A 57,671-nucleotide genomic window follows, 5' to 3' on the forward strand; every position below is an offset into this window, starting at 1 on the left:
TGCTGACCATCGATGGATCCACGGGAGAGGGAGGGGGCCAGATCCTCCGCACGGCGCTCAGCCTCTCGCTGATCACGCAGACGCCCGTGCGGATCACCTCGATCCGCAAGGGCCGCGCGCGCCCGGGGCTGATGCGGCAGCACCTCACCTCGGTCCAGGCCGCCGCCCAGGTCGGCCGCGCCGAGGTGTCGGGCGCCGCCCTCGGGTCGCAGGAGATCGTGTTCCGGCCGACGGCGATCGTGCCCGGCGAGCACACGTTCCGGGTCGGCAGCGCGGGGAGCACGACGCTCGTCCTGCAGACCGTCCTCCCGGCGCTGCTCCGCGCGCCCGCGCCGTCGACGCTCACGCTCGAGGGCGGCACGCACAACCCCATGGCGCCGCCGTTCGATTTCCTGGACCTCGCCTACCTGCCGCTCGTGCGGCGGATGGGGCCGGAGATCACCGCCACGCTCGTGACGCCCGGCTTCTATCCGGCCGGCGGCGGGCTGGCCCGCGTCTCGATCGCGCCGGTGCCCGCGCTCGCGCCGCTCGAGCTGCTCTCGCGCGGGGAGCTCCGCGGCCGGAGGGCGGTGGCGACGGTGTCGAACCTCCCGAGCGCCGTCGCGCTGCGAGAGCTCGACGCGGCGGCCGCGGTGCTCGGCTGGGAGCCGGCCTGCTTCAGGCCGAGCGTGCTGAGGGGCGGCCACGGCCCGGGCAACGTGATCACGATCGCGGTCGAGAGCGAGCACGTGACCGAGGTGTTCACCGGGTTCGGCGAGAGGGGCGTGCGCGCGGAGTCGGTCGGCGCGAAGGCCGCGGAGGAGGCGCGCGACTACCTCGCGGCGGGCGTGCCGGTCGGCGAGCACCTGGCCGATCAGCTGCTCTTGCCGATCGCCCTCGCGGGGCGCGGCGCGTTCCGGACGGTGCGCCCGTCGTCGCACACGACGACCCACCTGCAGCTGCTGCGCGATCTCCTCGGGATCCGCGCGTCGGTCGAGCCGATCTCGGAGGGGGGGTGGCACATCGAGATCGGGCGCTGAGGGCCCGGCCGAGGGCGCGAGTCGCGCGGCGCCTCGCGCCGGGGGCGGAGGAGACGGCCGCAGTCCGACACGGCGCCTCGCGGACTCCGCTGCTCGCGCTCGCCACGGTGGCGAGCGGCGGATTGACGGCGGCGTCCCGGTTGTGCCACATCACGGCGGCGCACGGCGCGCTCATCGCGGGCTCCTCCGCGGCGGAGGGGCGCGCATCTCTGGACGGCAGCGCACACGGCAGCGACGCGGAAGGCGGGACAATGGCGAAGCGCGACTACCTCAAGATGACGGACATGACCCTGGCCGAAGCGCACCGCGTGCTCAGGCTCGCCGCTCGCCTGAAGGAGGAGCCGAAGGGGCGGCGCGCGACGCTGCTCGCCGGCCGCTCCGTCGCGGTGGTCCTGGAGAAGGCGAGCACGCGCACGCGCGTGTCGTTCGAGGTCGGGATCGCGCAGCTCGGCGCGCAGCCGGTCGTGCTGAGCACCCAGGGCAGCCAGCTCGCGCGCGGCGAGCCGATCCGCGACACGGCGCGCGTGCTCGCCCGGTACTGCGACGCGATCGCGTTTCGCACGTCGTCGACCGCGCGCCTGCTCGAGATGGCGGAGGCGAGCGTGCCGGTGATCAACGCGCTCTCGGACGACGGCCACCCGGTGCAGGTGCTCAGCGACATCTTCACGATCGAGGAGGCGCTCGCGGCGGGCGGGGACAGGCGCGGCATCGCCGGCCGGCGCGTCGCCTTCCTGGGCGACTGCGCGAGCAACATGGCGCGCTCGTGGCTCGAGGCGGCGCCGCGCTTCGACTTCCACCTCGTGCTCGCGGGGCCCGAGGGGTACCTGCCGCCCGCGGACGAGGTCGAGCGGGCGCGGGCGACAGGCCACGTCACGATCGTGAACGACCCGCGCGAGGGCGCGGCGGGCGCGGACGTGGTGAACACCGACGTGTGGGCGAGCATGGGGCAGGAGGGCGAGGCGGAGAGGCGCCGCGCCGCGTTCGCCGGCTGGACGGTCGACGCGGGGGTGATGGCGAAGGCCGCGCCGCACGCGGTCGTGCTCCACTGCCTGCCGGCGCACCGGGGCGAGGAGATCGACGACGAGACGCTGGAAGGGCCGCGCTCGCGCGTGTGGGACCAGGCCGAGAACCGGCTGCACGTGCAGAAGGCGCTGATGCTGTGGCTGCTCGAGGTCGAGCTGGCCTGAGGCCCAGAGGGGGAGAGAGCAGGCGCGAGAATCCACCCCTCCCCATCGCGGCTCACGGGCGGCCCGCGAGGTCCGCGACCACCTTCACCAGGGCGGCAGGGTCGATCGGCTTCGCGACGTGCTTCTGAAAGCCGGCCGCGAGCGCCCTCCTCTGGTCCTCGATCCGGGCATAGGCGGTCAGGGCCACCGCGGGGATCGCCCGGATCTCGTCCCGGCCCGCCGCGCGCACCTGCTCTATCAACGTGTAGCCGCTCTCCCCCGGCATGCCGATGTCGCTCACCAGGACATCGGGACTCAGCCGCCCGAGGACGCTCATGGCGTCGCTCATCGAGCCAGCCGTGGTGACCTGCGCGCCCGCTCCCTCCAGCAAGAACGCGATCATCTCGCGGGCGTCCGGCTCATCCTCGACGAGGAGGACGTGAACTCCGCTCAGCGGCGTCGACTCCCCGTCTTCGAGCGCGACGCGCCAGGGCGCAGGCGGCGGCCCCTCGCGCACGCTGGATGGCGCCGCATGCAGGGGGAGCGTCACCGTGAACGTGGCGCCGCCCCCCTCGCCGCGGCTCTCCGCTTCCACCGTGCCCCCGTGCAGCTCGACGAGGTGGCGGACGATCGCGAGCCCCAGGCCGAGCCCGCCGTGGGCCCTCGTGGGCGAGGAGTCGCCCTGGCGGAAGCGGTCGAAGACATAAGGCAGGAGCGACCTGACAATGCCCTTGCCGTTGTCGGCGACCGCGATCATGACCTGCGAGTCGCTCCGCCCCACGCGGACCGTCACCCGACCTCCCTTCGGGGTGAACTTCACCGCGTTCGAGAGCAGATTCCACATGACCTGCTGGAGGCGATCCGGGTCGCCGCTCATGTGGCCCAGCGCGTCGCCGAGCTCGACGCCGATCTCGATGTTCTTCGCCCTCGCCGTCGGCGTAAGGGTGTCCACGGCGGCCTCGACGACGCCGGCGAGGTCGACCGCGACCGTGTTCAGCCGCAGCTTGCCGGTGATGATCCGGGAGACCGTGAGGATGTCGTCGACGATCTGCGCCTGCGCGTGGGCGTTGCGCTCGATCGCCGCCATGCCCTGCTTGACGCGCTCCGACCCGATGTCCTTCTCCTTGATCAGCCGCGCCCAGCCCAGGATCGCCGTGAGCGGCGTCCGCAGCTCGTGGGAGACCGTCGCGAGGAACTCGTCTTTCATGCGGTTCGCGTCCTCGGCGCGGAGGCGGTCCTGCTCCGACTGGGCGAGCGCCTGCTGCTCGCGGCGGAGCAGATCCGCGCGCTCGCGCTCGAGCTGCTTCAGCTCGGTGATGTCGACGACAGCGCCCGTCAAGAACAGCGGGGAGCCGTCCTGATCGCAGATGAGCCGCCCGCGGTCGTGGACCCACCGGATCGCCCCGTCGGGGCGGACGATGCGATGGATGATGTCGTAGATGTGCTGTGCGCGGAGGGTCCGCTCGATCACGGCGATCACCATGTCGCGGTCCTCCGGGTGGACGCGGCTCAGCCAGTCGTCGATGGGCTGCGTCGTCTCGCGCTCTTCCAGGCCCAGGATGCGGTTCAGGCTCGCGTCCCTCGTATCGGCGGATGTCGCGAGCTCGATCCTCCACGTGCCCACGTCCGCCGCCCACGTGGCGAGCCGGAGCCGATCCTCTCGATCCTGGAGCGCGCTCTCGATCCGGAACTGCTCGCTCAGGTCGACCACCGCGCCGACCATGCGGATCGCCTTGCCGCGCGCGTCGCGGAGCACCGAGCCGCGATCGAACACGCGGGCGACCGAGCCGTCGCCGCGGTACGCGCGGTAGTGCTCCGACCAGCTGTCGGCGCTGCCGTGGACGCTCTCCTCGAAGCCGCGCACCACGCGGTCGCGATCCTCGGGCAGCAAGCGGCCGAGCCACCAGGAGCCCGTGGGCACCGTATCCTCGCGAGCGTAGCGGAAGACGGCGTAAAACGTGTCGTTGCGCTCGACGTGGTCCGTCCGGATGTCCCAGTCCCAGATCGGGTCCTTGATCGCTCGAGAGAGGAGACGATAGCGCTCGCGCTGCACGTCCACCTCCAGGCGCGCGTCCTGCTCTCGGCTGCCGTCGCGCGCGGCGGTCTCGTCAGCGCGCTGCGCCGCCGCGCCCCGCGCGACGGCCGAGGGCCCCGGAGAGGCCGCCCCGTCCGCGCTGGTGAGCGCGACCGCGGCCTGATCGGCGAGCGCCGCGAGCAGCCAGGCCCCCTCGTCCGAGTCCGGGCGGAAGCGCTCGACCGCGAGCACGCCGGAGACGCGGTCCCGGACGACCAGGGGGGCGGCGACGACGTGGGCCGACCCGTGCAGCGCACGCGCGACCCCCTCCTCGAAGCTCGGCAGGGGGCGGCCGCGAAGCTCGGCGAGCAGCGCCGGATCGAGCCCCAGCGAGGATCGCACGACCGGCCGCCCCTCGTCGTCGTTCAGGATCAAGACGGCCCTGTCGGCGTCGCTCAGCTGCCTCGCCGCCGAGAGGACAGCCTCGTGAATCTCGCGCGCGGAGCACGCCACCGCGAGCGCGCGGCCGACCTCGGTGAGCAGGCGGATCTGCGCGCAATGCCTGCTCTCGGGGTCAACCACGGAGGAACGGGCCTCGGCTGGGAAACAAGGGGACTCTAGCGAACGATCGATGTGCATCCCTGACCAACCAGCCGGGCACGCTCGGGAGCGGGGCGCGATCACGGCAGCGCGCGAGCGGGCGGTATGCCTCTTGGCAAACTGTAATAGGAGCGCGTGGACATGCGCGCCAGCCGGGCCGCTGACAACCCCTCGCACAAAACTTGGCCCGGACTCCAGGTTCCTGCGTAAACGCACGCTGCGTGGATTTCCGCGACATACCGCCCGAGCTCCTCCTGGCCGTGGCCGGCGCGGCGCTCTTCTTCGGGCTGGTCCAGACGCTCCGGCTCGCGTGGCGGAGCGCCCGGCAGCGGCGCCGGATCGAGCGATGCCGGGAGCAGGGCGCGGCGGGAGAGGCCCGCGCCGAGGCGCTCCTCCGCGAGCTCGGGTACACCATCGTCGGCCGTCAGGTCGCGGTCTCCTATGGAGTCCAGATCGACGGCGAGCCGATCACCGTCGGTCTCCGCGCCGACTACCTCGTGGCGCACGGCCGGAGTCGGTATGTCGCCGAGGTGAAGACAGGCCGGCTCGCGCCGCGCATCGATACGCCCGCGACGCGGCGGCAGCTGCTCGAGTACCGCCTCGCGTTCGACGTCGACGGCGTGCTCCTTGTCGACGCGGATTCGCGGCGGGTGCGCTCGGTTGTGTTCCCGCTGCCCGCCGGGGGCGCGGCGCGCGAGCCCCCCGGCGCGCACCTCGCGTGGTTCCTGGCGACCCTCGTGGCGGCCCTCGCGGCCGCGATGGCGGCCCGCGCCGCCGGGTGACTGGTGGTGACTAGAGCGCGGCGCGCGCGCGGCGCCGGCGGGCGGCGAGGAGCAGGAGACCGAGGCCGAGCAGGCCGACCCTGGCCGGCGAGCCCTCCGACGTCGCGCCCGCGCGGCAGGCGCAGGAAGAGTCGGGCTTGCGGGGCGCGCCGCCATCCGCGCCGCCGGCGCCGGCGCCGGCGCCCGCGCCGCTGGTCAGATCCGGCGGATCGTCCAGGAACAGGCCGCCTCCGTCCTGGCCCCCGCTCGAGGCCGTGACGCCGCCGTGGATCGGCGGCTCACCGCAGACCCCGCCGACGCACGGCGCGTTGCCAGGGCAGACGGCGCCCGCGCACGCGTCGGCGCAGCTCCCGCCGATGCAGAGCTGACCTGCAGGGCAGGTCAGGTCCTCGCAGCCGGTATCGACGCAGCGGCCGTCGCCCGCGCACGTCTTGCCGGCGGGGCAGGTGCGGCAGCCGCAGTTCGACTGGCAGATGCCGCGCTCGCAGACCGCGCCGTCCTCGCAGGCGATCTGGGCGCAGAGATCCACGCACCGCCCGAGCTGGCACTCCTGGTTCGCGGGGCAGGTGACGCCGTCACACCCGCCCACGCAGTTGCCGCCGATGCAGATCTGGCCGCCTTCGCACGCCACGCCCACGCACGCCCGCTCCACGCACAGGCCTTCCTCGCAGACCAGGCCGTCGTTGCAGACGACCTCGCCGCGGCCGCAGTACGGCACGCACGACCCGCGGTTGCACACGAGGCCCTCCTCGCAGAGCCCCTCGCCGTTGTCGACCTCGCCGTCGCAGTCATTGTCGATGTTGTCGCAGCGCTCGCGCTGCTCGCCGGGCTCGAGGACGGGCAGGCACTCGGGATCGCCGTCGGTCGCGCAGCCCGTCCTCCCAATGGCGCACGCGCCCTGCAGGCCCGTGTCGCAGACCTGGCCGCCGCCCTCGCAGGTCACTCCCGTGATGTAATAGACGAAATCGTTGAAATCACCGTCATTCGCGTACCCGCCCACATTCGCGCGCCAATCCGTCGCGGTCACGGGCAGGTCCTCGAAGGCGACATAGAATGCGTCGGGGCTGGCGGTCGACGTGTAGATCAGCGTGGTCACCCACGGCGCCCTCGGCGTGCAGTCCGTGCAGACGGTGTTCAGCTCGCGCTGCGAGTACTTCGTCTGGGTGCAGTAGGTGCCCGCCTTGCCGATCAGCGCGAAGCCGACCAGGCCGCCCTGGTACCGCGGATCTTCGCGGATGTCCGCCGCCGAGAACTGCCGCGGCGTCCAGTCGTGCTGCCCCGCCTGGGTGGTCATCATCGTGGCCAGCGGGCAGAAATCGTCGTCCTCGCACTGGAACGCCACGGACGTGTCCGCGGGGATCAGCTCGTAGATCTGGTTGTCCGGCGGGCGCGTGCCGGTCGCGGTCGCGTTGTACCAGCCGAACGCGACCTTGCACCCACCCCCGCGCAGCACGAGCTCCCCGGTGAACCCGCAGAGCGGCGAGAAGACGCCCGGTTCCGTGCTCGCGTCGGCCACGGGATCGATGTCCTCCCCCCGGTACATGAAGAGCCCATCGAGCGTGACGGCGTTCGCCGGGAACCCGCGGCTCGTCACGAGGCCGCGCTCGGCGTCGCTGACCCGTTGAGGCAGATCGGTGCCGTCCAGCTGCTCCACCGCGGCGCTGGCGGGCGTGACCCCCGCGAGCGCCGCGAGCGAGAGGAACAAAGAAAGCGCGGCTCGAACCGCGCGACGGCGAGGTACCAAGGAATAAGGCGTGTGCGGCATGTAGGCCACTCTACACCTCCTGGTGAGCTCAGGGGGTATAAGATTCCACAGCTCCGCGCCACCACAATGTTGCAGCATGGTTGTTCCTGCGTCGCCGCGCGCGCCTGTTTTGACGCATGCTGTCACCGCGGAGCATGAAATTGACGTGCCCGTCAGGGTCGTTCCGGCGCCGCTCCGGGGCGCGGAGGCAAAAGGCTTCTTGACGCTCTCCCGCGGCGAGGCGGGGGGCCGTTGCGGCGGAGCGGGGACAGCGTCGCCCGACGTTTCGCGGGCGCCGGGGGGGTCGGGGCCGGGTGTGGTAGGCTGGCGGGCTCCGGCTGCGCCTGGCCGATGCCGCCGTATGACGAAGAAATCGCTCCGCGTCTATCTCATCGCCCACCACGACGGCCGCGTCACCGGCATCCTCCTGCGCACGTGGGCATTCGTCTTCGACCGGCCGGCGCCGTCCGCTCATGGCGCCTCCGAGGAGGACGTGCTGCGCAAGATCGAGGTGGAGCTCCACGCGCGGGTGGCGACGGGCGAGGACGATCTCGATCGCTATCTGTGGGACGAGTCGTTCGAGGTGCGCACGCTCGGGGTCGATGTTCACCCGCAGACCACGGTCAAGCGCGCGGCGGTCGTCGGCCGGCGCCGCATCCCGCTGCGGCTCACCTACCTCGCGAGCAAGCTCGCCGAGGGCGGATATCGGGTGATGCTCCCGCGCTTCGGCTGGTCCGTGATCGTGGAGGATCTCTCGATTGCGCCCGACGTGCTCCGCCAGCTCGTGACGAGCGCGCTGCTCGGCGAGTCGCCGCGGTCGCTCTTCGATTTCCGCCGCGAGGGGGACGAGTACGTGCGCCCGTGGTCGCCTCGCTTCCCGTCGCGCGCCGAGGGCTCCGCCCGGCGCGCGGCGGACGAGCGCCCCACGCTGCGCGCGGTCGCCGAGGATCTCGTCGAGAAGGCCGCGCGCCAGCGGCTCCCGCTCGCCGTGGGCGAGTCGGAGGAGCTGGAGCAGGCGCTCTCGGTGTTCGACGCCGCGCGGGCCGCGCAGGGCGCGCCGCTGCCGTCGATCCTGCTGGTGGGCGGCCCGGGCGTCGGCAAGACGACCTGGGTTTACCGGCTGGCGCGGCGGTTCGCGGCGTGGCGGAGGGACAAGGCGCGCGCGCTCTCGCCGGGTCTGTTCAGCACCTCGGCCGACCGGCTGCTCGCCGGGATGACGTACCTCGGCATGTGGCAGGCGCGGTGTCTGAAGCTCGTGGGCGAGCTGTCGCACGAGGGGGATCTCCTGCACGTCGGCGCGCTCTTGCCGCTGCTCCGGCCGCAGCCGGACGGCTCGTCGATCGGCGATGTGTTCTTGCCGGCGCTCCGGACGGGCGAGGTAAGCCTCATCGGGGAGTGCACCGAGCCGGAGCTCGAGGCGTGCCAGCGCCGCGCGGCCTCGCTCGTGGCGTGCTTTCAGGTCGTCCGGCTGCGCGAGCCCGATCCAGCCGCGGTGCCGGCGCTGCTCGCGGAGTACGAGGCGCGGAAGGACGCGCGCGTCCGGTTGCACCCGGCGGGCAAGAAGCGGCTGGTCCAGCACCTCGCGATGTTCCGGCGCGACGTGCTCTTTCCTGGCAAGGCGTTCCGCTTCTTCGACTGGCTCACGCAGGAGGCCGGCGCCCGGGCAGACGCGGACGGCGGCGCCCGGGCAGGCGCGAACACCGCCCGCGTGCTCTACCCGCGGGACGTGTCGGAGGCCTATGCGCGCCACTCGGGGCTGCCGATCGAGCTGATCGCCGACGAGATCCCCGCGAGCGCCGAGACGATCGCGCGCGGGCTGAAGCGGCGCGTGATCGGGCAGGACGAGGCGTGCGACACCGCGGCGCGGGTGCTCGCGCGCTTCAAGGCGGGGATGAACGACCCCGAGCGCCCGTGCGGCACGCTGCTCTTCGTCGGCCCGACGGGCGTGGGCAAGACGGAGCTCGCGAAGGAGCTCACGCGGTCGATGTTCGGCGACGAGGGGCGGATGATCCGGCTCGACATGAGCGAGTACCGGCTGCCGGGCTCGTCGGCGCGGCTGCTCCAGGCGGGGCCGGGCGCGACGACGCTCGCGCAGCGCGTGCGGCAGGAGCCGCTGTCGCTGGTGCTCCTCGACGAGATCGAGAAGGCCCACCGCGAGGTGTTCGACCTGCTGCTCGGGATCCTGGGCGAGGGCCGGCTGACGGACGAGGACGGGCGGCACGTCGATTTCCGGATGGTGCTGATCGTGATGACCTCGAACCTCGGCGTCGCCGATCGGGCGACGGTCGGCTTCGGCGGCGGCGGAGACGGAGAGCGCGGCGCGGCGGGCGCGCCACGGTTGGCGAGGCGCGCGGCGCCGGCGGGCGTGCGCGAGCACTTCCGGCCGGAGCTCGTGAACCGCATCGATCACGTCGTCCAGTTCCGGAGCCTCGAGCGGGACAGCGTGCTCAGGATCGTGGATCTGGAGCTCGAGAAGGCCGAGACGCGCACCGGGCTCGTGCGGCGGAACCTGCGGCTCCGTGTCCTGCCCGAGGCGCGGGCCTGGCTGGCCGAGGCGGGGTTCGATCCGAGGCGGGGGGCGCGGCCGCTGAAGCGGGTGATCGAGGAGCGGGTGATCACGCCGATCGCGGCGCGCATGGCGGAGGATCCGGGGTGCCGGGACAGGGAGATCGTTGTCGAGGGCGGGGGGGCGGGGCTCGCGCTGCGCTTCGGGTAGCCCGGCCGCGGGGGGCGGGCGCAGACCGCGGCGACGGTTCGATGGGCTGATCCCTTCAATCCAACCCGCAGGTCCTGCGGAGCAGCCAGAATTCAACGCAAAGGCGCAAAGGCGCAAAACGACGGAGAGGGGAGGAACGAGAAGGCCTAGAGCACCGATCAGCTTGAAATGCCCGGGAATGAAGAGATTTGAACCACAGAGGCACAGAGGACACAGAGGGACAACAAAAAAAACTCTGTGTCCTCTGTGCCTCTGTGGTTCATTTTCTCGGAGTTTCAACCTGTTCGGTGTCCAAGAACGCCGAACAGGTTGAAATTCAGCTAACTTCAACAGATTGTGGCACCCATCGGAGCCGCCGAGGAGCACGCTGGAAGGGCACGGCACCCAGTCAGACGAGAGACCGCAAGGGCGCGAGAGGCGCAAGGGAACAGAGATAGAATTATATTCTTCTCCCCCCTTGCGCCCCTTGCGCCCTTGCGGTCCTCTTCCCATGAGTCGATTTTAGCGGAATTTCAATGTGATCGGCGTTCTCGAACACCAGTCATGTTGAAACCCAGAGAATTTTCACAGGGAGGCGAGGAGGCGGGGAGGAAGAAAAAAGAAAGAATCTCTCCCTCTCGCCGTCTCTCGCCCCCCGCCTCTTGGATGATCAGCCCTAGTCTTCCAAGTTCTTCTCTTCGAGCCCTTTCTTCTTCCTGATCGACGGCCCCTTCAGCGAGAGCATATGCGCGTTGTGGACCAACCGGTCGCAGATTGCGCCGGCGACGGTGGGGTCAGCGAGCATCGCGTGGTCAACGGATTACAGGAATGACTCCCCCACTCTCTCTTGCCCCTTTGCGCCTTTGCGCCTTTGCGCCTTTGCGCCTTTGCGTTAAATTCCGGTTGCCCGCTGCGAATGCCGCCCGATCCAGCAGCAAGATTGCCTTGCAGACGACGGGGGCGGGTGCTGGCGGCGGTACTGGGAAGCCCCGCCGACGCCCGGCAGCGGTCACGGGAAGCCCTCCCGACGCCCGGCAGCGGTAACGGGAAGCCCTCCCGACGCCCGGCAGCGGTAACGGGAAGCCCTCCCGACGCCCGGCAGCGGTAACGGAAAGCCCCGCCGAGATCCGGCAGCGGTAACGGGAAGCCCTCCCGACGCCCGGCAGCGGTAACGGGAAGCCCTCCCGACGCCCGGCAGCGGTAACGGGAAGCCCTCCCGACGCCCGGCAGCGGGGGTACCGGCGACCTTTCGACCTCAGCGCGCTTCGGCGGGCGGCTCGGCCGCGGGCCAGGGCTCTCCGTGCACGACGGCCCAGACGAACTCCGGGATGAGCGCGAGCGAGTGCTGGTCCTGCATGACGCCGATGAGACCGCTGATGAACTCCAAGGGGTGCTCCCGGCGGTGCTCATCGATGAACCGCAAGGACGCGCTGGTCAGCCCGGGCGGGAGCCGCGCGAGCCCAGGCCCCTCCGGCTTCGCCAGCGCGGTGAGCGGGTTGCGCCGGGCCTCCGCGGCCTGCCACCGTTCGAGCCAGCCGTCGAGATACGTATTCGGAACGAAGTGGTCGGCAGGCCAGGCGCGCAGGTACGGAAAGAGCACGTGGATCCACCCGGTGAGCTCATCCGCGGAGTTCTCGTACCGGAAGAAAGCGCGCCAGAACGCCGGATCTTGACGGCCCTCCGCCGAGGCGACGATCTGGTCGAGCACCGGCAGGAGAGCATGAGCCCAGCGCTCTGCCCCGAACGGGCCGAACGCCGCCGCGCGGTGGCGCACCCAGCGCCAGTCGTCCGCCGTGCCGAGCAGGTAAATGCGGGGGATTCCACGGTCCGGAAAGCTCATGTCCGCCGGGAAGGGCGGCTGCCACTCGAAGTGCGGCACGAACGGCGTCATCACCGTGAGCTCCGACGCCACGCGCTCCACCGGTCCCGTGGTCGAGAAACTGGCGGTCACGAGCTCCCGCAGCTTGCCGACCCGCGCGGCGATCTGGCTGGAGAAATCCGGAAACGCGACGGGCCACGGGTTCACCTCACCCAGCGTGAAATCCGGCCGATCGATCCTCAGCTCGAAGTCGCTGTCCTCGAGGAGGACCTGACGCCGCTGCTCCTCGTTCGCAGCGACGTGGAGCGTGAACCCACGGGCCAGGCAGAACCAGATCACGTCGGGCGAGAGCACAAGGGGGTAGCGCTGGGTGAACGCCATGTAAGCCGCCTGGACGAGCGGGTGCACGTCCGTGCGCCCGACGAGGGGCAGGCGATGGCGATAGGCGGCCTCGACGGGCGAGACGAGCAAGCTCTGCAACGCCGATTCCTCGTCGAACGCGGGCAGCGGCGCCGTCGCAGGCTCGAAGTCGGCAACGGCGATCGTCGTGATGCTCATGGATCCTCGCTCTCCTGGCCCTGCGCGACGGCTTCGTGATCCAGCGCTGCCCTCTCGCACCTCGTACACGAACGCGCCGCGCGAGACAACTCGCCACGACGGCGGCTGCTGGCCGCAGCCGCAGCGCCCGTCGCACATGCACGCCGGCACGCCGTGGCGCCGGCTCGCGCAGGTTCTCACGGCGGCATCCGACGCAGCGCCGCGATGCGCACGCTTTCGCGGGCCGCAGGTGCAATCATCGCCCCTGACTGCAGCCGAGCCCGAAGCGAACAGACGCTGGGGGAGGAGGGTGCCATGGCCCGGGAGCAGGTCCCCGCCCCTGTGCGGGGGTGGTGGCGCTTGGCGGGGCGCGGATTCCGGTCAATCATTGGGCATGCCGTCGCATCGTCGTTCGTCCTCGCAGTCCCGCGATATCCGGTCAGCGCTGCGTGGCTCGTCAAAAAGCGCAGGCAACTTCGCACATCCGACGGCCAGCGAGGCCATGGCGCCCGGCGAATCGTCCGCGCCCAGCGCCACGAACCAGGCCACCACCCAGACGACGAGGGCCACCTCCGGCTGGGATCCGTTCACGCGCAAGGCCACCCCGCCCCCGAACTCTCCGGCCGCGACGCCGAGCCCCGCGCTGCAGGCGACGGCGGGGAATGCTTCCGGGAGCACGTCGACCGCCGCCGGCGGGCACAACGCGGGTCGAGCGCCGACCAGCACGCCGGTCTCGCCGGTCTCGCAGCCTTCCGCGCCCGGGCCGCGCGTGTCCCCGATCGACGTCCCGCGCAGCCAGAACGCCACGCCGGGGAATCCTGCCGGATCGGCCCCCTCCGGCCTGCCGCGCAGCGCCCCCACGACCCCGGTCACCGACGCGCCATCGCTCCCCACCGCTCGACCGCAGGCCGCCCCCACGACCCCGGGCAGCGGCGCTCCGTCGCTCCCCGCAGCCCGGCCGCAGGCCGCCCCCACGACCCCGGGCAGCGGCGCTCCGTCGCTCCCCACCGCTCGGCCCCAGGCCGCCCCCACGACCCCGGGCAGCGGCGCTCCGTCGCTCCCCACCGCTCGGCCGCAAGCCGCCCCCACGACCCCGGGCAGCGGCGCTCCGTCGCTCCCCACCGCTCGACCGCAGGCCGCCCCCACGACCCCGGGCAGCGGCGCTCCGTCGCTCCCCACCGCTCGACCGCAGGCCGCTCCCACGACCCCGGGCAGCGGCGCGCCATCGCTCCCCACCGCTCGACCGCAGGCCGCCCCCACGACCCCGGGCAGCGGCGCGCCATCGCTCCCCACCGCTCGACCGCAGGCCGCTCCCACGACCCCGGGCAGCGGCGCGCCATCGCTCCCCACCGCTCGACCGCAGGCCGCTCCCACGACCCCGGGCAGCGGCGCGCCATCGCTCCCCACCGCTCGACCGCAGGCCGCCCCCACGACCCCGGGCAGCGGCGCTCCCCAGGGCGCCGTCTCCCCGAACCCCAGGATGGGCGCGATCCAGACCGGTCCGGGCGAAAGCCGTCCCTCCACCGGATCGACCGCCGGCGCTCTCCAGAACACGACCCCGCGCGCCGCTCCCGGCCAGCAAAACACCAGCTCGCCGGCGCCCGGACGCCCTGCGCCGAGCGCGAACGAAGCGAGCGTCAAGGCGCCCACGAAAGAGGCCACGCCGAAGAACACCACGTCCCCCCAGACGCCGACCAGGACCGGCGCGACGCCCGACACACGAAGCGCCCCGACGGCAAAACCCACCTCCACCACGGAGAACGCGCCCGCCGGGAGCTCCGCCGCCAAAGGCCCCACGGGCAACGGCGGCAAGACCAGCGACCCTGGCGCCAATCGCAAGGACGCAGGCCCCCTCGGAAACGCTTCGCGGGAGAGCGCGCGCCGAGCTCCGCCCGGTGATGCCCCGGCGGGCATGCTCGCAGGGGACAAGTCCGCTCTGGCCCGCGGGGACGTGGCAAGCGACCGGCCGCGACAACCCAACGAGATCGAGGAAGAGCCGGAGCCGCCGTCGGAGAGAGCGCCGGATCCGGCGACGTCCACCCCGCTCGAGGAGGTGACCTGGATCGTCGACAAGGCCGTCAAGAAGACCCTCTGGCGTACCGACACGGGCTTCAGGAGCCGCGAGCGGGCCAAGCGCGGCGTCCCCGCGATCACCGAGCCGCTGACCCAGGGCGGCTTCCCCAGCGACCCCGGCAAGGCGAAGGAGCAGATTGGAGGGCGCTTTCCCAAGGGGCAGCTGCTCAGCGACGCCGAGTGGAGCGCCTTCGAGCAGCTCTCCTCGACCCCCGCGGGGCAGGCCTGGCTCAACGCCTCCGGCATGCTCACGCACGCCGAGGTCGAAAGGTACCTGTCGGGCCGCGACACCGACAACCCCGAGCGATTCCGCGGCTTCCACCAGGTCCACAAGGCCAGCAAGGTCGTCCTCGCCAGCTACGTCTCGCGCCAGATGAACCGCGGCGAGGCCGGCAAGCGCTTCGAGGGCACCCCGCCGGCGGCCCTCGCCCTCTCCATGGAGGCGAAGCACGCGCCCGACTCCGCGAGGAGAGCTGCGCTCCAGCAGCGCATCGACCAGAGCATCGTCGACGAGTGGTCCAAGACCCTCGAGTACACCGACCCCAACGACGATGCGAGCACGGCCATCGACAAGGGCGCCGTCCCGGACCCGCAGAAGAAGTTCTTGCGGCCACGAAAGACGCTCTCCAAGGAAGAGGTCGTCGACAGGCACAGGCAGTCGCTCGATGTGCTCAAGAACGTCTTCCACCTGCTCCAGGAAGGCGCCGAGATCTACGACGACAGCAAAAAGAGCCATGTCCCCCTCCAGGACGTGCCCGTCGCCAAGCTCCTGTCGCACGGCGGCCGCGTCAACGTCCAGATCCCCGCCGGCAGCCCTCCGTACGCCCTCACCGAGCTCCTCGGCATCACCGACAGCAACGGCGACCCCGCAAGCGGCGTGTTCAAGCGCGCCTTCGGCACCCACCACATCGAGCTCGACGACGGGAAATTCAAGGAGCAGGGCGGCCACGGCGCCGCCATCAGGTCCAAGATCGACGACACCGAGCTCTACGGCATCAACCTCGCCGTCGGCGGCCTCGGCCTCAAGGACTTCAACGGCGACGTCATCCTCCCCGACGGCGCCCACGGACACATGTTCATCGGCTACCGCCCGCCCAAGCCGGACAGGCCCGGCGCGCTCCAGATCGGCATGGAGACCACCGGCCCCGGCGCCCCCAGCACCGTCGGCTACGTCCACAACTGGCGCTCCACCGAGAAGACCGCAAACCCCATCTCCAGCGTCGGCGGCCTCAAAGCAGACAAGATCGGCGACGAGCAGATCAAGAATGCGCGCACCGTCGACCTCAGCAAGCTCGGCGACGACTGGGCCACGACCCTCAGGGACCGCGCCGACAGGTTCGAACAAGAGCTGGCGGCAAAAGGCAAAGACGCCCTCAACGAGCTTGTTGGCCCACGCACCCAGCCGCCTCAGGAGCTAGAGGACGCACGGCGACGGTCGGGAGATCCCGAGCTGGCCGACGACGACTACGACGGCGACGACGAAGACTCCGACGACGAAGACTCCGACGACGAAGATTCCGACGACTCCGACGACGAAGACTCCGACGACGAAGACTCCGACGACGAAGACTCCGACGGCGACGGCGACGAAGACTACGACGGCGACGACGAAGACTCCGACGACGACGACGACGACGACGACGACGAAGACGAAGACGGCGACGGCGACGACGACGACGACTACGACGGCGACGACGAAGACTCCGAGGACGACGACGGAGATCGCTTCGGGCCATCCCAACGGCCCCAGTCCGGCCGCGAGCCCCCGTATCTAGCGCCGCCGACGCCTGAAGGCGGACAGCACGCTCGCGCGCCTCGCGGCGAGTCCCCCGCGACGAGCCAGACGTCGGGAGCTCAAGGGAAGGCACCGGAGAGACCCGGCCAGCCCCGGCCGGAGACGACCTCGCAGTCGCCCGCGCAGCGCTCCGCGACCCCCGCCACGGCCATCACCACGGGGATGCAGGCGCCGTCTTGGCTCGGCAAGAAGCTCGGCACCGGGGGACACGGGTTCGCCGGGATGGTCTCCAACGAGGGCGCCGCCCAGCGCGAGCAGGCGCTGGCGGACAAGTACAAGCTGCAGATCGGACCGGACGAAGACGCCGACGGCACGCACTTCTCGCACAAGATGCTCGACCATATCGAGAAGGCCCTCGGTGAGCTGCCCACCGACGACGTCACCGGCAGTCCGACGCTGCGGAAGATCATCCGCGACCTCTCCTCGGAGCAATCGGCGAGCGAGTACGACGAGGACACCGACACCATCAATATCGTCAATCCCGAGAAGGTACCCACCTTCGTCTACAGCCGGCTCAACCGGCGCTGGGACTGGCAGCGAAAGCGGATGGATCGCGGCGCCATGCGGGGCTACCCCGGCGTCAGCAAGGAGCAGGACGATGCGCTCGGCATCACCGGACGCCGCCAGGTCATGGGCGGCGTGTCCGACGCGCTCGCCACCGGCAACCTGCTCAAGTGGACGATACGCCACGAGGTCGCCCACTCCATCGACAAGCTTGTCGACTGGAACAGCCTCGCCAGCGACGACCGGTTCGGCGGCTGGCAGGAGCACTCCAACTCGCGGGAGCTCCAGGTCGTCGCTGACGCCATCTTTGCCAAGGCGGGCATCAGCGACGACAAGGCGCAGCAGAAGATCGACGACGAGGGGCAGATCGATCCCACGGGTGCCCCCCTGATCGAGCGCTTCGCCTCCCTCCTCGATCCGGAACAGCGGCGCGAGGACATGACTCTCCTGGAGAACTTTCCCGCGAAATTCACCTCCACGGACCCAGACCTGAAGGACAGGCTCGAACGGGTCGTCCGCACCGTCAAGATCGCCATGGCCCAGCCCTGGACGCTGGTCGACGGCGGGGCCCGGGAGCTGCAGGTCGAAGACCGCATCTACCACGTCGACCATTACGACAAATGGGTCAGCTACCGCGCCGACGCCCGCAACAACGCCGTCTCCAACTACCAGTTCTCCACGCCCAAAGAGTGGTTCGCCGAGACCTACGCTTCCTATCACGACCCCGACCCCAGGCCGAAGGCGCAGCTGACCCAGGACGTGCGCGACTTCTTCCAGAACGAGCTCCCGGGCCTGATCATCACGGGGCGAGATCGATGGCAACGCAGCCGCGACAGGATCGCGCAGCGCGCCGGGAACAAGCCGCCGCAGCCGCCCGCAGCGGGCTCGAGCGCAGCGGGCCCGAGCGCAGCGGGTCCGAGCGCGGTCACCGTGGGCTTCTCCAAGAACACGCCGACCGTGGCCCCGTCCAGCGGCTCGCACGCAGCGAGCCCGCCTCACGACGCCTCGGGCGCCCCCAAGGACAGCTCGACCCAGGAGACCGACGGCGCCAACGAGAACCTCGGCGACCCCCAGGCCGCCTTGCAGGCGCTCCTCGAGACCAGCAACACCTGGTCTCATCCGGCCACGGACGCGGACAAGCAGGACGCCAAGAGGCTCCTCGGCGACCTCATGCGATCTCAAGGCGTGGACAAGGCGCTCGTCGACAGGCTCGCGGAGCTCATCGACAACCCCGACTCCCTCTCCCAGCACCAGTTCGCCACCTGCGCGCTGAACAGCGTGCTCCACACGCAGCTCACGTCCGACCTGGCCGGCTTCGCGCACGTGGTCGCGGCGGAGTTCACCGGCAAGCTCTTCGATCGCAATGGCAAGCTGCTCGCCGACTTCTCGCTCGACACGCAGGGCGAAAACGACGCGACGGCCAGTGCCCAGCCGGCGGATCCCATCCTCCGCGTCATCCGCGGCGACCTCCCGCTACAGGACGCCCCCATCGGCAACAAGCTGCTCCAGAACGGCGTCAAGAAGGCCGCGGCCAGGCGCGCCGACCTGGAGCGCAAGGGGAGCGCCTTCTCCGACGCGCACGTCCTCGATTACCTGCTCGCCCGGGGCCTGGGCAAGATGCTGAGCAAGCTCGCCCCCGAGCAGTACCAGGCCGACGTCAAGTACACCGCCGGCGTCATCCCCGGCTACCACAAGGCGGCCACAAGGGCCAAGGACGCGAAGGGCCCGTCCAAGAAGCACGGCGATCTGCTGCTATCGGCCGATTCCCTGGTGACGCTCTTCACCGACATCCTCGGCGGCAACGCCCAGACCATGGTCACCGGCGACAACTACGACGTGGGCCGCATCAATGACGTGCTCACGAGGCCCGGGCAGGCGCCGTTCGTCCTGGCCACGTTCCTCGACGGCAACGGCCTCGCCGAGCGCGCCGACGCGTTCGCCAAGGATCCCACAAAGGCCAAGCCGTTCGACACGGTGGGGAACATCGGCACGTCGAGCGCGCACCAGGTCGTCATCAACGGCAAGATCACCGAGGACGGCGATCACTACGTCGTGCCGATGCACACCTGGCAGCAGAGCTTCTCCATCAAGGTGAAGAAAGACGCCCTGCCGTCGCTCTTCCCGGTCTTCACGTACGGAAACTATCTCCCGTCGGGAGCGCCAGGTGCGAATGACGCCTCCCAGAGCCTGGCGCCGGAAAACAACGCGTGGACCCAGCTCACCACGGGAGGCAATGACAAGCTCGGCACCGGCGGACACGGAGTCGCCGGCCTCGTCTCCAACAAGGGGGCCGCGGCGCGCGAGCAGGCGCTGGCGCGGCAGTACAACCTGCAGATCGGCCCGGGCAACGACGCCGGTGGCAAGCACTTCTCGCACAAGATGCTCGACCGGATCGAGAAGGTCCTCGGTGAGCTGCCGCCCGACCACGTCACCGGCAATCCGACGCTGCGGACCATCATCCGCGACATCTCCTCGGAGCAATCGGCGAGCGCCTACGACGAGCTCACCGACACCATCAATGTCGTCAATCCCTACGACATGCCCTCCTGGCTCTACAGCCGGCTCAACCGCAGCGTGAGCTGGCAGCGATACCTCATGGATCGCGGCGCCAAGTCGGACTACGACGGCATCAGCAAGCAGCAGGACAAGGAGCTCGGCATCGCCGGACGCCGCCAGGTCATGGCCGGCGTGTCCGACGTGCTCGCCAACGGCAACCTGGTCAAGTGGACCATGCGCCACGAGATCGGTCACTCCATCGACAAGCTCATCGACTGGAGGAGCCTCGCCGAGGACGACAAGTTCGGCGGCTGGAAGGTCCACTCCGACACGCAGGATTTCGAGGACGTCACCCGCGCCATCTTCGCCAAGGCGGGCATCACCGACGACGAGGCGAACACCGAGATCGACGGTTTCTCCGTGCTCCAGCGCTTCGCCTCCGTCCTCGATGCGCCCTCGCTACGCAAGGACATGGCTCCCCTGGTGGAGTTTCCCGCGAGCGCTGCCCCTCGGGATGCAGACCTAAGGGAGAAGCTTGAAAAGGCCGTCCGCACCGTCAAGATCGCCATGGCCCAGCCCTGGACGCTGGACGACGCCGGGGCCTCGGAGCTGCAGGTCGACGGCCGCATCTACCACGTCGATCAGTACAACCAATGGGTCAGCTACCGCGCCGACGCCCGCAACGACGCCGTCTCCAACTACCAGTTCTCCACGCCCGCCGAGTGGTTCGCCGAGGCCTACGCGTCGTACTACGACCCCGACCCCGCGCCGAAGGCGAAGCTGACCCAGGACGTGCGCGACTTCTTCGAGAACGAGCTCCCGGACCTGGTCACCAGGGGGCACGAGACATGGCAACGCATCCGCGAGAACATCGCGCGGAGCGCCGCGCAGCAGCCCCAGGAAGGGAGCTCAGCGAGCGCCATCACCAGCGGCTTCAACCCTGAAGCGAGCGTCGACCCGGCGGACCTGCTTGCCGGGTACAACCCCGATTCGGACAGCGAGGACGAGGCAGCCGACCCGCTGCCGCAAACCGACGAGATCGAGGAAGAGCCGGAGCCGCCGTCGGAGAGAGCGCCGGATCCGGCGACGTCCACCCCGCTCGAGGAGGTGACCTGGATCGTCGACAAGGCCGTCAAGAAGACCCTCTGGCGCACCGACACGGGCTTCAGGAGCCGCGAGCGGGCCAAGCGCGCTGTCCCCGCGATCACCGAGCTGCTGACCCAGGGCGGCTTCCCCGCCGATCCCGGCAAGGCGAAGGAGCTGATCGGAGGGCGCTTCCCCAAGGGGCAGCTGCTCAGCGACGCCGAGTGGAGCGCCTTCGAGCAGCTCTCCTCGACCCCCGCGGGGCAGAGCTGGCTCAACGCCTCCGGCATGCTCACGCACGACGAGGTCGAAAGGTACCTGTCGGGCCGCGACACCGACAACCCCGAGCGCTTCCGCGGCTTCCACCAGCTCCACAAGGCCACCCGCGTCGTGCTCGCCAGCTACGTCTCGCGCCAGATGAACCGCGGCGAGGCCGGCAAGCGCTTCGAGGGCACCCCCCCGGCGGCGGTGGCCCTGTCCATGGAGGCGAGGCACACAACCGATCTGGCGAGGCGGGACGAGCTCAAGAGGCTCATCGACCAGAGCATCGTCGAAGAATGGTCGAAGACCCTCGAGTACACCGAGCCCAATGACGACGCGAGCACGGCCATCGACCAGGGCGCCGTGCCGGACCCGAAGAAGAAGCTCTTGCGGCCGCGAAAGACGCTCTCCAAGAAAGAGGTCGTCGACAGGCACAGGCAGTCGCTCGAGGTGCTCAAGAACGTCTTCCACCTGCTCCAGGAAGGCGCCGAGATCTACGACGACAGCACCAAGCGCCATGTCCCGCCCGAGGACGTGCCCGTCGCCAAGCTCCTGTCGCACGGCGGACGCGTCAACATCCAGATCCCCGCCGGCAGCCCTCCCTACGCGCTCACCGAGCTCCTCGGCATCACCGACAAGGACGGTAAGCCCGAGGCCGGCGTGTTCAAGCGCTTCGTCGGCACGCACCATGTCGCGCTCGGAAAGGGCAAGTTCAAGGAGCAGGGCGGCCAGCCTGCCGCCTTGATGGCCAAGATCGACGACACCGAGCTCTACGGCATCAACCTCGCCGTCGGCGGCCTCGGCCTCAAGGACTTCAACGGCGACGTCATCCTCCCCGACGGCGCCCACGGACACATGTTCATCGGCTACCGCCCGCCCAAGCCGGGCAGGCCCGGCGCGCTCCAGATCGGCATGGAGACCACCGGCCCCGGCGCCCCCAGCACCGTCGGCTACGTCCACAACTGGCGCTCCACCGAGAAGACCGCAAACCCCATCTCCAGCGTCGGCGGCCTCAAAGCGGACAAGATCGGCGACGAGCAGATCAAGAATGCGCGCACCGTCGACCTGAGCAAGCTCGGGAACGACTGGGCCACGACCCTCAAGGACCGCGCCGACAGGTTCGAGCAAGACCTGAAGCAGAAGGGCAAAGACGCCCTCAACGAGCTCGTCGGCCCCCGCACCCAGCCGCCTCAGGAGCTCCAGGACGCCGCGCAACGGGCCCCCGAGCAGCAGTCGGGAGGACCCGAGCAGGAGCCGCGGGACAACGAGCGCCGAGATCCGCCCGGTGATGCCACGGCGGACCTGCTCGCCGGGTATAACCCCGATTCGGACAGCGAGGACGAGGCCGCCGATCCGCAGACGCAAACCGACGAGATCGAGGACGAGCCGGAGCCGCCGTCGGAGAGAGCGCCGGATCCGACGACGTCCACCCCGATCGAGGAGGTGACCTGGATCGTCGACAAGGCCGTCAAGAAGACCCTCTGGCGCACCGACACGGGCATCAGGAGCCGCGAGCGGGCCAAGCGCGCTGTCCCCGCGATCACCGAGCCGCTGACCCAGGGCGGCTTCCCCGCCGATCCCGGCAAGGCAAAGGAGCTGATCGGAGGGCGCTTTCCCAAGGGGCAGCTGCTCAGCGACGCCGAGTGGAGCGCCTTCGAGCAGCTCTCCTCGACCCCCGCGGGGCAGAGCTGGCTCAATGCCTCCGGCATGCTCACGCACGACGAGGTCGAAAGGTACCTGTCGGGCCGCGACACCGACAACCCCGAGCGCTTCCGCGGCTTCCACCAGCTCCACAAGGCCACCCGCGTCGTGCTCGCCAGCTACGTCTCGCGCCAGATGAACCGCGGCGAGGCCGGCAAGCGCTTCGAGGGCACCCCGCCGGCGGCCCTCGCCCTCTCCATGGAGGCGAGGCACACGACCGATGCGGCGAGGAGGGATGAGCTCAAGAGGCTCATCGACCAGAGCATCGTCGAAGAATGGTCGAAGACCCTCGAGTACACGGCGCCCAACGACGACGCGAGCACGGCCATCGACAAGGGCGCCGTGCTCGACCCGAAGAAGAAGCTCTTGCGGCCACGAGCGACGCTCTCCAAGGAAGAGGTCGTCGACAGGCACAGGCAGTCGCTCGATGTGCTCAAGAACGTCTTCCACCTGCTCCAGGAAGGCGCCGAGATCTACGACGACAGCAAAAAGAGCCATGTCCCCCTCCAGGACGTGCCCGTCGCCAAGCTCCTGTCGCACGGCGGCCGCGTCAACGTCCAGATCCCCGCCGGCAGCCCTCCGTACGCCCTCACCGAGCTCCTCGGCATCACCGACAAGGACGGTAAGCCCAAGGCCGGCGTGTTCAAGCGCTTCGTCGGCACGCACCACGTCGCGCTCGGAGAGGGCAAGTTCAAGGAGCAGGGCGGCCAGCCCGCCGCCTTCATGGCCAAGCTCGACGACACAGAGCTCTACGGCATCAACCTCGCCGTCGGCGGCCTCGGCCTCAAGGACTTCAACGGCGACGTCATCCTCCCCGACGGCGCCCACGGACACATGTTCCTCGGCTACCGCCCGCCCAAGCCGGGCCGGCCCGGCGCGCTCCAGATCGGCATGGAGACCACCGGCCCCGGCGCCCCCAGCACCGTCGGCTACGTCCACAACTGGCGCTCCACCGAGAAGACCGCCAACCCCATCTCCAGCGTCGGCGGCCTCAAAGCCGACAAGATCGGCGACGAGCAGATCAAGAACGCCCGCACCGTCGACCTGAGCAAGCTCGGCGACGACTGGGCCACGATCCTCAAGGAACGCGCCGACAGGTTCGAGCAAGACCTGGCGCTGAAGGGCAAAGACGCCCTCAACGAGCTCGTCGGCCCGCGCACCCAGCCGCCTCAGGAGCTCCAGGACGCCGCGCAACGGGCCTCCGAGCAGCAGTCGGGAGGACCCGAGCAGGAGCCGCGGGACAACGAGCGCCGAGATCCGCCCGGTGATGCGCCGGCGGACCTGCTCGCCGGATACAACCCCGATTCGGACAGCGAGGACGAGGCAGCCGACCCGCTGCCGCAAACCGACGAGATCGAGGAAGCGCCGGAGCCGCCGTCGGAGAGAGCGCCGGATCCGGCGACGTCCACCCCGCTCGAGGAGGTGACCTGGATCGTCGACAAGGCCGTCAAGAAGACCCTATGGCGCACCGACACGGGCTTCAGGAGCCGCGAGCGGGCCAAGCGCGCTGTCCCCGCGATCACCGAGCCGCTGACCCAGGGCGGCTTCCCCGCCGATCCCGGGGACGCCAAGACGCAGATCGGAGGGCGCTTCCCCAAGGGGCAGCTGCTCAGCGACGCCGAGTGGAGCGCCTTCGAGCAGCTCTCCTCGACCCCCGCGGGGCAGAGCTGGCTCAACGCCTCCGGCATGCTCACGCACGACGAGGTCGAGAGGTACCTGTCGGGCCGCGACAGCGACAACCCCGAGCGCTTCCGCGGCTTCCACCAGCTCCACAAGGCCACCCGGGTCGTGCTCGCCAGCTACGTCTCGCGCCAGATGAACCGCGGCGAGGCCGGCAAGCGCTTCGAGGGCACCCCGCCGGCGGCCCTCGCCCTCTCCATGGAGGCGAAGCACGCGCCCGACTCCGCGAGGAGAGCTGCGCTCCAGCAGCGCATCGACCAGAGCATCGTCGAAGAATGGTCGAAGACCCTCGAGTACACCGAGCCCAACGACGATGCGAGCACGGCCATCGACAAGGGCGCCGTCCCGGACCCGCAGAAGAAGTTCTTGCGGCCACGAAAGACGCTCTCCAAGAAAGAGGTCGTCGACAGACACCGCCAGTCGCTCGAGGTGCTCAAGAGCGTCTTCCACCTGCTCCAGGAAGGCGCCGAGATCTACGACGACAGCAAAAAGAGCCATGTCCCCCTCCAGGACGTGCCCGTCGCCAAGCTCCTGTCGCACGGCGGACGCGTCAACGTCCAGATCCCCGCCGGCAGCCCTCCGTACGCCCTCACCGAGCTCCTCGGCATCACCGACAGCAACGGCGACCCCGCGAGCGGCGTGTTCAAGCGCGCCTTCGGCACCCACCACATCGCGCTCGACGACGGAAATTTCAAGGAGCAAGGCGGCCACGGCGCCGCCATCAAGTCCAAGCTCGACGACACAGAGCTCTACGGCATCAACCTCGCCGTCGGCGGCCTCGGCCTCAAGGACTTCAACGGCGACGTCATCCTCCCCGACGGCGCCCACGGACACATGTTCATCGGCTACCGCCCGCCCAAGCCGGGCAGGCCCGGCGCGCTCCAGATCGGCATGGAGACCACCGGCCCCGGCGCCCCCAGCACCGTCGGCTACGTCCACAACTGGCGCTCCACCGAGAAGACCGCAAACCCCATCTCCAGCGTCGGCGGCCTCAAAGCCGACAAGATCGGCGACGAGCAGATCAAGAACGCCCGCACCGTCGACCTGAGCAAGCTCGGCGACGACTGGGCCACGACCCTCAAGGACCGCGCCGACAGGTTCGAGCAAGACCTGGCGCTGAAGGGCAAAGACGCCCTCAACGAGCTCGTCGGCCCCCGCACCCAGCCGCCCCAGGAGCTCCAGGCGGCCGAGCAGGGGCAGGCGCCGCAAGACGCCGAGGACGACGGCGTGGACAGCTCGGGCGACCTGCTCGCCGGAGCCCCTGCGCCGGACGCATCCCCCTCCCCCGCCCCGACCACCGCCGGAGCCACTGCCCAGGTCGAGCCGAGTCCGCAATACCAAGGGAAGACGCTCGACGATCTGCTCAGCTCACTGGACGAGCAGAGCCGCGCCTGGTCGCACCCGGCCACCGACGAGAACAAGAAGGAGGCCAACCAGCTCCTGACCGGGCTGCTCCAGCAGCAGAACGTGCACCCCTCGGTCACCGACAGGCTGCGTGAGCTCATCGACAACCCTGGCTCGCTGTCGCAGTCCGCCTTCACCAACTGCGTTCTCCACAGCGTTCTCTATCCGACGCTGAAGAACGATCTCGCCACCACCTCCCACCTCGTCGCCGCTCTCTTCACCGGCAAGCTGCTCGGCAAGCTCGCCAGCGCCTCTGGGGCCAGCACCTTCGGACCGCAGGGCTCGGGCAAGCCGCTCAGCGACAGCCTCGACCTCATCCGGCGCGTGATGACAGGAGATGTCCCGCAAGCGCTCGGCCCGGCTCCTACCAGGCCGCTCGTCAACGGCCTCCGGACCGCCAGGGCCAAGGACGACAGCCTGAAAGGGGACAAGGGCCGAAAGCAGCTGGATCGCCACCTCCTCGACCATCTGCTCGCCCGCGGCCTCGTCGAGATGCTCGGAGCCGACGCCCTCGCGAAGCTCGAGCAGCAGACCGACGGCGTCAAGCAACCCGGCGTCGCCGCGGCGCAAGGCGACCTGCTGGCCTCGGCGAAGTCGGTCGCGAGCCTCTTCAACTCGGCGCTCGGAGCGAACGCCACCGTCGTGACCCACAGCTCTCCCGGGGGTTACGACGTCGCGCGCTTCAACGAGGCCCTGCAGCAGACAGACCAGGCAGGGTTTGCGATCGCCACCCTGACGGACGGCAAGGCGCTCTGGAACGCAGCGAAGAAGCATGAGGCCAGCTCCCGGGCGCCTCACGCTCCGGGTAACGTCGCGCGGCTCGGCAAGGCCACCGCGATCACGCCGCACCATGCCGCGATCGATGGCCCGATCACCGACCACGGCGACTCCTTCATCGTGCCGCTCCAGTCCTGGGGGCGCACCTTCCCTGTGCAGATCAACAAGGAGGACATGCCGAGGGTCTTCGCGGCGATCACCTTCGGGACCGCTCTCCCGTCGCGAGCGCCGTCCCCGAGCGCCTCCGCTCAAGAGCAAGCTGGGGCAGACACGCAGGCAGGGTATAACCCCGATTCGGACAGCGAGGACGAGGCCGCCGACCCGCAGCCGCAAACCGATGAGATCGAGGACGAGCCGGAGCCGCCGTCGGAGAGGGCGCCGGATCCGACGACGTCCACCCCGATCGAGGAGGTGACCTGGATCGTCGACAAGGCCGTCAAGAAGACCCTCTGGCGCACCGACACGGGCATCAGGAGCCGCGAGCGGGCCAAGCGCGCTGTCCCCGCGATCACCGAGCCGCTGACCCAGGGCGGCTTCCCCGCCGATCCCGGCAAGGCAAAGGAGCTGATCGGAGGGCGCTTCCCCAAGGGGCAGCTGCTCAGCGACGCCGAGTGGAGCGCCTTCGAGCAGCTCTCCTCGACCCCCGCGGGGCAGAGCTGGCTCAACGCCTCCGGCATGCTCACGCACGACGAGGTCGAAAGGTACCTGTCGGGCCGCGACACCGACAACCCCGAGCGCTTCCGCGGCTTCCACCAGCTCCACAAGGCCACCCGCGTCGTGCTCGCCAGCTACGTCTCGCGCCAGATGAACCGCGGCGAGGCCGGCAAGCGCTTCGAGGGCACCCCCCCGGCGGCGGTGGCCCTGTCCATGGAGGCGAGGCACACAACCGATCTGGCGAGGCGGGACGAGCTCAAGAGGCTCATCGACCAGAGCATCGTCGAAGAATGGTCGAAGACCCTCGAGTACACCGAGCCCAATGACGACGCGAGCACGGCCATCGACCAGGGCGCCGTGCCGGACCCGAAGAAAAAGCTCTTGCGGCCGCGAAAGACGCTCTCCAAGAAAGAGGTCGTCGACAGGCACAGGCAGTCGCTCGAGGTGCTCAAGAACGTCTTCCACCTGCTCCAGGAAGGCGCCGAGATCTACGACGACAGCACCAAGCGCCATGTCCCGCCCGAGGACGTGCCCGTCGCCAAGCTCCTGTCGCACGGCGGCCGCGTCAACATCCAGATCCCCGCCGGCAGCCCTCCCTACGCGCTCACCGAGCTCCTCGGCATCACCGACAAGGACGGTAAGCCCGAGGCCGGCGTGTTCAAGCGCTTCGTCGGCACGCACCATGTCGCGCTCGGAAAGGGCAAGTTCAAGGAGCAGGGCGGCCAGCCTGCCGCCTTGATGGCCAAGCTCGACGACACCGAGCTCTACGGCATCAACCTCGCCGTCGGCGGCCTCGGCCTCAAGGACTTCAACGGCGACGTCATCCTCCCCGACGGCGCCCACGGACACATGTTCATCGGCTACCGCCCGCCCAAGCCGGGCAGGCCCGGCGCGCTCCAGATCGGCATGGAGACAACCGGCCCCGGCGCCCCCAGCACCGTCGGCTACGTCCACAACTGGCGCTCCACCGAGAAGACCGCAAACCCCATCTCCAGCGTCGGCGGCCTCAAAGCGGACAAGATCGGCGACGAGAACATCAAGAATGCGCGCACCGTCGACCTGAGCAAGCTCGGGAACGACTGGGCCACGACCCTCAAGGACCGCGCCGACAGGTTCGAACAAGATCTGGCGCAGAAGGGCAAAGACGCCCTCAACGAGCTCGTCGGACCGCGCACCCAGCCGCCTCAGGAGCTCCAGGACGCCGCGCAACGGGCCTCCGAGCAGCAGTCGGGAGGACCCGAGCAGGAGCCGCGGGACAACGAGACCCGCGAGCCGCCCGGTGATGCCCCGCCGGACACGGTGCGAAGCGCCGGAGGGACGCGCGCCCCCGCCGGGGCCGATGGCCATTCAGGAGGCCAAGGTCGCCCGCCGCCGGATGCGCCGGCGGACCTGCTCGCGGGATACAACCCCGCTTCGGACAGCGAGGATGAGGCCGCCGACCCGCAGCCGCAAACCGACGAGATCGAGGAAGAGCCGGAGCCGCCGTCGGAGAGAGCGCCGGATCCGGCGACGTCCACCCCAATCGAGGAGGTGACCTGGATCGTCGACAAGGCCGTCAAGAAGACCCTCTGGCGCACCGACACGGGCATCAGGAGCCGCGAGCGGGCCAAGCGCGCTGTCCCCGCGATCACCGAGCCGCTGACCCAGGGCGGCTTCCCCGCCGATCCCGGCAAGGCAAAGGAGCTGATCGGAGGGCGCTTCCCCAAGGGGCAGCTGCTCAGCGACGCCGAGTGGAGCGCCTTCGAGCAGCTCTCCTCGACCCCCGCGGGGCAGAGCTGGCTCAACGCCTCCGGCATGCTCACGCACGACGAGGTCGAAAGGTACCTGTCGGGCCGCGACACCGACAACCCCGAGCGCTTCCGCGGCTTCCACCAGCTCCACAAGGCCACCCGCGTCGTGCTCGCCAGCTACGTCTCGCGCCAGATGAACCGCGGCGAGGCCGGCAAGCGCTTCGAGGGCACCCCTCCGGCGGCCCTCGCCCTCTCCATGGAGGCGAAGCACGCGCCCGACTCCGCGAGGAGAGCTGCGCTCCAGCAGCGCATCGACCAGAGCATCGTCGAAGAATGGTCGAAGACCCTCGAGTACACCGAGCCCAACGACGATGCGAGCACGGCCATCGACAAGGGCGCCGTGCTCGACCCGAAGAAGAAGCTCTTGCGGCCGCGAAAGACGCTCTCCAAGAAAGAGGTCGTCGACAGGCACAGGCAGTCGCTCGAGGTGCTCAAGAACGTCTTCCACCTGCTCCAGGAAGGCGCCGAGATCTACGACGACAGCACCAAGCGCCATGTCCCGCCCGAGGACGTGCCCGTCGCCAAGCTCCTGTCGCACGGCGGACGCGTCAACATCCAGATCCCCGCCGGCAGCCCTCCCTACGCGCTCACCGAGCTCCTCGGCATCACCGACAAGGACGGTAAGCCCGAGGCCGGCGTGTTCAAGCGCTTCGTCGGCACGCACCACGTCGCGCTCGGAAAGGGCAAGTTCAAGGAGCAGGGCGGCCAGCCCGCCGCCTTGATGGCCAAGCTCGACGACACCGAGCTCTACGGCATCAACCTCGCCGTCGGCGGCCTCGGCCTCAAGGACTTCAACGGCGACGTCATCCTCCCCGACGGCGCCCACGGACACATGTTCATCGGCTACCGCCCGCCCAAGCCGGGCAGGCCCGGCGCGCTCCAGATCGGCATGGAGACAACCGGCCCCGGCGCCCCCAGCACCGTCGGCTACGTCCACAACTGGCGCTCCACCGAGAAGACCGCAAACCCCATCTCCAGCGTCGGCGGCCTCAAAGCGGACAAAATCGGCGACGAGCAGATCAAGAATGCGCGCACCGTCGACCTCAGCAAGCTCGGGAACGACTGGGCCACGACCCTCAGGGACCGCGCCGACAGGTTCGAGCAAGACCTGAAGCAGAAGGGCAAAGACGCCCTCAACGAGCTCGTCGGCCCCCGCACCCAGCCGCCTCAGGAGCTCCAGGACGCCCAGCAACGCTCGGGAGATCCCGAGCAAGCTCCCCGGAACAACGAACCCGGGGATACCCCGGGGGACACGGCGCAGGGCGCCAGAGCGCCGGCGAACACGCTGGCAGGCTATAACCCCGTCCTCGACGGCGAGAGCGTGACGGCCGATCCGCTGCCGCACACCGGCAACGCCGCACAGGTCGAGCCGAGCCCACGAAGTCAAGGCAAGACGCTCGACGATCTGCTCAGCTCGCTCGACGAGCAGAGCGGCGCGTGGTCCGCCCCGGCGAACGACAGTCTCAGGCAAGAGGCCGCGGACAGCCTGGCAGGCCTGCTCGAGTCGCTCAACGTCGACCGCGCGATCGTGGACAGGCTGCGCGAGCTCATCGAGAACCCCGCGTCGCTGTCGCAATCCGCCTTCAGCAACTGCGCCCTCCACAGCGCCCTCTACACGATGCTGAAGGGCGATCTCGCCACCACCTCGCACCTCGTCGTCGCGCTGTTCACGGGCCGGCTGCTCGGCCGGCTCGCGCAGGCGCCCGGGGCCCGCGAGCTCGGCGCACAGCAGAGTGCGGGCAGGGCGGTGCTCAGCGAAGACCTCGACATCATCCGGCGCGTGATGACCGGAGAGATCCCGCGCGCCCTCGGCCCGGCTCCGACTCGGCCGCTCGTCAACGGGCTCAAGACGGCCGGGGCCAAGCGCGGCGGCCTGACCCGAGCAACGGACCGGCAGCAGCTGGATCGCCACCTCCTCGACCACCTGCTCGCCCGAGGCCTGGTCGAGCTCCTCGGACAGGATGCCGTCGCGCAGCACGGGAAGCGAACCGACCGCGCCCGGCAGCGCGATGTCGTGGCGGCGCAAGGCGACCTGCTCCTCTCGGCGAACTCGATGGCGACCCTCATGAGCGACGCGCTCGGGGCGGAGGTCGCGGTCAAGAGCGGCGGGCTCTCCGAGGGCGACGTCGCGCACATCAACGAGACGCTCAGGCGCACCGATCGCGCAGGGTTCGCCGTGGCGACCGTGGCGAACGGCAAGGCGCTCTGGGAAGCGGCGAAGCGGCACCGCGACGGCGGCGCCCTGACACCTCACGCTCCCGCGAGCGTCGCGCCGCTCGGCGAGGGCGAAGCCGAGAGCCGGCACCATCTCGCGATCGACGGCGAGATCACGGTCGACGGCGACGCCTTCATCGTGCCCGTCCAGTCGTGGGGGCAGTCGTTCCCCATCCGGGTGCAGAAGGCCGACATGCCGAGGCTCTTCGAGGTGATCACCCTCGGGACCTACCCCCCGCCGCGCGCCCCGGCCCTCGACGCCCCCACCCAGCAGCAAGCGCCGGCGCACCTCGCGTCGCGCGGTCGGTCCGGGACCGCGGTAGACGCCGCGGACCCGCGCGACCAGCTCGCGGGAGCTCCCGCGAGCCAGCACGAGACCCACATCGCTGGCGGGCCTGCCGTGGCGCCGGGAGCGCTCGATCCCGGAGCGGTCCAGCTCACGCCGTCAGGCGAGCTGTACGCGGCCCTCCTGGGGCACGTCCCAGAGCAGCGCCTGACCGAGGTGACGAGCCTCGCCATCGGGATCATCGACTCGCAGCTCCTCCCGCAGATCCTGGAGCTGCTGCCCATCGGCCTGCGCCCCGCCACGCGGCTGGCCGAGGAGATCGTCGCGAAGTGGCTGGCGTTCAACCCCGACTTGCTCGACCTGCCCGCCGGCGAGCTGAAGGGGCGCCTCGCAGCGCACGCCGAGCTCGTGCTGGGCATGCTCGAGCGCGACCGGGGTCGCTCGACGATCGGCCGAAAAGGCGGCTCCTCCGCCGCGGCGCCTGCCGCCTCGGCGGCGTCGAGCGCCCCGCAGCCCCCCGAGGGGACACCTGCCCCTCAGGAGGGATTCAAGGACAGAGCGCAAGAATCCTCATCCAGCACGAGCAGCGCTGCAGACACGAGCAGCGATGCCGGCGCACCCGGGATGACGACCGAACCCGAGGGCTATGTAAGCCTGTTCGCCGACCTCGAGGACTCCGACTTCGGCGTTAGCGCCGAGGAGCACAAGCAGAAGGAGCGCGCGGCGCGGAACCAGGAGAAGCTCGAGAAGCCCGCTCGCGGCGAAGATCCTCAGAAGCGCGCTATCCCCGAGTGGATCTGGGGTGTGCCGCACTACGCAGCATTGCAGACCGCGCTGCTCGCGCACTTCAACGAAGACGCGGTGCAACGCGCGCTCGCCGAGCTCCTGGCAACCACCGAGAGCGCGGAGACTCCGGTGCCTTTCGCAGAGTTCGTGGCCATCGCGCTCAAGGAACCCCACGACGCCGAGAGCCTGAAGCAGGAGTCCGTGAAGTTGTTCGGTAGCTACCAAGGCGAGATGCGCCAGCTCGTCTACGACGCCACCAAGGCGCTGGGGGCCCTCGACTGGGCCGAGCACGTGCCGGACTTCGATATCGAGGCGCTGCGCGAGCCGCCGCCGCCCCCGCCGACGGGCGACGCGGAGCCGCCGCGCTCGGTCCTCAAGAGGGGCCAGGAGGGACGCTGGGTCACCCGCGCCGAGCTCGAGATCATCAATCGATCCATCGGCGAGCGCGCGTTCGCCGGCATGCTCGCGCGCGCCATGAACAAGGGCAAGATCTCGGGCACCCGCGCGACCATCGAGCAGCTGGTCCGCCAGGCCGAGCGCTTGGCGGACCCGGCGCTGTCGCCGCCGCTCACGTCCACCTCGCTGGTGGTCGACACCAACCTGGTCGAGGCGCTCTTGACCCCGCCCAAGGAGCTGCCGCTTTCCAAGCGTTACCTCCGCGAGCAGCTGGACGTATTGATCCGCGAGCACAGGATAACCGACCTGCGCCTCGCCAACATCAACATCGGAGAGCTGTTCCAGCACGACAGCATCGTCGGACGCAAGTTCACCACCAGCGATGGGCGAGAGATCCCCTGGTACGGCATCCGGGTCGACGACGACCGGCGCGACGACATGGCCGATTACGCGCTGGGGTTCGAGCAGCTCGCGAGCGGCTCGGTCGGCGAGAAGAAGGGCAGCGCCGACCGTAGCATGGTCGCCGACGCCTTCTTCTCCGACCGCGAAGACGACAAGGACGGCGCGCCCGCGGTGCCTCATTTCGCCACCGCCGATCACGGCATCCTGACGCCGCTCTTGAGCTTCGCCGGCATCGACGCGAAGAGGCGCGGAGAGAAGGCGTTCATCGACTTCGTCAAGGAGAACACCAAGGAGAACACCCGAAACGGAACTCCTTATTTTGAGCCGGAGCTCAAGAGCCGCAAGCTCAAGGCACATACGATCCTCAACCTGGAGACGGGCGGGCACGCCGCGGCCAAGGACGCCCAGCCCGCCCAGAGCGAGCCCATCGGCGCTGCGCTCCTCGACACCCCCGTCGGCGCCACCCACCGGGTCCATGACCTCATCTCGCTCATCCGCGCCTTCGGGTTCGACGTCTACATCGTCGGCGGCGCGGTGCGCGACGCCCTCAGCGGCAAGAAGCCCAAGGACGTCGATCTCAAGACGAACATGCCGATGTCGCGGCTTGAGGAGGTGCTGCGCACCGACCCAGCGTTCAAATCCCTCCCCGTCACCGTCGTCCCCGAGCTGCGCCTTCTCCAGGTCGGCGGCGTCAACACCATGGTGGACATCACCTCGGGCGACGACACCAGCGTGCAGGGCCCGCTCGACGTCATGGCCGACGCGCAGAAGCGCGACTTCCGCATGAACGCGCTCTACCTCGACGAGAACGGCTTCGTGGTCGATCCGCTCGACGGCGCCATCGAGGATCAGCTCGTCGGCAGGCTGCGCTTCGTGGCCGACCCCGGCCCGACCGCGCCCGTCGAGGAGCGGCAGAAGGCGGTCGTCGAGCACCTGCGCCGCACGCCGTGGAACCTCGGCCGCGCGCTCAAGTTCTATCAGCGCGGCTACGAGCTCGAGCCCGAGATCCTCCACGCCGTGCTCGACAACGCCGAGAGCATCCTCGCGTCGATGAAGGAGCGCGAGGCGCCGCTCCACGCCAAGTCGCTGGTCCTGCACGCCACGCGGGCCGAGTCGCCCACGGGTCTGGCCGAGATCATGCAAGTGCTCGGCTTCTCCCCCCAGGCGATCCGCGAGATCATCCCCGACGACGTGGCCGGTCGCTTTGACGACGAGAGCCTCGCGTACGAGAACGACGTCCTGCCGCGCTGGCGCGAGACCCCCGACGACGACGGCACGGGGTATCCGCTGGCCGCGCCGGAGATGAAGATCGACCTCGCCACCGGGCGGATCTATCAGTACCGCTTCCACGCCATTGCGCCGCAGCAGGAGGAGCAAGCGGGGGAGCGCGTCATCATCGACGTGGACCTGAGCGACCACAACCAGCCAGGCCACCACGCGCCGCACTACCACGTGTACCGCTGGCGCAAGCGCGACGGCCAGTTCAAGTGGGACAAGAAGAAGAACGGCTTCTCCGACACTGGCCAGCCGGGACTGCCGGAGATCGCTGACGGCCGCTACCTCGGCCCCCAGCCGTGGCGGTTCGAGGAGGGGCTCGACAGCGGCGACTTGCTCAGTGTCAGGAGGCGCATCAACGAGGCAGGCATCGAGCTCAGGAGCGACGGCGACCTCCTCGACCTGGGCGGGCAGGTCAAGCTGCACCCGAAGCGGCTGCAAGAGCTCGTTGACCGCGGGCAGCTCGGCAAGCTGCTCATGCTGGTCAAGAACCTGAACGACGGCATACCCTGGTCCTCCAGGGATCAGGCCACCGTCGATCTGTCCGGCTCGCACCGCGGCCAGGAGCGGCTGCGCTTCAAGCCGCAGCTGAGCCTGGTCGTGCCATTCCTGCGCGACAGCGGCATCGAGGACCCCACCTCGATGGCGATCTTCGCCGAGAACGGCGAGATGCAGCACGACGCCCTGCTGCGGCTCTACGACCTGGTGAGCGGCGAAGAGCGCTCGGATCTGCGCCGCCCGGCGGCCGCGTTCGCGCGGGAGCGCGCCGAGAGCGTGAGCGAGTTCGTCGAGCGCTTCGAGTTCTATGTCGCCACGATGAAGGGCAACCTGATCGGCGCTGACGTCGAGGCTCTCTGGCAAGCGCAGCTGAAGGCGGCGCAGGAGGCCAACGCCGTGGGCAACGTCACGCTCCGCGCGGACGGCGAGCTGACGGAGCGACTCGCGGAGGCGGCCAGCGAGCTGCGCTTCGAGACGGCGAGCGCCGCCGCCTACCACGCTGCCAAGCACGGCGACGAGTTCCTGACGCCGGAGGAGCGGGCTGCCAGCGTGCAGCCGAAGGACGCCGTTCGACGGTACCTCGACACCGCGCGCGAGGCCGTCCGCAAGGCCGTCCAGGCCGGCGCCCTCGAGGCGAGGACCGACGAGACCGGCGCGACAAATATCGTGCTCTGGGACGGCACGGCCAAGGTCATCGTCCGGGTCGGGCCGGACGGCACAGCGCACATCCTCAGCAGCTACGTCCAGGACCGCCGCAACACCGCGCCTGCGGCGGCGTTCACCCGCCCGGCGGGAACCGGCGCGTCGCTCTCCGGGCCCCGGTCGGGGCACGCCGCGACGCACGGCGCTGCCGAGCCCGAGAGCAGGGATCCGGCCGACCGGCTCGGCTCGTACAGCCCCTGGAACGGCGCCGCCGAGGGGACACAGGGCCCGCAAGCCCCGCAAGCGACCGGCGCGCCCGCTACCCTCGACGGCGATGTCACCCTCCGCGCGCCGATCGACGCCCTGGTGAGGACGCTCGTCGCGAAGAGCCGCGCTTGGTCCTCCCCGCGCACGCTGGCGGACAAGCAGGAGGCCATCACGCTCGTCACCGAGCTCCTGCAGCAGCTCGGCATGGACGCGAAGGTCGTCGACAGGGCGGGCGAGCAGGGCAAGGACGCGCCCGACGACGAGCACTCCGCCTGCACATGCGTCCGCTAGAGCACCGATCCGCTTGAAGACCGAGAATGAACCACAGAGCGCCCCCGGCGCGGAGCGGCTAAGCTCGGGCCGCTCCAGGCCATGAAGTTCGTCCACGCCGCCGACCTCCACATCGACAGCCCCCTCCGCGGGCTCGACCGCTACCCGGGCGCCCCGGTCGAGCAGATCCGCGGGGCGACCCGCCGCGCGCTCGAGAACCTCGTGAGCCTCTGCCTCACCGAGGAGGTCGACCTCCTGCTCCTCGCGGGCGACATCTACGACGGCGACTGGAAGGACTACAGCACAGGCCTGTTCTTCGCCGCGCAGCTCTCCCGGCTGCGCGCCGCCAGGGTGGACGTGGTGCTCCTCTACGGCAACCACGACGCCGAGAGCAACATCACACGTCACCTGGAGCTCCCCGAGAACGCCCGCCGGCTCGATCCGCGCCGCCCCGAGTCCGTCGCCTTCGAGCGGCTCGGGGTCGTGGTCCACGGGCAGAGCTTCGCGACAAAGGCGGTCACCGACGATCTCGCGGCGGGCTACCCGGACGCACAGACAGGCCTCTTCAACATCGGCATGCTCCACACCTGCCTGGGCGGCCGCGAGGGCCACGACAACTACGCTCCTTGCAGCCTGAACACCCTGGCCGGGAAGCGATACGACTACTGGGCGCTCGGCCACGTGCACACGCGAGAGGTGCTGTCGGAGGATCCGTACATCGCCTTTCCCGGCAACCTCCAGGGCCGCCACGCCCGCGAGACCGGCGCGAAGGGCGCCCTGCTCGTCACGGTGGACGACGGCCGCATCACCTCGGTCGAGCACCGCCCCCTCGACGTCGTGCGCTGGTGCGCCTGCGAGGTCGATCTCTCCCCGGCCGCGAGCGCCGACGACATCGTGGATCTGACGCGGGAGCAGCTCGAGCAGCGCGTCGCCGAGGCGGACGGGCGCACGCTGGCCGCGCGGGTGATCCTGTGCGGCGCCACGCCGGCCCACGCCGCGCTCCGCGCCGATTTCGAGCGCTGGACCGGGCAGATCCGCGCGATCGCCAACGACCTCGGCGGCGGGCTCTGGATCGAGCGCGTGCTCTCCCGGACGCTCGCCCCGATCGAGGTGGGCGCGCTCGAGGAGCGGGACGACGCGATCGGCCAGCTCTCGCGGTCGCTGCGCGCGCTGCGCGAGGACGAGGCGGGCCTCGCCTCGCTGCTGCGCGAGTTCGCGAGCCTCAGGAACAAGCTCCCCGCCGAGGCGCGCGAGGGAGACGACGCGATCCGCCTCGACGACCCGGCGTCCCTGCGCGAGGCGCTCGACGACGTGGAGCACACGCTGATCTCGCGGCTGCTCGGCGCCAGCGACACGCCGTGATCGCCGGCGCGGCGGCCGGGTCGGATCCGACCCCGAAGGCGGGAAGGCAGGAATAAAATACCAATAAATTCAATGGTTTGTCGCCAGATCCGTCCGGGCGAGCGCGACCGCGTCGGCGCGGCTTGACGGCGCGTCGATCTCCACCATGCACTCCTCCTGACGCACCCGCCTGCGCACGCGAGCATCGCCTCGAACGGCCGGGCGCGACGAGACGGGGGATCCATGGTCGACAAGGTCGCTTTTCCGGAGCTGTTCCGTCCGAGGGGCCGCGCCGAGCCGCACTCCATCTACGCGCGCATGAGGGACGCGGGGCGCATTCATCGCCTCATCCAGCCTCGCCTCAACGTGCCTGTCTGGACGGCCACGCGCTACGACGACTGCGTGGAGCTCCTCAAGGATCCGCGCTTGATCCGGGATTCCCGCAAGCTCCCCGCCGAGCTGCGCGCGCGTTACCGCCCGCTGGGCGATCGCTCGACCATGCTGAATCAGCACATGCTCGAGGCCGATCCGCCGGATCACACGCGGCTCCGGGGCCTGGTCCAGCGTGCCTTCTCCGTGAAGACGATGGAGGGGCTGCGCCCGCGCATCCAGGCGATCGCGGGCGAGCTCATCGACGCCGTGGCGGACCGGCGTCGCATGGAGCTCGTGGCCGACTTCGCGTTTCCGCTCCCCATCGCGGTGATCGCCGAGCTCCTCGGCCTCCCGCTCGAGGATCGCGGCCAGTTCCGCCGGTGGACCAAGATCATCCTTGCCGCCTCGACCGATCTCGCGCGCCTGGAGAGCGCGATGGCCGCCGTGGAGGAGCTCGAGGCGTACCTCGCGGCGCTCCTCGCGGCGCGCCGCAAGGCCCCGCGCGACGACCTGATCAGCGCGCTCCTGCTCGCCGAGGAGCGGGAGCACAAGCTGAGCCCGGCGGAGGTCACGAGCATGGTGTTCCTGCTGCTCGTCGCGGGCCACGAGACGACGGTGCACCTCATCGCGAGCGGCGCGCTGCTCCTGTTCTTGCACCCCGAGGAGCGGCGGCGGCTCGAGGCGGATCCCGGGCTCATCGGCTCCGCGGTCGAGGAGATGCTGCGCTGCGAGGGGCCGGCCGAGCTCTCGTCGATCCGCTGGGCGCTCGAGGACATCGAGCTGCTCGGCGCCCGCGTGCCGGCGGGAGAAGGGATCGTGGCGGGGCTCCTCTCGGCGAACCGGGATCCGGAGCACTTTCCGGATCCCGACCGCTTCGACATCGGCCGCTCGCCGAACCGGCATATCGCCTTCGGGAGCGGGATCCACTTCTGCCTGGGCGCCCCGCTCGCTCGCATCGAGGCGGCCATCGCCCTCTCGACCCTCCTCCGGAGGCTCCCGCGGCTCGAGCTCGACATCTCGCCGGACGAGATCGACTGGGGCGAGTGGGCCTTGCTCCGCGGCCCGGCGGCGGTGCCCGTGGTGTTCTGAGGGAGGGCGACCCGGCGCAGCCCTCGTCGGGATGAGGCGTGCAGCCCGCGAGGAGGCTCCGCGCCCCGGGGAGACTGGCGGCAGGAGGCCGGCGATGCCCCGCGATGAGCCAGCAGCGAAGCGCTCGCCGAGGTGCTGCTCGGCAAGGCGCCGCGCCGCGGCTCGTGGCGCGCCTTCCTGCATGCGCCCGTGACGCAGCACCGCTGAGCCGGGCGCTCAGCGCTGCCCGCCCGCCACTTCCAGCGCAGCCCGCCCGCCATTTCAGCGGGCGGGCTGCGATCGCGCCGCGTCGCGCCGCGAGAGCGCCTTGACAGCGCGCGGAGGTTTCGCACTTGCTATCCGTTCAGGGGAGGGCACAGCCCCTGCGTTCGGCGGGCGGCCTCGTGAAGATCCTAGAGCTCCACCTCCTCGCGTTCGGTCCCTTCACGGATCTCCGGCTCGACTTCTCCTCGCCGTCGCCGGGCCTCCACGTCATCTACGGCCCGAACGAGGCCGGCAAGAGCACCGCGCTCCGGGCGATCCGCGGCCTGCTCTACGGGATCCCGCACATCACGCCCGACGCCCACCTGCACCACAACACCGATCTCCGCGTCGGCGGACGGCTCGCGGGCAGGGGCGACGCGGCGCTCGCGTTCGTCCGCCGCAAGGGGCGCGTGAAGACGCTCCGCGACCCGGAGGACAACCCCCTCGACGACGCCGCGCTCGCGCCGGTGCTCGGCGGCGTGACGGAGGAGCTCTTCCGGACCTCCTTCGGCCTGGACCACGAGACGCTCCGGCAGGGCGCCGAGGCCCTGCTCCAGGGCAAGGGCGACGTCGGCCAGAGCCTGTTCGGCGCGGGGCTCGGCGGCCCGGGGCTGCAGCAGCTCCTCGCCAAGCTGCGCCAGGAGGCGGACGAGATCTTCACGCCCCAGGCGAGGACCCGCCCGCTCAACGAGGCGATCAAGACCTTCGAGGAGGCGCGCAACCGCGCCAGGACCGCCGCGCAGCCGCCCGCGGACTGGACGCGCAAGCGGCAGGAGATCGACGAGGCCAGGGCCGAGCAGGAGCGCGTCGACGCGGAGCTGCACGCGCTCCGGGCGACCGACAAGCGGCTCCGGCGCGCGCTCCGCGTGCTCCCGCTGCTCGAGGCGCGGCGCGCGATCGTCGGCCGGCGCGCCGCCCTCGGCGACGTCGTCCTCCTGCCCGAGGGCGCGCAGCGCGATCGCGAGGACGCCCAGGATCGCGCCGCCGACGCGGCCGCCCAGGCCGAGCGGCTCCGCGCCGACATCGAGGAGCTCGAGGCCCGCCACGCCGCGCTGCACGTCCCCGCGTCGCTCGCCGAGCTCGATCCGGGCGTGATCGACGGCCTCGTGACCCGGCTCGGGAGCCACCGCAAGGCCGCCGTCGACCTGCCGCGGGTCCGGGCGGAGCTCCACGGCATCGAGGAGGAGGCGCGCGCGATCCTCCGCAGGCTCGGGCGGGACGCCTCGCTCGTCGGCGGCGCCGAGCCCGAGCGGCTCGAGGCGATGCGCGTCGACGTCGCGACCGAGGCGCGCATCAAGAAGCTCGCCCGCGAGCGCGGCGCGGCCCTGGCCAAGCCGCGCGAGGTGGAGCGGCTGCTCTCGGCGCACCGCGCGCGGCGCGACGCCTGCGTGCGCCGCCTCGCCGAGCTGCCGCCGGGCGAGGACCCCGCCCCGCTCCGGGGCGCGCTCTCGCGCGCGCAGAAGCAGGGCGACCTCGATCACCGCCTCCGCGAGGCCGCCGCCGCGGCGGCGCAGCTCGCCCGCGAGGCCGGCGCGCAGCGCGCCAGGCTCGGCCTCGGCGGCGCGCCGCCGAGGCGGGCGCTCTCCGCCGCCGAGGCGAGCGCCCTGCCCGTCCCGCTCCCCGAGACGGTCGACCAGGCGGCGGCGCAGTGGGGCGCGATCGCGCGCGAGCGCGAGCGGCTCGGCGAGCGCTCCGCCGAGGTCGAGGCGCGCCTGCGCGAGAGCGCGCGCGAGATCGACGCCCTCCAGCGCGCCGGCGCGGTGCCCACGGAGGCCGATCTCTCCGAGGCGCGCGAGCGTCGCGACGCCGTCTTCAAGGCGCTGCTGCGCGCTCTCCAGGCGAAGGGGAGCGCCCGCGCGGCGGCGGCGATCCACACCGCCTCGCTCTTCGATCTGGGCGCCGACGTGGCCGCCTCGCCCGGCGCCGGGCGCAGGCCGCCGCTCGCCGCGCCGGGCGATGCCGCCGCGCGCGGGAAGGCCGACGAGTACGCCGAGCTGGTCCGCGTCGCCGACGCCCTGGCCGATCGGCTGCGCCGCGAGGCCGACCGGGTCGCCCGCCTCGCGCGGCTGCTCGCGGACAAGGCGCGGGCCGACGCGGATCAGGCGCAGCTCGCCGCGGAGCGCGCCGCGCTTTCGCGCCGCACGGAGGAGGCCGAGGCCGCGTGGCTAGAGCTGTGGCGGCCCGCGGGCGTCGCGCCGCGCTCGCCCGAGGAGATGCGCGGCTGGCTCGGCCGCTACGTGGGCCTGACCGCCACGGTCGACCGGCTGCGCGCGGCGGAGGCGGAGGCCGAGGCGCTGCGGGCCCGGATGCAGGCGCACGCGGCCGAGCTCCACGCGGCGCTCCAGGGCGCCCGCGCCGCGTCGGGCGGCGCGCGCGGGGACGTCGCGGACGCGGCGGGCTCGGTCGCCGGCGGGCTCGGACCGCTGGAGGACGCGGCCGCGCGCCTCCCGGCGCTCGTCGAGGCGGCGGAGCAGGAGCTCGCGGCCATCGAGGGCGCGGCCCGCGAGCGCCGCGAGCTCGCGCGGGAGCGCAAGGAGCTCGAGCGCGAGCTCGAGGACCTCGAGCGGGAGCGGGCCGAGCACGCGCGCGCGCTCGATGCGTGGCGGGCCGAGTGGGCGGAGAGCGTGCGGCTGCTCGGCTTGCCGGGCGACGCCTCCGCGGACGAGGCCACGGCGATCCTCGACGAGCTCGGCGCGCTGTTCCGCAAGGCGGACAGCGCGGCCCACGAGCGCCGCCGGGTGCTCGGGATGGAGCGCGACGCCGCGGCGTTCGCGGCCGACGTCGCGGAGCTCGCGGCCCGGCACGCGGCGGATCTGGCCGAGCTGCCCGCGGATCAGGCCGCCGATCAGCTGATCAAGCGCCACCACAAGGCGCGCGCCGATCTCCGCGAGCGCGGCGAGATCGCGCAGCGCCTGGCCGAGAAGCGCCGCGAGCGGGACCAGCAGGAGGCGCGCCGCGCGGCCGCCGAGGCGCGCCTCGCGAAGCTGTTCGAGGCGGCGGGCGTCGCGCGCGCGGGCGACGCCGCCGCCGACCTCGCGGCGCTGTCCCTGGCGGAGGAGCGCTCGCGCGAGGCGCGCCGCCTCGACCGCGAGCTCGTCGAGAACGAGGGCAAGCTCCTCGAGGCGGGCGAGGGCGCGGGCGTCGCGGCGCTGGAGCAGGAGACCGCGGGGGCGGAGCGGGACGCGCTCGCGCTCGAGCTCGACCGCGCGGAGGAGCGGCTCGCGGCGCTGGAGGACGAGCGGCGCCGGATCGACAGGGCGCTCGGGAGCCTGGAGCAGGAGCGCGAGCAGCTCAGGGCGACGGTGGGCGCCGCCGAGGCCGCCGTGGAGGCGCAGATCTGCCTCTCGCACCTGCGCGGCGAGGTGCGCCGCTACGTGCGGGCGCACCTCGCCGCGGTGCTGCTCGAGCGCGAGATCGAGCGCTACCGCGAGCGCAACCAGGGCCCGATCCTGGCGCGGGCGAGCGCGCTCTTCCATCGCCTGACGCTGGGCGCCTTCGCCGGCCTCCGGGTGGGCTACGACGAGAGCGAGCAGGCGATGCTGCGCTGCGTCCGCGCGGCCCCGCCGCCGCCGGCGGACACCGCGGCGGAGCCTGCGAAGGCGCCGGTGCAGCGCGAGGTGGACGTGAGCGGCCTGAGCGACGGCACGCGCGACCAGCTCTACCTCGCGCTGCGCCTCGCGAGCCTGGAGCACCACGCCCGGACGGCCGAGCCGATGCCGCTCATCCTGGACGATCTCCTGATCCATTTCGACGACGACCGCGCCCGGGCGGCCCTCGCGGTGCTCGGCGAGCTGACGGCGACGACGCAGGTGCTGTTCTTCACGCACCACGCGCGGCTCTGCGAGCTCGCGCGCGAGGCGGTGCCGGCCGAGGTGCTCCGCGAGCACCGGCTGCGGTGAGGGGGCCTCTCGCGTCGAGCTCCACCGGGGCCGCGCGCGTGTTCGCGCTCCACCGCATAGGAGTCACGGCGCGGTTAGCTTGAACTCCGGGAACCCGGTCCATGCCTCGTCGAGCCACGAGAGCCGGCCACCGTCCTCATAGTTGACGAGCATCGCCGGAATCAAGAGCACCTGACGCTGGCGGCGGAGCTGGGCAAGTTGCAGGCGCGGGCGCTCACGCCGCTGCTGTCGCGCACCACCTCGCGGCGCGCTACGGCTACTCCCCCGCAATCGACCTCGAGCGCGTGCGCGCCCGCATCGCCACCACGCTCTCCGCCTTCGCCACCCGCCTCGATGGAAGCCGCGACTACCTCGATGGCGACCGCCCGAACGCGCTCGACGCCTACGTCGCCACCTTCCTGACCCCCTCTGCCCGATCCCGGAGGGCGACTGCCCCCGCCTCCAGCCTTTGCTCCGCCAGGCCTTCGGGACCGCGCGCGAGGAGATCGGCGACGCCGTGCCGCGAGCGCTCTTCGACCACCGGAGCCGGAGGTACGAGCGCCACCTCGGCTGGCCGATCGAGATCTGATTGTCGTGCGCGACGCCGAGGCAGATGCGGTCCGGGGTCCACAGGTCGCGCGCGGACGCCCAGCGCACGAGCCGCTGCCAGGCCTCGCTGACGCCCCCGCCAGGGCCATAGGGGCCGACGCTCCGCACATAGGCCCACGTGGTAGCTCGGCAGCGTCCTCACGGTCACGTTCATGATCTCCTCCTCGTCTCGACGGGCATCAGCGCCCGACGAGGAGGCATCTTGCTCGGCCGCGCACGCCGCTGTTTTGCCTGGCTTACGCGCGACCTCACCCGGCTTGTGATCCGCGCCAGCTGCTCGGGCGATAGGAACGACCCGATCCGGATCGGCCCATGACCGCGGCATGTCACGGCGACCTATCCGCCACTGCACGCTCGACCGTGACCTGTCACGGTCGAGCGCCGTGGCAACAATGGGACCGTCAACGTCACCCAGACCGAGCGCTGGTTCGTCAGCACCAACCAGACGGCGTATGGCGGCATCCAGATCGGAGAGTGGGGCAACGGCACCTTCCTCGCGGGCACTGCGCACACCCGGAGCGTCCCAATAACGCTGCCGCCGCTCGCGGTCGGCACCTACTTCGTGTTTCATGCCGTCGACGTCCTGAACGTCGCGTCAGAGACCCGAGAGGATGATAGCGTCGTACGCGAAGCATTCGTGCTCGAGGTGATCTCATGCTGAACCGATCTCTTGACTTCAGCTTCAAGGCCGGTGCCGTTCTCGCCCTCGCGTCTGCACGCGGCTGCTCCGACGCCGGTCCTCGGGCCGCGGGCTCGCCCGGGAGCAGATCGCTCGGGCGAGCGTCGACCTGAAGCGCCGGCCCCCGTCGGAGGGCACAGGCATCGTCAGCGTGAGGCTGGACAAGGAGGCGCTGCAAATCGCAGACGCAAGCAGCGTCTCCTTCTCCCTCGGCAGCGCCCGGACCGTGAGCGGCACCGTCAGGACGCCGGACGGCACGGCGGAGTTCTCCGGCAAGTACGTCCTGATGTGCTGGGTGCCCCCGAATTCTTTAGGGAAAGCGGAGAACGGCACCGGCAGCGGCGGCGTCGAGCGACTCCAGGACGGCGATTTCGAGTCTCCCTTCTGCAAGCAGGTGGCCCACCTGCGGTGACGGGCGCCTGCGCTGCGGGTAGGCGCGTCGCGCTCCGACAGGCGCACGAATCCGACGATGTTGCCTGTCGAGCGCGCTCGTGGCCATGCTAACATTGGCGCGCAACGAGGTTCGTTGCGGAGGTGAACCATGCACGGTCGATTGAATTCCGTTTTTATTGTAGCGTTCTCGCTATTTGCCAGCGCTTCGTCGCTCGGATGTCTCAGCACCGCGTATGATCCCGTGGGGGAGCCACCTTACGTGGCCGAGGCCGAGCTGCATGTCACCACGCGCGATGGCTCTCTCTTCGAGGGAGGTCCGATGGACATTCGACTCATGGAGAACGGCGGGCCGACGGCACAAGCCTTGATAAGCGCCCGGGCAGACGACGGACGGGTGTGGTCTGCCGTCATGGGGCTCTCCCTCGATCAGGTCTTCGGAGCGACCGTCGAGTTGCGCCACGAACCGCTGTCGGAGGGAGCAGGGACAGTCAGCTTCGGGGAGGCCGAGGCGCCTCAGCACGTGGAATCCGGCACGCTCTCTTTCTCGCTGGAGAGCGGCCGGACCGTCCGAGGAGTCGCAGACATCTCGCCTCAGGACGCCTCGGCGGAGTTCGAGGGCCGGTACAATCTGTCGTGCTGGGTGCGCCCAGAGTCCCTGGGCCAGCCGCGCAACGGGGAGGGTGTCGGCGTCGAGCAGATCCAGGACGCCGAGTTTGCGTCGCCTTTCTGCAGCCCCATGGCACACCTGCGCTGAGGAAGACGGGCGGGACAGAGCCCAACCCGAGCAGCCAGGGCGAGGAGCCGATTTCAGAAGCTACCGCTCACTCCTTTCCCTCGGGACCAACCTTGCCTGGTGCACGCTTTGCGCCGAGTTCTATTCATCATTCTTTTTTGTGCCTTTGCGCCGAATTCTACTCACGACGTGAACAGCCAGGCCATGCTCGCCGCGCCGATCAAGAAGATCGCGGCCGTGAAGATCAGGATCGCCGTCCTGTCGGGCCGGTAAGCCCCGCGCTCGATATCGCTGTACGCCCTCAGATACCGCACCGCGGCCCACGACATCAGCGCCATCCCGAGCAGGACCATCCCCGCGCCGAGGCCGACGACCTCGCGCAGCAACGACCGCGACCCGGCCTGCGCGGCCCCGGGCGCCGTCTCCAGGAAGTACAGGCTGAACCTGTTGAGCGTGATACCGAAGCTGAGCAGCGCGATCGCCGTGCGCACATAGGCGAGGTGCGTCCGCTCGTTGGCCATGTGCTCCCGCGCGTAGGCCTCTGTCCGTTTCACGCTCTCTTCGATGGGCATCGTGGACTGCCCTCCTCACCGCACCGCGCGACAGCCGCTCATTACCGGCTGTACCGGTCGTCGAACCACGGATACGCCGTGTTCGAGTAACCGCGGACCTCCCAGAACCCCGGCCGATCCACCGCGCTGAACGTGATTCGCTGGATCCACTTCGCGCCCTTCCAGGCGTAGAGCTGGGGCGCGATCATCCGCACCGGGCCGCCGTGCTCGCGCGGCAGCGGCTCGCCCTCCCAGGTGTGGACGAGCAGCACGTCGGGCAGCATCGCCTCCTCGAGCGCGACGTTTGTCGTGTAGGGGGTCTGGGTGCCGGGCGCGATGTCGCTCGCCTCGATCAACACGAAGCGCGCTTCCGGGAGCGGGCGCGCGCGGTCGGCGAGATCGGCGAACCGGACGCCGATCCAGTGATTGTCCATGCGGCTCCAGGTGGTCACGCAGTGGAAGTCCGACACGTCGAGCGTCTGCGGCAGCTCCATGAACTCCTCCCAGGAGTAGGTTCGCGGCGCCTCGCACAACCCGTCGACCCGGAGCTGCCAGCGCTCAGTCGGGATGTCCGGCGTGTCGCCGAGGTCGAGCACCGGCCAGTTCTTCACGTCGCGCTGCCCGACCGGCAGCTTCGGCATCCCGTGCCGGTTCGGCGGCCCGCTGCCCGCCGGCGCGACCCCGGCGAAGACGCCCTTGCCGCGCGCCGCCTGCCGCTCGGCGAACGCCTGCCTTCGCTCGATCAACGGCCTCGTCCGCTGCCCTCCGTCGTTCCCCATGACATGACCATGGCGACGGCCCGACACGCCTGCAAGCCCGGGCTCACCCGCCCCTGCGCCCCGAGAGCTCCACCGAGGCGGAGTCCACCGACACCGAGGTCGGGGGGCCGAACTTCTTCACCTGAACGGTGACGCGGAGGGCCGGTGTGTCGTCGAGCACGCACGCGATGATGCGCTCGGCGAGCGTCTCGAGCAGCTTGTACGAAGCGCTCGTGCCCGCCTCGACGACGAGGCTCGCCAGCCTGTCGTAATCGAACACGCGCGCTCGCGCGTCGGCGCGGGGCAACAAGGCGACCGGGAGCTCCACCTCCAGGCACACCGCAAAATCCTGGGGCAGATCGCGCTCGGCGCGCGACGCGCCGTGCTTGGCGCGAAAACGGATGCCGTCGAGGCGGATCCTATACGTCTGGATCTCAGACTCCATCAGCGCCCCCTAGCATGCCTTCCGGCCGGCTTCCGCCGAAGGATGCGCGGCCGTGGGCTCGCCCGCTCGCGGTGGCCCTCCCGGCGCGCCCGCGCGCGGCCGCCGCGCGCGGGCCGCGGCCCCGTCAGAGAGGCCGCTTGAAGCACACGGCGTCGATCTTCGCGGCGAGCTCGCTGCGCAGGAACTGCACCGGCTCCCAGCCCTCTTGACCGAACCGCTTGAGGACCGGGTTCCATCCGGACCCGCTGGTCACCTCGAGGACCTGGCTGTCGCTGACCTGCGCCGTCTCGGCATCCACGCACCGCACTTCCCATCGGGGCGGATCGGTCCCTGCGTGCACCGGCGGCACCAGGAAGCGCGGCGCGATGTACGACGCGGAGCAACCGAAGAGAAACGCGACGGCGATGGCTGTCCCGGAGCTGAGCTTCGGCATGAGCAATCCTTTCCTGCGAGGTCGACTCGCGAAGGCGTATCGGCGCTTCGTGCGCCACGTCAACAAGGAACGGCGCGCGCGGGGGCGCGAGGAGCGGCAGACCGCCGCGCATGTGCCGCGCGCAATGACCGAGGATCTCGCCGCTCGCGCCACCTCCGGCGCCATGGGCACAGGACCCCGCAACGCGCGGCGGGCTGACCCCGCCCGGAAAGGACGCCAGCCCGGCGGCGCGAGCCGACCCGCCCTACCGCTTGCGGGCGAGCGCCTCCCGATCCTTCACGATGAGCCGCCGCCCGGCCACGTCGAGCACCCCCTCCTTCCGCAGCGCCCCGAGCGTCAGCGTCACCGTCTCCCGGGTCGAGCCGATCACCTGCGCGATCTCCGCGTGCGTGATCGGCGCCGAGATCAGCGTCCCCCGAGGCGTCGGCACGCCCCAGCGCACCGCCGCGTGCAGGAGGAACTCGGCCAGCCGCCCCCCCACGTTCTTGAACAGCATCGACTCGATCCGGTCCTCGGTCTCCCGCTGCCGCGCGACAAGCAGCGCGAACACCGCCCCCCCGAACCCCGGGTGCTGGGCGCAGAGCTCGCGGATGAGCGCGAGCGGCACCCGGACCACCTCGGCCTCGTCCATCGCGATGGCGCGCTCGGTCCGCGTCTCCAGCCCGCCGAGGCACGACTCGCCGAGCACGTCGCCCGTGCCGCGGTAGCTGAGCGGGAACGCGGCGCCCGCGTCGTTGACGCGCTCGACGCGCGCCCGGCCCCGGCCGAGCACCACGAGCGTGTCCGCAGGGGCGCCCTGCTCGAAGATCGCCGCGTCGGACGCCACCACATCGAGCACGGCGGCGTCCGTGACCGCGTCCCGCACCGCGCGGTCCACCTGCGCGAAGAGCGAGGAGAGCCGGAAGGCGCGCGCCACCCGCGCCTTCACGGGATCAGTCGGATGGCGCCCGGCATCCGGCGCGTACTGGGAATCCAGATCGCTCACAGGGTGAGCAAAAGCGTAATCCATGCTGCGTAGGTTGGCACACAGGAATCCCCTGGAGCCGGGGCGCTCTTCGCGCTGGCGTGAGGCGAGCGGGCGCCGCGCTCAGCGTCCGTCGCGGTCGAGCCGGACGACGATGTCCCGGTCGAGCGCGCCGTCCGCCGCGCGGGCGAACTGCTGGAACCGCGGGTAGGCGTCCGGCTGCACGCGGCCCGCAGGCAGCTCCAGGAAGCGGTCGAGGAGCAACGCACCGCTGTCGAGGCGATCGTTCACCCGCACGGTGCGCCCGTCGTTGTCCGCCGCAAACGGAGCGAGCCGCGTGGCCACGCGCGCGCCCGGGGGGAGCTTGACGCGGAGCCGCACCTCCGAGCGGGTCGCGATCTGCTCGGACAGGTAGAGCGGCGTCTCCCGGACCGGCAGGCTGGCGAGGATGGCGACGCGCACGCCGAAGGGGGGCGAGAGCACGAGCTCCGGACCCTGCGCGCGCGCGAAGCCCGCGGCCGCGATCTTCATCTTCAGGGTGAGCGGCCGGTCGATCTCGGTCAGCTCCTTGACCTGGATCTCCTGGAGCCGCGCCCCCGGCACCATCTGCGGCAGGAGCCGCGACTCGACAGCGTCCCTGAGCTGCGCGTCGGGGAGCGACTCCAGGGCCGAGCGCAGCGCGATCGCGAGCTTGCCCTCGTAGCGCTGCTCGATCGCCAGCGACGCCGAGCCGTCCCTGGCCACCTCGGCGACGCCCTCGGTGACCACGCCGTCGTGCGCGCCGGACGAGGGCGTCACCTCGCGCGGCGCCCCGGGCCGCAGCACGATCGCCGGCTGCCCGCGGAGGGAGCTCGGCAGGTAGCCGTACGGCGCGAACTTGTCGCGCACGAACATCCAGCGGACCGCGCTCGCGCCGGGCTTGTCTCCGGTGTCGATGCGCACCGCGAGCGCGTTGAACGTCTCGGCCTCGCTCATGGGCCCGCGCGGCGGCGCGGTGAGCCGGTCGCTCACGATGCCGTAGCCGGCGTCGATCCCGACCAGGCGGCACAGGTAGAGGAACGCCTCGGTCCGGTTGCCGCTCTTGCCGATGACGACGCGGCGGCCGTCGTTCTCGCGCCCCTCCTCGACGTTGGCGAGCACCCACCGGTAGATGCGGCGCGCCTGCTCGTCCTTCGACGGCGCGGCCTCGACGCCCGCGCCCGCCGAGCGGCGCGCGGCGGGCGCGCCGGAGGCGCCGGGCGAGAGCGGCGTCCGCGCGATCGACCGCGCGATGCGCACGAGCCGCGGGTCGCGCGGCGTCTCGTCGGCGGCCGCGTCGACCATGCGCGCGATCGTGCTCTCCAGGCGGATGCCCCAGCCGACGCGGAGGTTCGGCAGGAACTCCGCCATCGGCGCGCTCGCCGGCTCCTCCGGGAGCGCGGGGCTCTTGTCGACCCGGTAGCGGCGGGTGACGAGCGCGCCGGACTCGACCATCTCCGGGGCGGGGACCGGGCCGGAGACCTCCACGTCGAGGGGCCGGCTCTTCGGCGACACGATGATGAACTCGCTCCGCCAGTAGGGGACCTTCTCCTCGCGGAAGAACCAGCGCGGCCCCTGGAACGTGAGCCCGCCCTGGCCGTCGCCGCGCAGGACGAACAGGTTCTCCACCTCGATGTAGTCGCCCACCTCGAGGTGCGGCATCGTCACGGTCGGCTTGTCCTCGATGAACTCCGGCTCGTGGATCGACCCGTCGCGCTTGACCGTGCGGAGCTTGAGCACGAGCCCGTCGGGCACGCGCTGCTCGGCGTGCTCCTGGATCGCCTCGCGCGACTGGATCCGGATGATCTCGTGCTGGAGCATCCGCGCCGAGCCGTCCTCGTGGACCCACATGGCCGCGTAGTCGAGCACGCGCGCCGCGGTGCCGGGCATGACCTCGCCCGAGGCCTCGTGCTCGACGATCACCTTCTTCGAGTCGAGCCGGTAGGGGCTGAGCTCCGTCGTGCCGTCGAGCAGCTCGATCGCGTCGCGCAGGCCCGCGGTGTCGGCGCCGGTGCGGATCGCCTCGATGAGCGCCTTCTGGAGCGCGCCGCGCTCTCCCCGGGCGAAGCGCGCGTCGGCGAGCGCGAGGCGCGCGTCCGCGTCGTCCGGCGACTTCGCGAGCGCGCGCTCGAGCTGCTCGAACGACTCGGCGCGCTTGCCGGCGCGGGTCAGGAGGTCGGCGATGCGCAGCGCGATGTCCTTGCGGTCCCGGCGGGCGGAGCCGAGGCGCTCGAGCTCCTTGATCGCCGCCGCGTAGTCGCGCCGATCGATCGCCCGCTCCAGCTCGATCTCGGCGTCGGGGTCGAGCCCCCGGATGCGCGCGGCGAGCGCGTCCGCCTGCGCGACGTGCCCGTCGGCGTCGTGGATGCGGAGGAGCGCGCCCAGCACCTCGACGTCGTCCGGGAAGCGCGCGGCGGCCTCCTTCACGGTGCGGACCTGCTCGACGCGCCAGCCGAGCCGCGCGTACATCGCGGCGAGCGTCTTCAGGAGGTCGGGCACCTCGCGAAATCGGTCGGCGAGGGCCTCGATGCTGCGGGTGACCTCGGCCAGGCCGGCCTTGTCGGCCTCCTCGAGCGCGAGCAAGAAGCGGGGGTACCAGAGCTCCGGATCCTTCGCCGCGGCGCGGGCGCGCACGTCCTTCACGAGGTCGCGCCCGTCGGACGGCGGGAAGATCGGGTCCTTCTCGAGGAAGACGGCCTGCGCCGCGAGCGCGGGGCCGGTGGCGCGCGCCGGATCGGCCACGAGCGGCTCGATCAGCACCGCGCTCACGTCGTCCTGGCCCTCGAGGTGCGCGATGGTCGCGGCGAGGTACCGGGAGATCGGGTCCTCCACGTCGCGCTCGGGGGGCGGCGCGCCGCGCAGGCCGAGCGCGCGCGCCACCTTCGGCGCGGGCTGCGGCGGCACCCCGAGCGCGGTGAGGAACGGCTCGATGGGGTTGGGATCGGGGAGGACCTCGGGCGGAAAGAGCGAGGTGGGGGGCGTCGGGTCGGCGGACGTGGCCACGCCGAGGGGCGTGCCGTCCGGCGCGAGCAGCCGGATGGAGGTGTTGCCGCCCGCGACGCGGGCGAGGATGCGGTGCCGGCCGGGGCCGAGGCGCAAGCGCGCGCCGAACCGGGGCCAGATGCCCCACTGCTTCGTGTCGCGCGTCAGGACCTCGACGTCGTCCACGCGGATGGCGAGGGCGCCCTGGACCGCGATGATCAGCTCGCGCTCGGCGGGCAGGTCGACGAAGGTCTCGACGTAGAAGATGCCTCCCCTGGCGCTGCCCTCGCCGCGCGCGTCCGGCGTGACCGCGGAGAGCTGGCAGCCGCGGCGCTCGGCGCCGAGCACGCGCGGCGCGTCGGCGCGGCGGGGATCGCGCGGGAACACGGGCGGCCAGGGGCCGGCGCGCTCCGCCTCGTAGCGCACGCGGTGGTCGCTCTCGGCCAGGTGGCCGAACGGGCCGGCGAAGCGGGCGTCCTCGATGCACCCGTATTGGCGCGCCGCGAGGTCGATGAGCGGCACGGCCGGCGCGGCCCCGGCGCCGCCGGCGTTGCCCGGGCGCGCCGCGGCGGCCACCTCGTCGGGCAGCCCCTCGAGGCTCCACCACTCGACGAGCTCGCCCCGCGCCCGCCAGCCGAGGTTGCCGGGATGGTCGATGGCGCGCAGGACGACCTGGCGGGACTTCTTCCAGAGGCCCACGACGCTGGATCGCAGCCCGAGCAGGTGGTTCGCGGCGAACCAGCCCACGAGGGGGGCGTCCGGGTGCGCGCTCACCCGCGCCGCGTCCAGCGCCTCGAGGTAGGCCGTCGCTGCGCGCGCGTTGCGGCCGTGCGCCTCGTCGTCGATCGCGCGCCCCAGCGACGCGAGCAGGGTCTTCGCGCCGATCCCGTCGAGGCGCTTGCGCGCCGCCTTGACCCCCGCGGGCGTGCCGCCTGGGACGAGGAGCTCCCCGAGCAGCCAGCGGCCGACGACCTCGCCGTCGGTCGAGTGCGCGCCGGCGTCGCGGAGCGAGGCGATGGGGTCCGGCGCGCGGGGCGCGGTGACCGCGCCGCAGGCGCCGAGCGCGAGGGCCAGGGTGGCGGCGCCGGCGAGCCGGAGGAGCGTCGAGAGGGGGCGAGGTGCGCGCATCGGCTCGGTCCTTAGCGCGAGGGACTGCGCGCGCACAGGTCCGCCCCGATCCAGGCCGCGGGGCTCACACGCCGGCTTCGACGGCGCTGGCGACCTGCTGGAGGAGCACCGCCTGCTCGATCACCTCGGGCGGCACCCCCAGATCCTCGCGAACCGCGCCCGCGCCCTCGCGCACCACGCTGACATCCTGGCCCGCAGCGCCCGCGGCCTCGCCCGCCGCGCCCGCGGCCTCGCCCGCAGCGCCCGCGGCATCGCCCGCATCCGCCTGCTCGGCCGCCCGGCGCAGCGCCGCGATCTCCGCCTGCGCGGCGATCAGGGCCTGCTCGAGCTCCTCGTGGAGCGCCGGGGGTGAGCCGGCCGTGCCGCGCGCCTCGGTCAGCTCGCGCTCGAGCTGCGCGATCTTCCAGCTCGCGGCGTGCGCGTCGGCCTCGCTCGCGGCGGCGCTCCGCGCCAGCGCGTCGAGCTGCTGCCGCAGCGCCTCCACGGCGTCGCCCGGCCCGCCGGCCCCCGGGAGCGTCCCGCCCGGCTCGCCGCCCGCAGCCTGGCCCGGACCGCCTCGCTCGGCCGTGGCCGACGTGAAGACCGTCCCGAGCTCGTCGACGAGCTCCTTGCCCACGCGCTCGCTCTCGCGCAGCTGCGCCTTGAGCGACGCGATGACGTGGCCCCGGTCGCGGAGCGCCGCCTCCAGGCTCGCGATCTCGGCGGCCGCCGCCTCGCCCGCGTCGCGCTTCTCCAGCTCGGCCGCCCGCTGCTCCAGGACGACGACGCTCTGCTCGAGCTCGACGATCCGCGCCTCGAGCAGCTGCCGACGCGCGTCGAGGGCGCTCCGCTGCTCCTCCAGCGCGCGGTTGTCCCGCTCGAGCCGGTCCGCGCGCTCCTTCAGCCGATCGCGCTCGCGCGCGAGCTCGGCGCGGGCGGCCTCGTGCTCCTCGTGCTTCGCGGCCGCGCGCCGCGCCTCCTCCAGCACGCGCTCGCCCTCCTGGGCGCGCCTGCGCGCGGTGTCCCGCTCCGCCGTGATCTTCGAGAGCTCCCGCCGCGTCCCTGCGGCGGCCGCCTCGAGCTCCTCCACGCGCGCCGCGAGCGCCGGGTTCGGCGCCGCGACGGCGGGCCTCGCCTCGAGCTCGGCGATCCTGACGCGCGCGGCATCGAGCTCGGCCGTCGCTGCGTCGAGGCGGTCGCGGGCGCCGGCGATCTCGGGCTTGTTGCGGATCATGCCGAGCTCGAGCTCGACCTTGGTCCGCACCCGCTTCTCGTCGTCGAGCTGCTTGGAGAGCCGGGTCGCGCGGTCGCGCTGGCCGCGGAGCTCCTCCTCCATGTCGCGGATCTGGTGCGCTAGGCGCTCGGCCCGGACGTGGGTGTCGCCCGCCCTGGCCTCGACCTCCCGCAGGCGCGCTCCTCGCGCCTCGAGCTCGGCCTCCGCCTCGGCGAGGCGCGCGGCCGTGGCGACCGCGCTCTCGGCGCGGGTCCCGGCGTCGTTGCGGTCGCGCTGGTGCCGGGTGCGCAGCTCCGCGAGCTCGCCCCCGAGCCGCTCTGCGCGGCCCTCGGCCTCGGTGAGCGCCTCGACCGACGGGCCCGCGGCCGCGACCGGAAAGCCGGCGAACGGCAGCTCGATCACGGCGAACGCGTCGAGCCGCGGCAGGCGCTCGCCGGCCACGGCGATGAACCACTCCGGCTCCTCGGAGCCGTCGAGGATCGACGTATCCACGCTGACCTCGGGCTCGCCCTTCGGCGCGAACTCCGCGACCGTGTAGCCGACGAACGGCGCCTGGCCGACCATCCGCACCTGCTTGAACTGGAGCGCCACGAGGTCGTAGAGCGCGTAGTAGCCGGGCGCCGCGCCGCGCCGCGCGCCCGCCGGGAGCAGCCCCCGGGCGACGTCCGGGTTCGGCGACGCGATGACGGCGGCGCCGTTCGCGGCGGTGAGGCGCCGGGCGCGCCGGAGGATCTCGGCCGGGTCGCTGAAGATCGAGAGGTCGGGGATGACGAGGGTGTCGAAGGCGCCGTCACGCACGCCGAGGTCGCCGTCGAACACGGCGAAGCTCGGGTGCGGCTGCCGGGAGCTCGCCGATCGCGCGAGCTTCTCCGCGACGCGCGCGGCGTCCGGATCGTAGGCGTGGACGAGGCGGGCTCCGCGCTGGAGCAGCCGGTCGGCGAGGCCGATGGTGGCGTCCCCCAGGACCGCGACCCGCCGGCCGCGCACGAGCGGCTCGAGGTACGCGCTCAGCACCAGAGCGGGGTGGAGCGCAGCGGGGGCGGCGGGCCGCGGCGAGCCGGCGGCGGGGGGGGACTCCATCGTCATGGTCCCGTCCTCTTACGGCGCTGGGGGCCGGGAGTCCACAAAGCGCAGTGCAGGGTTGCAACGACGCGCCTGCCGCGCCGGGAGCCCGCCCTGCGCCTCGCGCCCCACATCCCGGCGCTTTCGTGCCCCCGCGCTCCCCCACGGGCCTTGACCCCCCGCGCGCGAGCCCAGCGCCCCATCCACCTCGACCCGCGGCGCCCCTCGTCCATGACGCTCTGCGTCTTTCACGCCCGGCCCCCGTTCGTCGCTCCCGATGTAATCTCCACAACAAGCGCGCGTCGCGCTCTGCCCTGTTCGCGCTCTGCCCTGTTCGCGCTCTGCCCTGTTCGCGCTCTGCCCTGCGCGGTTCTCGCGGTTGGTCGCGGCGGGCTCGTTCGATGATGCGTGCAGCGGGCTCAGCCGATGATGGGGTGCGCGCTCAGCGGAGCACGGTCTCGCAGCCGAGCAGGATCTGGATCTTCGCAGCGGACGCGTTCCTCGCGGCGTCGCAGGTGTCGGGGCACAGCACGAGCGCCGTGGGCGAGCTCGGGTTGTCGTAGCGCCAGCCTGGACCGTCGCAGCCGGGGCGCTGCGGCAGGATCTCCTGCGGCGCGCCGCCGAGCCCGAGCAGGACGTTGACGTCGTTGAACGCGATCTGCCCGCCGGCCACCTGGGAAGGGACCTTGTACTCGCACGGGAGCGCCTGACCCGTCACCTTCGCGAGCGCGTTCTGGAACTCGACAGCGATGTTGGTTGCCGCGACGAGGATCGCGGCGTCGGTGCCTCCGGCGGCCGCGATCTGGTTGGCGATGCTCTGGTCGACGCCCGGGAGCCCGATCACGAAGGTGCGCACCGGGGGGCGGTAGCGCTCGCCCGCCGCCGCGAGCGCCGCGATGGCGGCCGGGTCCTCCGGATCGGCGCTGCCGCACCGGGCCGCGGGCCCCTGCGGCTTCCCGTCGGTGACGAGCAGCACAGCAGAGGCCTCGCCGGGGTTGTTCTGCGCCACCTCGATGCCCTGGAGCAGCGCGCCCCCGAGCGCCGGATAGATGGGCGTGCTCAGGCCGTTCGGCTCTTCGTCCTCGATGGCCTCGACGATCGCGCCCGCGCTGTCCGGCAGCGGACCGAACGGGACGAGCGGCGCCTTGTAGGCGTTCTGATCGCAGGCCGGCACGGCGTCCGCGGCGCGCGGGAAGAAGCGCAACGCCACGTGTACGCCGGCGAACCTCGCGCTGTTCACGAACGCCGTCAGGCCGACCTTGGCGCTATCCCACTTGTCTCCCGCCATGGAGGAGGACTTGTCCATCATGATGTAGAGATTGAGCGGGACGGCGATCGCCTCCTCGGTGACGAGCCCGCAGGCCGCGTCCGGGTCGGGGCGGGTATCGATGGGCGCGTCGCCAAACAACTCTCCATCCGGATCGACGGTTCCGCCCGAGCCGGCCCCTTCCGACGAGGACGATACGGAGCCGATCCCCGAGTCCGGGGCGCAGGCGCCGTGGAGCCCGGCGGCGGCAGCGAGCCCGAGCAGAGAGGTGAGCGAGAGGCGGTGGAGCGGTTCAAGGCGCATGGGGTGCTGGCGGACGGCAGGGACGGCACGGAGCCCGGGCAGGAGCGCAGACTCAGACTACCCGACTCAGTGGCACGCGCGAGGGGCGAATCGCGGGATCGTGAGCTGGCTCGCCGGCGCAGCGCTATCGATGTGTACGGCACGGAACCATCGGTGTGTACGGCACGGAACCATCGGTGTGTACGACACGGCACCATCGGTATGTACGACACGGCACCATCGGTTCATGGGCTCGTTGGGGATTACCGTCATCGCGATAAAGTCTTTCCGAAAAGCGCGCGAAGGTGCAGAATTAAGCATGCGCGTTCGCTCCCTCCTCGGAACGGCCTCTGTGCTTGCGATGCTCTCCGCGCTCGGCTGCGCCGAGAGCAGCTCGATCGACGGTCCCATCGGGCCGGTCTCCGGCACCGGCGGCGGCTCCGGAGCGGGCGGAGCGCCTTCCGCGAGCGGCGCCACAACGACATCATCGAGCAGCAGCGCGGCTGTCACGGGCGGCACGAGCGGCGCTGGCGGGGGCGAAGGCGGCGCGGGTGGGGAGGGGGGCAGCGGAGAGGGGGGCGGTGGGGGCGAGGAAACCGATCCTTGCGCGATGGGGTGCCTCCCGGGCACGCACGACGTGGACGGCAACCCGCTCACGGGCGAGTGCGGCTGTGAGTACGCGTGTACGCCGACCCCGGCGGGCGAGGCGGGCGAGGATCCGATCGACGGTGATTTCGTCGACGACAACTGCGATGGCGGCGACGGGCTCGTGGAGCAGTGCGTCTACGTCTCGGCGGCGATCGGAGATGACGTCAACAGCGGGACGCGCACGTCCCCGGTGCAGACGATCGCCACGGCCATCCAGGTGGCGCGGGATGGTGCGGTGCCGGCGGTCTGTCTCTCCGGCGAGCTCTATGAGGAGTCCGTCACGGTCGTGTCCGGCATCAGCATTTATGGTGGATTTGATCACGAAGATCCCGATTTCAAGTTCCGGAGGACTCCCTCGGTGACGACGACGGTGCGCGCACCGGGCACCGTGTTCCACGCGCCGGCGATCGAGCAGCCGACGCACATCGAGGGGATCAGGATCGAGGCGCTGAGGGCGACGTCGCCGGGCACGAGCACCTATGGAGTGCGGCTCGGCGGGGGGCGCGAGCAGCTCTTCGTGCGGTACAACATCATCGACGTGGAGGGCGGTCGAGACGGCGCCGCGGGGGCGAACGGGACGGCGCACTCGGCGGGGACGACGACGGCGGGGAATGCGGGAGAGGTGGGCTGCCACAACTGCGGCGGCCGCGGGAATGCCGGCCCAGCTCCCGTGTGCGACGAGCCGGGCGGGAGAGGCGGGTATGGCGGACATGGCACTGCCACCGGAGCGCCGGGCCATCCGGGCAGCCAGGGCGCGGCTGGCGGTGCGGGAGGCCCCTCGCATGACTGCTTCGACTCCCGCTTCTCAGGACAAGATGGCGCGCCGGGCACGGCTGGGCCGCAGGGGACGCCGGGGACGGGGGGCGCGACTCTCGGCAGCATCGCCTCGGGCGTCTACCAGCCGGCGAACGGCACCCATGGGCAACCGGGGACGAACGGCGGCGGCGGCGGCG

General features: G+C 71.4%; 24 protein-coding genes and 1 pseudogene (2 of these 25 only partly in view). 12 read left to right on the forward strand and 13 right to left on the reverse strand.

What is annotated here, in order from left to right; all coding sequences use genetic code 11:
• Both rtcA and argF read left to right on the forward strand, forming a co-directional pair.
• Positions 1-1,019: the 3' portion of an RNA 3'-terminal phosphate cyclase gene (gene rtcA, locus WMF17_RS36415; RefSeq protein ID WP_437645641.1), read on the forward strand. It extends 1 nt beyond the left edge of the window; 1,019 of the gene's 1,020 nt are visible here — the last part of the coding sequence; the start codon is cut by the window's left edge — 2 of its three bases fall inside, at positions 1-2; the stop codon is at positions 1,017-1,019.
• 251 nt (positions 1,020-1,270) lie between these two features.
• Complete coding sequence (argF, locus tag WMF17_RS36420; RefSeq protein WP_437597972.1) at positions 1,271-2,206, forward strand: ornithine carbamoyltransferase; 936 nt, start codon at positions 1,271-1,273, stop codon at positions 2,204-2,206.
• Between the two features lie 52 nt (positions 2,207-2,258).
• Here argF and WMF17_RS36425 read toward each other — a convergent pair whose 3' ends face one another.
• Positions 2,259-4,781 carry a PAS domain-containing protein gene (locus WMF17_RS36425; RefSeq protein ID WP_437645643.1) on the reverse strand — a complete coding sequence of 841 codons (2,523 nt, stop codon included), beginning with the start codon at positions 4,779-4,781 and terminating at the stop codon, positions 2,259-2,261.
• A 239-nt stretch (positions 4,782-5,020) separates the two neighbouring features.
• Between WMF17_RS36425 and WMF17_RS36430 the strand changes: the two genes are divergently transcribed.
• A complete protein-coding gene (locus WMF17_RS36430) occupies positions 5,021-5,581 on the forward strand; it encodes a hypothetical protein (RefSeq protein ID WP_437645645.1) in 561 nt (186 codons plus the stop codon).
• A gap of 10 nt (positions 5,582-5,591) precedes the next feature.
• On the opposite strand, the gene WMF17_RS36435 is transcribed toward WMF17_RS36430, so the two are convergent.
• A complete protein-coding gene (locus WMF17_RS36435; RefSeq protein WP_437645647.1) occupies positions 5,592-7,286 on the reverse strand; it encodes an MYXO-CTERM sorting domain-containing protein in 1,695 nt (564 codons plus the stop codon).
• A gap of 400 nt (positions 7,287-7,686) precedes the next feature.
• Between WMF17_RS36435 and WMF17_RS36440 the strand changes: the two genes are divergently transcribed.
• Positions 7,687-10,041 carry an AAA family ATPase gene (locus WMF17_RS36440; RefSeq protein WP_437645649.1) on the forward strand — a complete coding sequence of 785 codons (2,355 nt, stop codon included), beginning with the start codon at positions 7,687-7,689 and terminating at the stop codon, positions 10,039-10,041.
• Between the two features lie 655 nt (positions 10,042-10,696).
• Here WMF17_RS36440 and WMF17_RS36445 read toward each other — a convergent pair.
• From WMF17_RS36445 to WMF17_RS36455, 3 genes are all read right to left on the reverse strand, one after another.
• Positions 10,697-10,825, reverse strand: coding sequence for an ATP-binding protein (locus WMF17_RS36445; protein WP_437597978.1), 129 nt, complete (start codon positions 10,823-10,825; stop codon positions 10,697-10,699).
• 450 nt (positions 10,826-11,275) lie between these two features.
• On the reverse strand, positions 11,276-12,397 hold the full coding sequence (locus tag WMF17_RS36450; RefSeq protein WP_437597979.1) for a DUF4419 domain-containing protein: 1,122 nt from the start codon (positions 12,395-12,397) through the stop codon (positions 11,276-11,278).
• Positions 12,398-12,757: 360 nt separating this feature from the next.
• Positions 12,758-14,188, reverse strand: coding sequence for a hypothetical protein (locus WMF17_RS36455; RefSeq protein ID WP_437645651.1), 1,431 nt, complete (start codon positions 14,186-14,188; stop codon positions 12,758-12,760).
• Between the two features lie 139 nt (positions 14,189-14,327).
• Between WMF17_RS36455 and WMF17_RS36460 the strand changes: the two genes are divergently transcribed.
• The 7 genes and pseudogenes from WMF17_RS36460 to WMF17_RS36490 all read left to right on the forward strand — a co-directional run bounded on the left by WMF17_RS36460 (position 14,328) and on the right by WMF17_RS36490 (position 44,988).
• Entirely contained in the window at positions 14,328-35,651 is a 21,324-nt protein-coding gene (locus WMF17_RS36460) for a hypothetical protein (protein WP_437645653.1), read from the forward strand.
• A gap of 81 nt (positions 35,652-35,732) precedes the next feature.
• On the forward strand, positions 35,733-36,992 hold the full coding sequence (locus WMF17_RS36465; protein WP_437645655.1) for a metallophosphoesterase family protein: 1,260 nt from the start codon (positions 35,733-35,735) through the stop codon (positions 36,990-36,992).
• A 222-nt stretch (positions 36,993-37,214) separates the two neighbouring features.
• Positions 37,215-38,432 carry a cytochrome P450 family protein gene (locus tag WMF17_RS36470; RefSeq protein ID WP_437645657.1) on the forward strand — a complete coding sequence of 406 codons (1,218 nt, stop codon included), beginning with the start codon at positions 37,215-37,217 and terminating at the stop codon, positions 38,430-38,432.
• Between the two features lie 383 nt (positions 38,433-38,815).
• Positions 38,816-42,574, forward strand: coding sequence for an AAA family ATPase (locus tag WMF17_RS36475; RefSeq protein WP_437645659.1), 3,759 nt, complete (start codon positions 38,816-38,818; stop codon positions 42,572-42,574).
• 284 nt (positions 42,575-42,858) lie between these two features.
• Positions 42,859-42,966, forward strand: a pseudogene (locus tag WMF17_RS36480) (hypothetical protein); the annotation flags it as partial.
• Between the two features lie 1,026 nt (positions 42,967-43,992).
• Entirely contained in the window at positions 43,993-44,253 is a 261-nt protein-coding gene (locus tag WMF17_RS36485; protein ID WP_437597985.1) for a hypothetical protein, read from the forward strand.
• A 129-nt stretch (positions 44,254-44,382) separates the two neighbouring features.
• Entirely contained in the window at positions 44,383-44,988 is a 606-nt protein-coding gene (locus tag WMF17_RS36490; RefSeq protein ID WP_437645661.1) for a hypothetical protein, read from the forward strand.
• 161 nt (positions 44,989-45,149) lie between these two features.
• On the opposite strand, the gene WMF17_RS36495 is transcribed toward WMF17_RS36490, so the two are convergent.
• The 8 genes from WMF17_RS36495 to WMF17_RS36530 form a co-directional block, all read right to left on the reverse strand.
• Positions 45,150-45,521 carry a YidH family protein gene (locus tag WMF17_RS36495; RefSeq protein ID WP_437645662.1) on the reverse strand — a complete coding sequence of 124 codons (372 nt, stop codon included), beginning with the start codon at positions 45,519-45,521 and terminating at the stop codon, positions 45,150-45,152.
• Between the two features lie 59 nt (positions 45,522-45,580).
• The gene (locus WMF17_RS36500) at positions 45,581-46,297 is read right to left on the reverse strand and encodes a molybdopterin-dependent oxidoreductase (protein WP_437597989.1); all 717 of its coding nucleotides are present in this window, start codon (positions 46,295-46,297) and stop codon (positions 45,581-45,583) included.
• A gap of 43 nt (positions 46,298-46,340) precedes the next feature.
• Entirely contained in the window at positions 46,341-46,721 is a 381-nt protein-coding gene (locus WMF17_RS36505) for a dihydroneopterin aldolase (protein ID WP_437597990.1), read from the reverse strand.
• A 124-nt stretch (positions 46,722-46,845) separates the two neighbouring features.
• Positions 46,846-47,154 (reverse strand): hypothetical protein, encoded by a 309-nt coding sequence (locus WMF17_RS36510; RefSeq protein ID WP_437597991.1) that lies wholly within the window; start codon positions 47,152-47,154, stop codon positions 46,846-46,848.
• Positions 47,155-47,398: 244 nt separating this feature from the next.
• Complete coding sequence (locus WMF17_RS36515) at positions 47,399-48,139, reverse strand: Crp/Fnr family transcriptional regulator (protein WP_437597992.1); 741 nt, start codon at positions 48,137-48,139, stop codon at positions 47,399-47,401.
• 102 nt (positions 48,140-48,241) lie between these two features.
• The gene (locus tag WMF17_RS36520; protein ID WP_437597993.1) at positions 48,242-52,246 is read right to left on the reverse strand and encodes a hypothetical protein; all 4,005 of its coding nucleotides are present in this window, start codon (positions 52,244-52,246) and stop codon (positions 48,242-48,244) included.
• Between the two features lie 64 nt (positions 52,247-52,310).
• Entirely contained in the window at positions 52,311-54,545 is a 2,235-nt protein-coding gene (locus WMF17_RS36525; protein WP_437645664.1) for a hypothetical protein, read from the reverse strand.
• A gap of 418 nt (positions 54,546-54,963) precedes the next feature.
• Positions 54,964-56,091, reverse strand: a complete 1,128-nt coding sequence (locus WMF17_RS36530) for a vWA domain-containing protein (protein WP_437645665.1) — start codon at positions 56,089-56,091, stop codon at positions 54,964-54,966.
• A 298-nt stretch (positions 56,092-56,389) separates the two neighbouring features.
• Between WMF17_RS36530 and WMF17_RS36535 the strand changes: the two genes are divergently transcribed.
• Positions 56,390-57,671, forward strand: the 5' portion of a protein-coding gene (locus WMF17_RS36535) for a PE-PGRS family protein (RefSeq protein ID WP_437645667.1). It continues 518 nt past the right edge of the window; the window shows 1,282 of its 1,800 coding nt (coding positions 1-1,282); the start codon lies at positions 56,390-56,392; its stop codon lies beyond the right edge, outside the window.

The sequence above is a fragment of the Sorangium sp. So ce362 genome (genome assembly GCF_051519845.1).
Lineage (GTDB): Bacteria > Myxococcota_A > Polyangia > Polyangiales > Polyangiaceae > Sorangium.

Bases quoted from the DNA above. Each gene is read 5' to 3' on its own strand.
- argF (WP_437597972.1), top strand. From the start codon at position 1,271: ATGGCGAAGCGCGACTACCTCAAGATGACGGACATGACCCTGGCCGAA.
- WMF17_RS36440 (WP_437645649.1), top strand. From the start codon at position 7,687: ATGACGAAGAAATCGCTCCGCGTCTATCTCATCGCCCACCACGACGGC.
- WMF17_RS36445 (WP_437597978.1), bottom strand. From the start codon at position 10,825: ATGCTCGCTGACCCCACCGTCGCCGGCGCAATCTGCGACCGGTTGGTC.
- WMF17_RS36450 (WP_437597979.1), bottom strand. From the start codon at position 12,397: ATGAGCATCACGACGATCGCCGTTGCCGACTTCGAGCCTGCGACGGCG.
- WMF17_RS36465 (WP_437645655.1), top strand. From the start codon at position 35,733: ATGAAGTTCGTCCACGCCGCCGACCTCCACATCGACAGCCCCCTCCGC.
- WMF17_RS36470 (WP_437645657.1), top strand. From the start codon at position 37,215: ATGGTCGACAAGGTCGCTTTTCCGGAGCTGTTCCGTCCGAGGGGCCGC.
- WMF17_RS36490 (WP_437645661.1), top strand. From the start codon at position 44,383: ATGCACGGTCGATTGAATTCCGTTTTTATTGTAGCGTTCTCGCTATTT.
- WMF17_RS36500 (WP_437597989.1), bottom strand. From the start codon at position 46,297: ATGGGGAACGACGGAGGGCAGCGGACGAGGCCGTTGATCGAGCGAAGG.
- WMF17_RS36505 (WP_437597990.1), bottom strand. From the start codon at position 46,721: ATGGAGTCTGAGATCCAGACGTATAGGATCCGCCTCGACGGCATCCGT.
- WMF17_RS36510 (WP_437597991.1), bottom strand. From the start codon at position 47,154: ATGCCGAAGCTCAGCTCCGGGACAGCCATCGCCGTCGCGTTTCTCTTC.
- WMF17_RS36520 (WP_437597993.1), bottom strand. From the start codon at position 52,246: ATGCGCGCACCTCGCCCCCTCTCGACGCTCCTCCGGCTCGCCGGCGCC.
- WMF17_RS36525 (WP_437645664.1), bottom strand. From the start codon at position 54,545: ATGACGATGGAGTCCCCCCCCGCCGCCGGCTCGCCGCGGCCCGCCGCC.
- WMF17_RS36530 (WP_437645665.1), bottom strand. From the start codon at position 56,091: ATGCGCCTTGAACCGCTCCACCGCCTCTCGCTCACCTCTCTGCTCGGG.